This window comes from Mucilaginibacter sp. 22184, from assembly GCF_052045695.1.
Classification (GTDB): domain Bacteria; phylum Bacteroidota; class Bacteroidia; order Sphingobacteriales; family Sphingobacteriaceae; genus Mucilaginibacter.
In genome coordinates, this window is the sequence record NZ_JBQEPI010000017.1 from 1 (window position 1) to 57,671 (window position 57,671).

Sequence of the window (57,671 nt, forward strand, 5' to 3'; positions counted from 1 at the left end):
GCCCGCCAGAGCCGATGGTACTGCGGTAAAACGTGGGAGAGTAGGTCGGTGCCAAATCTTATCATCCAGCAAGGATGTAAAACTTAAAGCCTCAGCATATCGCTGAGGCTTTTTTTGTGTTTATAGCTTTTGCTTAAAAAGATCTAGCCGAATTTTAAGCTAATTCCTGGTCGTTGAACGGCTCATTTCTTTTACTTAGTTTTAAGTCATATATCATTTGATATCATGACACCTGAACAATCACAACTCTGGCAAAAGATCCAAAACTTTCAATTGGATAACCCACAATCAGCATTTAAATTTTCCGATCGCCTTGCACGTGAAAATGGCTGGAATCTGCAATACACATTACGGGTTATAGAAGAGTACAAGAAGTTTATTTTTTTATGCTGTATATCCCAAAATGGAGTTACCCCCTCTGATGCGGTGGACCAGGCCTGGCATCTGCATTTAACCTTTACTCATTCCTACTGGATCGATCTGTGCAGGGATACGCTGCAAACACAGGTCCATCATAACCCAACCAAAGGCGGTGACACAGAAAATACAAAATACGATGGCTATTATACAGATACGAAGCAATTATACAAACAAACATTTGATGGCAATCCCCCTGCCGATATCTGGCCTGCGAATCAGCAGCGTTTTTCCGATATCAATTTTCAACGGGTAAATATCAGTAGATATTGGTTACTAAAAAAGCCGGAAGTGGGTGTACGTACTATTGTGCCTTTACTACTTATATTATGCCTTGGCATTTTTATTCGGGCGTCCTATGGTGCTATGCCGTTGATGTGCATGATCGTGTTGATGATCATTTATGCAATATGGGGTCGGAAGGACAACAAGAAGGGAGATAACAACGGCAATGCAGATAGCGGAGGCTCGGGCTGTACTGCAGACTGGAGTCACAGTAATCATCATAATGGTAGCGACCATCACGGTTGCCATAGCGGCGATAGTGGCTGCAGCAGCGGATGCTCCGGTTGTTCCTTTTCCGGCTGTAGTGGTTGCGGAAGTTCAGACTGAGTTTAATTATTGAATATATTGGCGACGGAGAAATTATTGCGTCGAAACAATTCGGTAAAGGATCCAGTTGTCGGTTTCGTAAACCCGTTGATAGTTTACACCGCTGTTCACTACCTTAATAAGCGGGATGTACCGGTTATTCAACTGGGTATAACCCGTAAATGGATTTTTGGCTGTGGCTATCAGGATATAATCGTTATAGCGGTACGGCGTTTCTATAGCACTTAAAAACAGGTCCTGGTAGGGCAGGGTTAGTTTCTGAATATCATGTGTAAATGCCGCGATGGGGTACGATACAGCATCGTCCATCAATACCCGCGAAGTTTTAGGTAAGCTGTTGATCACATCAGCCAGTTCCATGGTTTCTTCCTGATCTGTATTTGGTTTGCGTGTGGTCAGTGTGGTTATAAAGCGCTTTTCGTCGGTTATTAATGATTGGCTTAGGAAAATATATCCGGTATACAACTGGATCAGTATCACAACAGATAATATCACTTTAAATACCATTTGCCGCTTTACCGTTTGCGCTTTAAATACCAGGCACAGTAATGACAGGATCAGGAAAATGAGATAATACTCATAGTTTAAAAATACCTTATCGTATTTAATGTGCAAAAACTCTATGAATGCAAATGGTGTTAAAATAGTTAAGGCCTGGTAGGTACTCTCCCTGAAAAGATAAATCGCTACCAATATCAACGGACAAAAATAGATCACCCTTAACGATACCATTATGGATAGCTCCGGCAATTGATAATTGGCGCTGGTTGTGGCAATATCAAAGTTAAGCTTATCAACCAGTACGTTCCAGGTGGCATAAGGGCTTTCGATAAAATAGTTGAGGTCGTTAGCATGCGTAAGGTTAAGCAGCTTATAACTGATTACCGAGGCCAGCGGTAAAATAAACAGGATAACGTATATGGCAAATGTTTTATTGATAAGCTTACGACGCAATGACGGACTATTAAAGCTCAAGAACAAACGGAAAATAGATTCCTTTTCGCCCAGGTTTAAGCTTTGCACGGTGATAGCCAGCACTAATGGTACAAAGAATAGCGTAAGCCAGATAAACTTATAATCACAAAAAATAAGTATCACCAAACAGATACTGGCCAGCGAAACGTGAAACGTAGTGTTGGAACGGTAAAATTTAAGCAGGTTAAAAAAGAACAGGAAGAAGAAGGTAAGCACCATATAGATGGATTTTCCGGAACAGGCCGTATATAATAAACCCGGGTGCAGAAAAAACAACAATAAAAGTACGTACAGGTAAAAATCATCTTCAATACGTTTGGTTAACGTGCTGGCAATAATGTAAAATAAAACGGCTGTGCCAATGGCCGATGCTATTACAGGTGCCAGGTAGGGATTGATCCAGCTAAAAATAAAAGTGTTGTAAAAGGGCAGCAAGGGCGATGTTAAACCCATTACTTTAATACGGTTACCCAGGCCCTCGAAAACTATTTTGGTTTTTTCGATGTAAAAAATGCTTTCCTGATTATAGTAACCCAGGTGATTTAAATAAATGCCGATCACCAGGTAGTAAGCGCCAAGTATCAGGGTTAAAATAAAGAGGTATTGATTTTTTGAAAACTTCATTACAATAATCTTATTTAATAACGTTGGTTGGGTTATTAACTTTACTTAATCCGTGATTGGTTTTTTCCCAGTAAAAAGGGTTCACTATTAACTGATACAAGCCCATATATGCCGCTGCCGAGTGCATTAACCAGTAAACCGGGTTGGCAATGGCAAATAATATCAGCTCAAAATACCGGCGTTTAAATACCGCCATCATATTGATATAAATCATCAGGATGTTACCCACCATCAGGTTAAATATCGCCATAAATAATACCCAGTCGGGAAACAGCGAACGGATGGTGGAAAAATCAAATATCAGGTAACTTATAAATATGAATAACAAAAGCGGGTAAGCCAAAAATGTGGCCGATGTACCGCCTATGAAAAAGTTAAAACCCCAGAAACCCCGCCATCCAATTTTTTTAACCAGAGCTGCCGGATTGCGCATATGTACCAGGTAAGTTTGCATATACCCCTTGATCCACCGCGAACGCTGGCGTATCCAGTTAATAGGTTCGTTGTTAGCTTCCTCGTAGGTGGTGGAGTTGATGATGGATATTTTATAACCTTTGGCATAGGCACGTACGCCCAGGTCGGCATCTTCGGTTACGTTGAACGGATCCCAGGCGCCTAATTCTATCAGCGCATCCATTTTAAAGTGGTTACTGGTACCCCCCAGCGGAATAGGGATATCCAGCGTATCCAGTCCCGGCAGCATATAATCAAACCAGTAGGAGTATTCCAGCGTAAACATCCGTGTCAAAAAGTTCTCGTTACGGTTAAAGTAGTTTAGCGCGCTTTGTATACAGATGTAATTTTGCGGCAGTTTGGCAAAAAGGGCTACCACCTTTTTTAGCTGATCGGTATCGGGGATATCCTCGGCATCATAAATAGTGAGGTATTTGCCTTTTGAAAAGTGTAAGCCATAATTACAAGCCTTTGGCTTGGTTTTAGGCATGTGGAAAGGCACCACGATCACTTCAAAAACACCCGGGAAATCCAGGTTTTGAACCGCCTGCAGCGTTTTGTCGTCATCCTCTTCAATCAGCAATTTAATATCCAGCTGTTCGCGCGGGTAATCCAGGCTCTGCAGGTTCCAGATGAGTTTTTTGATCAGCTTATCTTCCTTATAAACCGGCAGCAAAATGGTATAAACCGGCAGGCTGTCTTCCACAATATTCCGTACATCGGTTTTGGTTACCGCCTGGTGCAGTTCAAAACGCGAGCCTATCAAAGCCAGGAACAGTTTAAAAATAATAGCGATCAGGAAAAACAAACTCACAATCACATTGATAATGATGGACGTATTTTTAAAATTCAACACCAGCCCTATGGCTATGATGCTGATAAGAATAAAAATAGTAACCAATTGCGGACTGGTAAAGGTGGTTGATGCCGAGCTGTCTGGATCTCGCCTTAAAAGCTCAAACACGGAGGCCTTAACATATTTTTCGCCAAGCAATTTATGGGTTAACCAGGTAATATCCAGGTCTCTGGCTACAATAATGTGCGGCTCCAGATCATAAGTGAACCTGATAAATTCAATAAACAGTTGGTTGCTCGGATCGCTCATCAGCGTTACTACCTTATTATTCTCGATGCGAAGCGGTAAGGCAATATGATCGTTAGCGAATTTCAGATCGATCTTTTTGAGTATTTCGGTATCAAAAGCTTCTTCCCTTACCGGCGCGAAGGTAAAGCCCGCGTTGGTTAATGAACGTTCGTAGTTTTTACGGGAGATATAACCAAAGTTCAAAGCGATCTTGGTATATGACATGCCCGACCGTTCCGAAAAAAGCTTGATTTTTTCCTGATCGGCTGGCGTAATGAACCCGTCGTTTACCAAAAGTTCAGGAATAGAAATACTCATTGTTTTTTGTTTTAGTATCAAGTAGTTAGTATCAAGTATCAAGTACAGATTTAAAATGTGACGGAAAAATCGTGATACCTGATCTATAGAGTATCAGGTAGTTAGTATAAGGTACCCCAAAGAGTCGTGGTACTTGATACTAACTACTTGATACTAAAGGAGCGTTAATCGTTAAATAACTCCTGTGATTTTTGAACTTTTGAACGCACATACAAGAACGATAGCAATATCAGGATCAATAAGCCCAACAGTATGTACAGGTTGTAATTGTCCCAGAAACGGGTTAAACCGCTTTTGGTATCGATATACTCCAGGTTTTCGCTCGATTTGTTGATGTTGAACAAATATTTGTTGGAGTTAATATCAGATATACAAACGTTGCTGGATAATGTTGAAAGCTGTTCGGTAATGGATTTGGATACTGCTAAAAATGCTTCAGACATGTGCTTCCCGGTTGCTGTAAGTACCAGGGTGGCATTATTGCTGCGCCCGTAAAATATCTGGGCCAGACCATTTGACACGGTATCTGACAGGGAATAAACCGGTGTATGATTATCCGTATTGTACAGGCGGAAATCACGACTAAAGGTAATCGGCGCGTCGGGGAATTCTTTCAGCAACTGATCTTCTTTGGATAGCAGGGCGATAATATTGTATTTTTTAAGCTCATCTGGCGGCATGCTGTCAGAATAAACAAACTCAGGGAAGTTATTGGCATTGATGTTATTATTCAGTTCATAAATAATTTCACCAAGGGCAGCCGCGGTATATTTCGCGTAATCCCTGCTTATTAATACGCGGGTAGTGCCGGTGTTAAAGGCTTCCGGGTACTGGTAAAAGCTCAGGTTGCTGGTGATAAATGGATTTTTTGACTCCAGGTATGATTTATCTACATCAACCTCGGCAAAGAAATTGATGAAACTATCTTTACAATGCCCGTTGGTTGGGAAAAACCTGAATTCTGCTTCCAGCGTATTGTATTTATGGTGCTGGTAACGGTTAATGGTGATAGAGGTATTCAGTTTTCCGGATGCATCCAGTTTTTCGCTGCTGATAAGCAAACCGTTTAGGTAAATATTAAAGAAACCACGGTCGCCTGGGCTTAATCCACTGTAGTTGGCTACAAAATGGATCTCCACTTCTTTTGGTGTAAAGCTAAAGTCGCTGTTTTTAAAGGAGTAGGCACTTTTGAGTGAACCTATGCCCGATAAAAAGTCGCTCACACCGCCAATTTGTTTCAGGGATAATTTAGACCGGTTTTCGTCAATACTTTTAAAGAAGGTATTTTGCGCTTTCTCAATCAGCAGGTAATCGCCGTAAGTTGAATTCAGGATATTCATGTTGCCCAGGGCGGTAATAGCTTTTTCGAAACCATTATCGTCGCCGCCGGTAACAAATAAAATCTCTTTAGAAACGTTTTCCTGGGTCACGGTTTTAACTGGAGTAAGCGTGCCGTTTGGTGCCGCAACCATCCTGGTAATGGTATCAGTAGCTACACCAGCCGATTTGTGCAGATAAAATAAACCCTGGTCACTTTGTGGAGTTACTTTTATCAGCTCGCGCTTGGTAGCAGGCAGGCTTGCTATATTGCCCACCTGTATATAGTTACGTACGCTATCGGGTACTTTACCTTCTTCAAATACCTGGATATTGCGGGTTTGTGTCTTTTTTAACCGGGAGTAGGCCCATGCTACGGCTTTCAGGTCATGCAGACTTGGGTTTGCCGGATAAACGATAGCCTTTTTTGAATCAAAACAGTTGCTGATGTTTACGCCATCGAGCAGGCCTTTACTGTTTTTTAATAACGACAGGTATGAATAATTTTTGATCTTTAACCACATGGCCGGATTATCCAGATCCTTACACTCATCATCGCTGATGGTTAACAGGGTTTTTACCTGTATTTTCAGGAACTTATCGGTCGACAAATCCGCACGGCTCAGGTTCAGGGTAAGTTTTTGGATCGAATCCCTGGTTAACCGGGCGCTGTATGCAGGTTTGTTGTTGATAACCACGTTGATGTATGAACGCTCTTTGATCAAAGCCTGTGAGGGCTCAAAATACAGAACCAGCTTGCTGCCATTCATTTCGGTAAGCGGAGTTATCTTCACATAAAATGAATTGGCGCCGCTCATTCCGTATAGCACATCGTCCTCATGCCCAAGCGATTTAAAAGTTACTATACTTTGTGCTTGCGTTGTTGTATTCAATAAAAATACAAAGGCTAATAGGGCTAAAAATTTATTCATCTGGTTGTAAATATTAATTTATAACGTAAAACTCAACTCTAAAATAATTACCGTTATCGTCACTGCGATAACTTAGTTCGCCGCCCATTTCCTGGGTCATCAATTTGGCGATGGAAAGACCCAAACCAAGGCGGCTTTCATTTGTGCCTGATGTATCATTAAGCGTTTTTAGCTTGTTAAACATCATATCCAGTTCTTTTTGGCCAATGGCTATACCTTCATCAATAATTTCAAAAACAAAGCGTTGACGCTGCAGGCTGGTTACCACCCTGATATCATTATTGGTTTGCGAAAACTTAATGGCGTTTGACAATAAGTTCTGAAATACCTGACCGGCAAATACCCTGTCGAGCCTTACATTAAGAGGCAATTTCAGGATATTATCCGTAAGGTGGATGTTTTTCATCTGCGCGGTTTCATACAAGCCTCTGAAAACGTGTGCTACCTCTACGTTGGCATCAAATATTTCCAGCTTAAACTGCATCTCCGGCGATTCTATCTCCTTCACATCCATCAGCTTGTTGAGCAGGTACTGCATTTTTTCGGCCGACTCAGCTATATAACCTACATACTCCTTTTGATCACTGCTCAGACGATAATCTTCTTCCTTGATCATATTATTGCTCATCACTACAGAGCCAATAAGGTTTTTAAGGTCGTGCCCGGCTATATTGATAAAGCTGTTCTTTTGCCCGTCAATCTTACGCAGTTGTTCATATTGAGCGTCGATCAGGTTGTTTTTGGCATTGATGTCGGCATTTTGTTGTTTGAGCTGCTCGTTTGATTTTTCGATCAGTATTTGCGAGCGCACATCCCTCCGCATCACCTTGTAACGGGTACCCGGGATGATGCACGAAATAATAGCCGTTATAATAAAAAATTGCCCGCCACCCGTACCGATCACGATATCCAGATTGTAATCGCTGAACAGGTTAAAAAATATAGCCAGTAACAGCACAGCTGTCAATACTTCTATAAAGGAGTTAATAGGTTCCCAAAATACCTGCAGGTTAAAAAACAATACAATGGTTGCAAAAACCAGATAGTAAATATTAAGGTTCTGGATCTTTACAATATTACATAAAAGCGCCGATGTTACCGAAAGCATAAAAAAACTGATATGCAGCAGCAAACGATAATCATAATGTTTAGCGGTAAACAAACCATGCAGACCAAATATCAGGGCACTGGTTATTAACCTTACAATAAAAAACTGTATCCAAATTTCCGGAGCGTATACGTAATCAATAATACTAAAAACCGGGTAAAGCAAAATAATGGGCCAAATGATATTATTGGTTTGGAACCACGCTTTTTTGTAGGTCTCTTTTATTAATTCGTCTTTTGCAATTTGAACAAACATTATTCGTTATCTTAAATTGTAATTTAAAATCAAGTTCCGTTTTTGTTATGGTTTTTTATCAAGCTTAGGTTTAAGAGGTGAGAGTCAGAATAATTCCTATTACGCAAATCTTAAACTATTTGTTAATACTCATAGTATCAACTGCTGGCGCTGTTGCAAAAAGCAGTCCAAAAATGCCACAGGTCCGGCAGTTAGCTTTCAAACGGGCACAAAGTCTGAACAATGGCATTAGTATTTCATGGCTGGAGCAAACATGGGTTAAACAAACGTTTGCGGAAGAAGGTTTGAAAAAAAATGATCTCGAATTATTGAAGAAACTAGGCTTTAAAAGCATCAGGTTACCCGTTGCTTTTAGCTGGTTTAAAGAGCAGCATATACCCGATGAAAAAGTGTTTCACCAGATTGACCAGGTGGTGAAACAATGTCACGAGTATGGATTTAAACTGGTAATTGATTACCATTACGGAAAGTTAAATGATACCAATTATTTGGTGGAAACACCTATAATTATTAATCACTGGTTAAAAGTGATAAAACGTTATATCCATACCAACGCTGACGATGTTTTTTTTGAACTGTATAACGAACCGCCCAGAATTGACCCCAAAGTGTGGAAAGACGCGGCCTACAACATAGTAACCGCCATTCGCAAAATTGATAAAAAGCACACCCTCATCATTGGTGCATCTAACTACAACAGTATTTATGAATTGAGCCGTTTTGTTCGCCTGGCCGACGAGAACATCATTTATACCTTTCATTTTTATGAACCCTTTCTTTTTACGCACCAGGGTGCAGCATGGGTGGGCGATCAGGTAGCAACAACCGGGGTATCATTTCCTTATAGTGCGGAAAATTTTCCAGCCCTGAGCCCAAAAGCCCGTGGAACTGCCGGCGAACTCAATTATAACAAGTACAATAAAGATGGTAACGAGCAATCCATTAACGATAAGTTACAAATTGCTAAAACATGGGCCAATAAATACGATGTCCCCATACTATGCGGCGAATACGGTGTTTATAACAAATATGCCGACCTGGACAGTCGCTGCCGCTATATCAAAGCCATGCGGGCCGCCCTTAAACGACTAAACATTCCCGGTATGCTTTGGGATTATAACGGGGCATTCTCCCTGTTTACCGGCAAACCAGCTTTAAGTACGTTGCCGGTTTGTATGAAAGAGGCTATTGGGGTTGTAAGGTAAAGGACAGAGTTTTAATTTGTTTGTCATCCTGAGCGGAGTGAAGGATCTATTCGCCGATTAGACATGGCGCATACCCGCTCTTGGCCGCGGGACGGCCAGTTACTTTGTAGCCACAAAGTAACCAAAGGGCTTTCAGCAGAAATGCTTCTTGGCTGCAGGCCTTTATCCTGCAAAGCGGACAGAACCAGGGCTGCAATTATTTTGCCCTACTTCGTTCCCTCTTTCTCTCCCTTCAGCAAAAACTTGCTATGCCCCGCAACCGCACCGCCCACCTTCGTTCTGTCTGCTTTCAACCGAAGCTTATCTGCTGACGGGAAAATAAATCACTAATTCGCTAAATCATTAATTCAATAATTGTTCCCCCCCTCTATGCGCGAAGCAGAGAGGGGGGGACGAGCGCAGCGATGTCGGGGTGAGTCGTCTGCGGCATCTCCTTATGTATAACAGGAACAAAGATTAAGGCGCAAAGAAAAAGTCCTTGCTCCTGGTTCCCAAAATCTTTACTCCAAAACAATCCTTGTTCCCAAAAATCATTTAACATAATTATTCATTTATTGATTACCTTTGCCAGGTAATATACTGTTATGAAATTTTTTGAAGAAAAACGTCGGGAGGTTATGGAGCATATTGAAAAATATATGCTCGAGAAGATGTTCGAATATTTGAAACCTGTTGATCATATCTGGCAACCATCTGATTTTTTACCCGACTCTACAAGAGATTCATTTTTTAGTGAGATAAAGGAACTACAGGAAAGCGCCCAGGGTTTAAGTTACGACCTGATAGCCGTTTTAATTGGCGACACCATTACCGAGGAGGCCCTGCCTACTTATGAGTCATGGCTTACCATGGTTGAAGGTGTATCCAAAGACGAAGAAGGCGGCTGGATGAAATGGACCCGCCACTGGACAGCCGAAGAAAATCGTCATGGCGATCTGCTCAACAAATACCTTTATCTATCTGGCCGGGTTAATATGCGCATGATGGAGGTATCTACCCAGTACCTGATTGCCGATGGTTTTGATATCGGTACCGGAACCGATCCGTACCGTAACTTTATATACACCTCGTTTCAGGAACTGGCGACAAACGTATCGCACAGACGTGTAGCCTCACAGGCTAAAAAGGATGGTGATACCCTGCTGTCAAAAATGTGTGGTACCATTGCCGGCGATGAAGCCCGCCACGCCAAAGCTTATAAATACTTTATCGAAAAAATATTTGAGGTTGATCCGAGCGAAGCCATGATCGCTTTTGAGGACATGATGCGCAAAAAGATCGTGATGCCTGCTCACTTCCTGCGTGAGGTAGGTTTAAAAGTTGGTCAAACGTTTGGTCACTTTACCGATGCCGCGCAACGCCTGGGTATATATACCGCTATTGATTATGTGGATATACTGAAAGAGCTGATCGAAGACTGGCATATTGAAAGCACTATCGATCTGAATGAAGCCGGCGAAAAAGCCCGCGATTATATCATGAACCTGCCATCGCGCCTGCTGCGTGTTGCCGAACGCATGAAAAACCCCATGCTGGAATACAAATTCAGCTGGATAAACGGATAATTTTCCTTATCAGAAAATATTAAAAGAGGCACCCAATTGGGTGCCTCTTTTGTTTGAATGAGTATACTAAAATTTTGTCATCCTGAGAGTAGCGAAGGATCTGTTATAGAACCATGCATATCGGTTAATAGATGCTTCACTGCGTTCAGCATGACAAACTTTTTGAGGTTGTGGTTTTAAATCTACTTGCGCTCGTTTGCAACGAGTGCTTATTATGGACTGGCGATTGCATCGCCATAGCGTTTAAAACGCTAACCCGCATTAAGCACTCGTTGCAAACGAGCGCAAGGGGCGATTTTTTATATTCGATAATCATTTTTGTCATCCTGAACGGAGTGAAGGATCTATTTAATATTTGAAAAGTTCAACAGTAGATACTTCGTGCCTCAGTATGACAAGCTTTCTTATTAATTTTTCTCTCCCTGTACCTTAAACCCCGGCTTACTATACCCTTCCGGTACATAACCATCCGGAATCTGGATATGGTTACCATCGCGCAGCGCGAAGTAATTTGGCGACATGATCTCGACCCCGGCTTCATTAAACTTATCCTGTATATTCTGGTGCAGCCGGGAATAGATCACCGCCATTTGATTGGATAGTTCGGTATAAGCGTTGAGCTGATAAGCCACGTTAAAATCATTCAGTCCGGTTTGCAATACAAAGGGTTGATGATCGGTAAGGAGAATCCCTTCTGTAGCTTCGGCCGCGCCGATAAGCAGGTTGTGCACCGTTTGCCAGGGCACATCGTAACCAATGGTTATGGTAGTGTTGAGTATCAGTCCCATGGTTTTTGCTACAGTGCTGTAATTGGTGGTATGCCCGCTTAGTATGGTAGCGTTGGGTATGGTGATATCCTCATTTTTAATGGTACGCAAACGGGTTACCAGCAGGTTTTTCTCCACCACATCGCCGGTTACATCGCCCACTTTAATACGGTCGCCAATTTTATAGGGGCGCATATAGGTGAGCACAATGCCCGATACCATATTGGATATGGCCGATGATGAACCCAGCGAAAACAGGATGCCCAGAAATACGGTAACCCCCTGAAATACTTTCGAGTCCGATCCCGGCAGATAGGGAAATATCACCACAAACATAAACGCGAACAACAGTACCCGGATAATATTATAAGTGGGCATGGCCCATTCAGGGTAAAAACCGTTGATGGTAATGGCGCCCTGCGCAATTTCGTTGGCTATGAATTTCACCAGCTTAACGATGTACCGGGTAACCACATAAATCACCACGATGGTAAGCAGGTTGGGGATGTAATGCACAATGGATAGTACAATACTTTTAAAAGGATCAACAATATAGCTGAGCAGCTGCACCGCGATAGGTTTTGACGCCGGAAAAATAAAAAACAACACCGGCAGCGCCAGGTAAACCAGCAAAATGATGAGTATAAAACGCCCGATGCGCAGCAGGCCGGTAACCAGTGGCAATAAACGTTTGGCGTAGGCAACGGGGGCGCCTTGTGCCGCCAGTTTATCCATCCGGTTTTCCCAGGCTTTTAAAGTTTTGAGTTTTACCCAGCGCGAACCTTTGTTAAGTGCCCATATTAAAACAATAAGCAGCAGTACCACCGCTACCGCTTCCAGGATATTGATAACCACCTGTTTGGTGCTGCTGTTAGTAAAATAATTACCCAGTTTCTTTTTCAAAATGGCCAGGTAACTGGCTGCCAGCTGCGGGCGGTTAAGCTCAGAATAGGTAGCATCCTTATTGTTAATAGCCAGGATAATTTGCGAATTATAGGCGATCACCGAAACCGAGGTGTCGTTTTTTAACGTGAGCGAATCGGCATTAAAATCGATGCGGTTAACCAGTGCCTCTATACGTTTGGTAACCACTTCGGCCCGCTCCGCAGGTTCAAACAAGCCCTGGCCAGTATAAAATGTAAATAGCGTATCGCGGTTGATGATAACGGGGTAACCTTTGGCATCAGGCACCTTTTGGGCCCGGGCAGTAAAGGCTGCAAATAAAAATACGATGAACAGGTAATAACTTTTAGGCATAACAGGCAGATTTTCTGTTAAATCTAAAAATTATATTTCAATTCTTTTTAGCCTTCCTGTACCAGGTCGGTGCCATTCTCGCCCGATAAATCATTGAACAGATCATTCAGTATCGATTCAATAGTTAATGAATTTACATCATCTACATAATGTTCAGACCGGGTTATCCATAGCTCGGTGCCATTTATGGTGAGGTTGAACAGGAAACCTTCGTATACTTTAGGTCCGTTTATTTCGATGGAGCCGTTTTTTTGTTCGACAGTAAAATCAATATCGCTTTGCCTGCGTTCATGAAAAAGCGGGTTAAGTTTTTGCAGCAACAGGTCGTGCAGCTCCTGTATTTTGATGGGTTTATGTAGGGTGATGATCTTCATGGCAATAGATTTATATTTAAAGTACAAGTCGGCATCGCTTATTGTTTGTTGTAATATTAAAGCGATATTTAAAGCGCGGGAGACGATTTACCCTGGCGTTGCTTCGCTCGCCATCCCTCTCTTCGCCTGCGGCGGAAAGAAGGAATTTGAAAAATGATAAAAAACGCGTCATTGCGAGCGCAGCGTGGCAATCCCCGATGGGCAGAGCCGCTCTGTAAGCAGGGGATTGCCACGTCGTTCCTCCTCGCAATGACGGGTGGGGAAACTTCGCCGCAGGCGGGGTGAGTCGTTTCGGCGTTAATAAAAACGAATAAAAATACACACCATGAATTACAAATTACTGGGCCGTTCGGGCCTTAAAGTTTCAGAATTATGTTTGGGCACCATGGGGTTTGGCACCGAAGCCGGCTGGGGTGCTGATAAAGACACCAGCTTTGCCATTATGGATGCCTACGCCAATGCCGGCGGCAACTTTTTGGATACAGCCAATATTTACAAACTGGGCACCAGCGAAAAGATCATTGGTGATTATATGAGCCATCACGACCGCGATTACTTTGTGCTGGCTACCAAGTATACGCTTAAAGATAATACCACCAACCCCAATGCATCGGGCAATAGCCGTAAAAACATGATGCGCAGCGTAGAGGAAAGCCTGAAGCGACTGAAAACCGATTTTATTGATGTGCTTTACCTGCACATCTGGGACGATATTACACCTATAGACGAGGTATTACGCGGCATGGACGACTTGATTAAACAAGGCAAAATAAACTACGCTGCCATCAGCGATACACCGGCCTGGGTGGTAGCCAAAGGCAATACCCTGGCCGAACTGATGGGCTGGAGTCAGTTTATCGCTTTACAGGTAGAGTACAGCCTGCTGGCCCGCACCGCCGAGCGCGAACTGATACCGATGGCCAAACATTTTGGCATGACGGTTACGCCATGGGCACCTTTAGCCGGTGGCGCGTTGACAGGCAAATACCTGCGGGGCGACAAGGGCCGCATCAAGCCCGAAAGCAAACGTTTGAATAGTCGTGCCGAAGCCATAACCAAAGTGGTGGTAGAAATTGCTCAGGAGCTGGGCGTATCAGAAAGCCATGTGGCGCTCAACTGGACCCGTCAGCAAGGTTTTTCCTGCATCCCGATAGTAGGTGCCACCAAGGTTGATCAACTACTGGATAACCTGAAAACGGTAGAGGTTGCCCTAAACGATGACCAATTAAAAAGACTGAACGATGCCAGCGCCATAGAACTCGGTTTCCCCGGCGACTTTTTTAAGGAGGAAGGCGTAAGGGCAAATACTTTCGGCGGATTTTATGATAAGGTAGAGAAGAGGTAAAGAGCAGGCTGTAGACGACGCACCCCATTTGCGCTACGCTGGACGGCCCTCTCTTCGCCTGCGGCGGAAAGAGGGTGAGGAAAACATCCAATTGTCATGCTGAGGAACGAAGCATCTATTGTTGAACTTTTCATAGGCAGAATAGATCCTTCGCTCCGCTCAGGATGACAATTGATTTAGGTGCTTTAATATTCACCCAAAAATTTGGTGTATTTATATAAATCTAAACAGCCCGGCTTCGTCCCAAGATACCCGGGCTGTTTGGTTTAAGACAAAGCAGTCCAAAAACAGCTGTTGGGTATGTGGTTATTTGACCATTAATTTTGAAAACTTTTTAAAGTTTTCAAAACGGGTAAAAACAGAGCTAAAATTTGTTAAAATCGATATTTTCCGATCGTTTTTGAAACGTTTTTAGCCTGTTTTCGACACGTAATTTGTTAAAATTTAAGGTTTAAAAAGTTTTTTGGCGATGAATATTAATCAAAGCGTTTCAAATATTCCTGGCTGATGAGTTCGCCATAAGGGATACCACTTTTTTTATCAAGACTGAACCAGGGGTCGCCGTTTTCCTGGAGCACCTGGATATTTTGTGCAGGCATAAAACTTTGCGCCAGCAGGAATTTTTTGTGGTGGCGGGCATCTTCTGCCACGTTCAGCACAATAAAACAATGTCCTGGCGAACCACCCCTGATAAAAACATCACCCGCTTTAAGTTCATTGGGATCGCTTACTTTTTTGAGTTCTTTTTGTAGCGACAAAGTACCCGCATAGCTGAAAATCAGGTTCATATAACGCAGGAAGTTGGGGTAGCTGTAGTCCTTTTTGGCTTTCAACGCCCAATGCTCGTTGCTGTAGCGGTAACCATCGGCATAGTGCACAAAATCGCATTTGAAACCGCTGGTGAAGTTAAAGGTGATGGCCTTATAGTTCTTTTGCTGATAAAGATATTCGCTGCGCAGGCGCATTACGGCATCAGCACATTGCTGCAGGTCCTGTGTACCTACGCTCATATCTACAATGGCTGCGGTATACAGGTTGGTGCGGGCAATATCGCCTTTATAAGTACGCGCGGGTGTACCTGTCGGTTTAAGTGCAAGCGCCTGTAGCCAGGCTCCAAAACTACCCGGCGATGCAATTACTTGTTGAAAACCTGCAGGGGCTTTAAAACGGCTTGAAACATGATCTGGTTTGGCTATACCTATAAAAAATAAACTCAGCAGCAGGATGAAAGCTTTCATATGGTTTTGGCTTTTTTCAATTGTAAATAAGGGTTATAGGGTACAGGTAGATCATCCACTAAATGAAACGCCGAAAAATGCAGGTGTGTGGGTGACCGTTTTTTGTAGGCATTATAACCTGTACGACCCACCTCGGCAATCTTTTGACCCTGTTTTACCTCGTCGCCGGGTTTTACAAAAATGACCTGGTTATGAGCGTAATAGGTAAAAATGTTTTGTGCCGGATGATATACCCAGATGAATTTACCACCACGGAGGTTGCTTGATGGTGCCCATTCGTTAATGCAGGCTATTACAATGCCATCGCCCACCGCCAATACATCAACCGGTTGATGGGTGCGATCATCGAGGCAGTCCTGGTTACGATCGTTTATAAAAATATCATGGGCAGGGTGTGCCGCGTGTTTATTGCCATCCAGGTAGTGATAGCCCTTGTCGGAGTATCCGTTGCCGTTGGTTCCGCCTATGGCATTGCTTTTATAGCCTTTGAGTGGGAACGTCCAGCCAGATGATGATGATTTATCAGCGACTTTTTTAAGTTGCTCTATTAATGGTTTGAATTGGGCGGCTGCATCCTGTCTTTTTATAGAGCCGTTTAAAATAGCCGTATTTAAAGTGTTGATATTATTGCAGATGGTTTTGACATCCTGTGCTTTTGATGCGACAGAGATACATAAAACACTAAACAGCAGGATGAGATTCTTCATAATTTATAACCCATTAATTTTACGGAAATTGTAAACGCCCTGAGAATTATTCGCTCAACAATTACTTTTACAAACGTATTTCCAATACCGGCAAACAATATCGTGTTTTAATTTATTATAATAGTTTAAACAGAAACCTTAACATGTATTCATTATCCTTAGAAGCTACCATCGTCATTTTTATTATAGGGGGCATCCTTTTACTCATCCTGTTGCTTGGTCTGATATTTTCTGTTGTGATCCTTGCGAGGCAGAGGAGAAGTCGTGGCCTGGAGATCACCGCGTGGATATTTAACTCCCTGTGGTTTATTTTGGATATGATCCTGGTAGGAGCGGGGGTTTTCAGAAAGGCAGATTATCCGAATTTTTTTATTTTTCCAATATTATTAACCTATTTTTTATTGTGCCAATACCGGGCAAATATCAGTTTGGGGCAAAGTCTCAAAGTATGGTATATGGCTAAAACCAGTATTATTCTCATCGCGTTTTATCAGCTTAATTCTCAGATCACCAATTTAATATACGGGCGATTTTATGAAACGCTGCAAAAAATGCATTTGCTGATGCTGATACCTATAGTTAACCTGGTAATTGCATTGCTGATAAGTTCTATTGCCGCGTTTAAGTACCTGAAAAGAACAGGGCAACCATTGATCAATACCGAGGTACTGAAAAATACAGCCATTTTCCTCATCTGCGTATATATAAGTGCTGATATAGCAGGAAGGATAATAGGCTTTATTGATATCTGGGGATTAGGGGATATCAGGGATATGTATATCACTAAAATATATTTTAATGCCAGGAGTATTTTGATGACCATAGGATACACTTTAATATGTACCCTGTTAGGCACTTTAATAGCGGGTTATAGTTACCTCAGTGCTGCAAAAAAAGATAAAGCGGAGTTACCTGTCTGATCTTAGCCTTCTATTTTAATATCGTATTTGCCCAACAGGCCCGGCAGTCCGTGTAAAGAGAATTGCGCCTTTTTGATCATATTATCATCCGGGTCGATCATAAAATTATAAGAGCTGCGCAGATCGGCCCCTTTTAATATGGTACGACTAAAAAATGCCCTGTTCTGGTTGCAATTAATCAATTTGGCATCGGTAAGGTCGCATTCGGTCAAATCGGTTTCCACCATGGAGCATTCGTTGAATTTTGCTTTTTTGTTTTTCTTTTGGTAAAAAACGGCATTATCCAGGATGCAATGCTCAAAATGAGCCTCGAATAAAAAATCGCGGGCTTTGCTAAAATTTACACCGCTTAACTTGCAATGTTTAAAGGTAATATTTTGAAAACCGGTGTTGCTTACATCAACTAACGACAGGTTGCAATCCTGAAATGTACAATCGATAAAAACCATACTGTATAGATTGGCATAGGAAAGATCACAGTTGATAAACCTGCAATTTTCATATGTACGGTCGCGACCGGTAAGCTGGTCGGCAGGTATTTTGGTAAAAATTTTATCTTCCTGATGGTTGGCTTGCATAGGGCAAATTTAAGTTTCTTATGCCACGTTTAATCATTTTGCATTCGTTTTAAAAATGGGAATTCTTTTCATGAAACCAGATATTAATTATTATATATAATAATTATATTTGATATATATGCTTGATTTTTAACCACTAAAAAAACATTCTTATGAAAAAATTACAACTAAAAGCTTTAGAGCTTGGTGCAACGGGTGCGCTTTCAAGAAACCAAATGGGAAAAATTATGGGTGCCGGACCTGGAATTGGCCATTTGCCGGTATGCGATGGATGTTGCCCAACCCGTCCTTGCGTGTTTCCTGCGGGCATGCTGTGCCCTGCGGTAGTATGCCCGCAAACTGCATAATAGTATTACCAAAAGTTTTAAAAGCCCGGTAACACCGGGCTTACTATTAATAAGGCAGTAAGTGAATTAAAGTAAAGTTATTTAAGCAGATGCTGAACTGTAGACCAATGAGGGTCCTGTTCTATCTTATACGCGAAACCGCGGGTTATACCTTTCTTATTAACCTGTGATTGAAGATAGTTAGCTGCTTTTTTAGGATCGTCAAGATAAATATAGATGTCCAAAAAGCTGTCGTTATATAAATGACCTATATAATGTGCTGTAGCAAGTTTTTTTATTTCGGCAAGAAGCTGATCCTCGAATTTATTGGCTATATCTGATTCTGCCTTGATGGGCAAGCCATTTTTACTGACGTTTTTTAGCTCCAACGCTATATTGATAGTTAGACACCAGGGGTATTGAGCTTTTTTATCATAATTTTTGTATGCCATGTTTACCGATCCCACAACAGGTTTACCGTTTTGAAGTTTTGCTTCAACAACAGAGAATTTTTCGGGTGGAAATTGGGCGTTTTTATTTTGTGCTTTGCTATTGGTACCGATCAGTAGTACAAATAAGATTGTCAGAATGAGATAAGGTACGGATTTCATGTTTCTAAGATAGGATTAGGATAGCAGGATAAAAATAGGTTTTTGAAATTTTAAGCTCAGTCCTACATATTCCTCCGGTACTGTCCTCCAACCTCATACAAAGCGTGGCTGATCTGTCCGAGTGAGCAATATTTGCAGGCCTCCATCAGGCTTTCAAAAATATTGTCGCCGGCAATGGCAGCATGCTGCAAGGCTTTAAGCAGTTCCGGAATGCGGTCCTGGTTACGCTGCTGAAAGGAGTGCAGGGCTTCTATCTGATATTGCTTTTCATCCTCAGTCGCACGGATCACTTCGGCAGGTACTATAGTAGGCGATCCTTTTTTGTTCAGAAAAGTATTAACCCCAATGATGGGATATTCGCCGTTGTGTTTCAGGGTTTCATAATACAATGATTCTTCCTGGATCTTGCCGCGCTGGTACATGGTTTCCATAGCGCCTAACACGCCACCACGTTCATTAATGGCCTTAAATTCGGTCAACACAGCTTGTTCCACCAGATCGGTAAGTTCCTCTATGATGAAAGCGCCTTGAATAGGATTTTCATTTTTAGCCAGGCCGAGTTCCCGGTTGATGATGAGTTGTATAGCCATGGCCCGCCTAACTGATTCTTCGGTAGGGGTAGTAACGGCCTCGTCATAAGCGTTGGTATGCAGCGAGTTGCAGTTATCATAAATGGCATAAAGTGCCTGTAACGTAGTGCGGATATCATTAAAATCGATCTCCTGGGCATGCAATGACCGTCCGCTGGTTTGGATGTGGTATTTAAGCTTTTGCGAACGATCGTTCCCCTTGTATTTATTTTTAATGGCCTTTGCCCAGATGCGCCTGGCCACACGACCGATCACCGAATATTCCGGATCGATACCATTACTGAAAAAGAACGACAGGTTGGGCGCGAAATCATCAATATGCATACCCCGGCTCAGGTAATATTCTACGTAAGTGAATCCATTAGACAGGGTGAAGGCCAATTGCGTAATAGGATTGGCCCCGGCTTCGGCAATATGATAGCCCGATATAGACACCGAGTAAAAGTTGCGCACTTTTTCCCTGATAAAATACTGCTGCATATCGCCCATCATGCGCAGGGCAAATTCTGTTGAGAAAATACAGGTATTCTGCGCCTGGTCCTCCTTTAATATATCGGCCTGTACCGTACCACGAACGGTAGAAATAGCGTAGGCTTTTATTTTTTCATAAACATCGGCAGGCAGCACCTGGTCGCCGGTAAGGCCCAGCAGCAGGAGGCCGAGGCCATTATTGCCGGGAGGTAAAAGAGCCTCACCTCTGGAGAGGGTTGGGGTGAGGGTTTTATATCCCGGTCTTTCCAACCCCTTATCATCATACAGCTCTTTAAATTTGGCTTCTACCAGATGTTCTAAACCATGTTCTTTGATATATTTTTCGCATTGCTGGTCAATGGCGGCGTTCATAAAAAAGCCGAGCAGCATGGGGGCCGGTCCGTTGATGGTCATGGATACTGAGGTAGATGCCGCGCAAAGATCAAAGCCTGAGTACAGTTTTTTGGCATCATCCAATGTGGCAATGCTTACGCCAGAGTTGCCTATTTTGCCATAAATATCTGGCCGGGTATGCGGGTCTTCGCCATACAGGGTAACGGAATCAAAAGCGGTAGATAAGCGGTGTGCTGGCTGACCAAGCGATACATAATGAAAGCGCTTATTGGTACGTTCGGGGCCGCCCTCGCCTGCAAACATGCGGGTAGGGTCCTCGCCCTCGCGTTTCAGCGGGAATACACCTGCCGCGTATGGGAATTCGCCGGGTACATTTTCGGTTAGCAGCCACCGTAATACATCGCCCCAAGCCTCATAACGGGGCAAAGCGATCTTGGGGATTTGCAATTGCGACAATGATGTATAGTATAAAGGTTGCTTAATCTCCTTATCGCGCACTTTATAGATGAAGTTTTCGGCCTTGTATTTTTTAACCGTTTCGGGCCATTCTTTAAGCAGTCGTTTACATTCGGGATGAAGCTGAGCTTCCAAATGAGCAAACACCTCGCCTAAACCCTCTCCAAAGGAGGAAACTTTGCCCTGTTGGTTTTTGTCCTTACTCCTTGTTCCTTGCTCCAATGTCTGACCGAGCTCGATCACCCCCTTTACCTGGAATAACTGTTGGGCAACCTTGCATTGTTCATTTACCCAATCGTCATAAGCTTTGCTGCTTTCGGCAATTTCGGCCAGATATCGGTTACGATCGGGCGGGATGATGTAAATTTTTTCTGACTCTTCCGCACCCGGCACTGGCAACCCGCTCCCCGCACCTGAAAGCAGGTCAACCCCGGTTTTAGCCTTGATCGTTTTCATCACCGCGGCAAACAGGGTATTCATCCCCGGATCATTAAACTGCGAAGCCATGGTGCCATATACAGGCAGGTCATCATCCTTGGCATTAAATAGTTGGTGGTTTCGTTTATACTGCTTTCGTACATCGCGGATGGCATCCAGGGCGCCGCGTTTATCATATTTGTTAAGGGCCACCAGGTCGGCAAAATCCAGCATGTCTATCTTTTCCAATTGGGTGGCTGCACCAAATTCCGGGGTCATCACATAGAGGGACACATCGCAGTAATCGGTGATCATGGTGTCCGACTGGCCAATGCCCGAGGTTTCTACAATGATCAGATCAAAACCTGCCGCTTTGCAAATGTCAATGCTCTCCTGCACATGTTTGGATAAGGCCAGGTTAGCCTGGCGTGTAGCGAGTGAACGCATGTATACCCGTGGATTATTGATCGCATTCATGCGGATACGATCGCCCAGGAGTGCCCCACCGGTTTTTCGTTTGGAGGGATCCACCGAAATAATAGCCAGCGTTTTATCCGTAGCCATCAAAAAACGACGCACAATTTCATCTACTAACGACGATTTACCCGAACCACCGGTGCCGGTGATGCCAAGAACAGGTGACGGGTTGCGGGTTGCCTGTTGCCCATAACTCGCAACACGATCCTCGTAATCGGCGGCGTGTTTTCCGTTCTCCGCCATACTGATCAGCCTGGCAATAGCGCCGGGATCTTTTTCGGGCAGCTGGTCCATTTCGCCGTTGAGGTGGGTAACCGTTGGGAAATCGCATTGCTGCAGCATATCATTGATCATGCCCTGTAAACCCATGGTACGGCCATCATCAGGCGAGTAGATACGACTGATGCCATAAGCCTGCAGTTCTTCGATCTCCTGCGGCAGGAACACCCCGCCGCCACCGCCAAATATTTTGATATGACCCGCGCCGCGTTCGGCCAGCAGATCATGCATATATTTAAAATATTCCAGGTGACCGCCCTGGTAACTGGTAAGCGCTATGCCCTGTACATCCTCCTGTATGGCACAGTTCACCACCTCGTCAACCGATCGGTTATGGCCCAGATGTATCACCTCGGCACCGCTGCTTTGCAGTATACGGCGCATGATGTTGATAGTGGCATCATGCCCGTCAAACAACGAAGCCGCTGTTACAAAACGGATCTTGTACCGGGATTGATATGGAGCTGTGTTTTCCATGAAAATAGATAATTGGTCAACACAAATTTAGCAATTGTTTTGAAGTGAATGCTATGCATGCATAATAAATTCAGGCTTTGGCCCAAGCAGGTTGCTCAGTATTTAAAGCATAATCGTTATCTTGCATGAACGTTACATTTTACCTATATGTATTTTACCAGTTTGCCAGATCATACCAAACCGGATTTTGATGAGCAGTTGCATTTCAGCAAGTTCAAAAAACATAATATCGTTTTTAACGCGCTGAGCAGTTATTGCCATTGTGATAATCATGTGGGTTGTCTGTCTTTCAAAACAGTACTCAGTAGCGAGGAATGGTATGGTATCAGTAACCGAAAGGTAGCCATAAGGCCCGGGCAATTCCTGATACTGAACGACGATCAAAATTATTCCTGCCATATTGATACTCATGAAAGCGTAAGGTGCCTGTCGGTCTTTTTTAAGAAGGAATTTGCGTCGTCGGTATTTTATGATGCGCTGCATGGAACCGAAATATCATTGGATGATCCTTTTAACCATGATAAAAATACACTTGAGTTTTTCCAGAACCTAAGTCATATCGACCTTGAATTACAGGTGCAATTGTTTGGCTTGATAAGCGAATTAGAATCCGAAGGTTACAATAATACACTGATGGACGAACGCCTGGTATTTTTGCTGCGACATCTCATCCAAACCCATAAAGCCGAGGCAAAACATGCCGGTAAGGTAAATGCCCTTAAAGCAAGTACGCAAAAAGAAGTGTACAAGCGCTTATGCATTGCCAAGGACGTGCTGCATTCTTCGTACATGGATAATCCAGATCTGGATATGTTAAGCAGTGCTGCCTGCCTGTCGGTATCGCAACTGGTAATGCAATTTAAAGCAGTTTTTCAGATAACACCCCATCAATACCTCATCCGGCTAAAGCTTGAGCGTGCCGCCGAACTATTACGGTTGACCAATAAACCCGTACACGAAATAACCTGGTTATGCGGATTTGAAAATGTGAGCGCCTTTTGCCGTGCGTTTAAATCGGCACATGGTGTACAGCCGCTGAGCTTAAGAAAATGCGCTTAGAAATTGAGCATTTCTGCACACATCCCCTCCCAATGAAATTATAATATTAAACCGGTATTGGTCATTTTATAAAAACAAACAAATTCAGGGACAGTGAAGAAAGCCATCCTATTCGTCATTTTTGTGCTATTTATTGGTCATGCCTATGGGCAGGGTCAGGTAATTCCCTTGTATGGGAAAGATATCCCCAACTCCAGAAAAGCGCCTGCAAGCTTCATGGAACAAAGGGATAGCTCAGGCCTGATCAGCAATGTGACGGACCCCAACCTCACTGGTTATTTTCCGGAGAAAAACAGGGCAACTGGTGTAGCGGTGATCATTTGTCCGGGCGGCGGCTACTCTGTTTTGGCAATTGATGAATGTGTGAAGGTTGCGAGGGAGTTTAACAAAATAGGTGTCGCCGCCTTTGTATTAAAATACCGTTTGCCCAATGATACCATTATGGTTGATAAAAGCATAGGCCCCCTGCAGGATGCGCAAAAGGCCATGATGATTGTACGTCAACGAGCGGTCGAATGGGGTATCGACCCGCATAAAATAGGTTTTATGGGTATTTCGGCCGGTGGGCACCTGGCTTCTACGGCTGGGACGCATTTCGATAAGCCGGTAATTGAAAATAAGGGCAAAATAAACCTGCGCCCCGATTTTATGCTGCTGATATACCCGGTTATTGTATTTGACCTGAGTATAGCCAGCGGCACCCGCGAAACCCTGATAGGTAAAAATGCGCCTGCCGCTACATTGAACTTTTTTAGTAATGATAAGCATGTTACCGGCAACACACCGCCAACCTTCCTGGTACATGCGGCAGATGATGATGTGGTACCCGTAAAAAATAGTCTGCTGTTTTATAATGCCCTGCTGAATGCCAAAGTGCCCAGCGAAATGCACATTTTTCAGGCCGGTGGTCACGGGTTTGGGTTAGATAACCCCAAAAGCAAAAATAAATGGTTCGACTGGTGCCGTAACTGGTTGGATGAAAATGGGTTTTAAAGGGATTATAAGTTGTGTGTTTTTAGTATTCCTTTGCTATCATCTAAACGTTTCTTCCAATTGACATCAAATTTATCGCCTTTCATAACTTTTAAATGATCTGGGGGGATTGAGACAAGAGCCTTAAACGGACCGGTTCCCCGTTCCATGTAATAAATTTCACTTTCATCTTTAAATTGCCTACTGAAAAGTAAATCAACAACAGTAATATTAGGTGTTGAATAATAAATACTACAGTCTACCCACTTAGGAGTTTTACCATTCTGATAAAATAGATTTATAACCTCTTCAAATGAAATTTGTTTACCCTGAAGTTTGTTCCAAACTTTTAAATACATATTCTCGACATCACTCAAATGATCACTGTCGGTCCGTTCGCTTGGTTCTAAAGTAAAAGCATAATTATCGGATAGCTCATTGAAGCAATTCTGCGAGGTCCAATCCTTTAGATGCGTTAGTAAAAGTTTAAAATGTGCTATAAATGTTTGTTTGTCCATTGCCCTGTTAGTGTTGATATTATTCCGCTTACTGATAACCGACTTTCAATCCCCATAAGCAATTAATCCACTTTGATTTTCTCCGGCGATACCAAGTAATGAGAGCAGCTGTTTTACATCAGTGTCGGTTTGTAATTGTTTTTGCTGAATAGTTTCACACATTTGTTTGATTAAAGCGGTATTCCATCTGAAATCCGAATAATAATCAAAGCGATCTGCTATGATTTTTTTGTTTTTTAATCTGTTAAATGTTTGATCATCCAGCTCCCCAATAAATTGAAGGTCTTTTTGTTCTGGATAATTGGGCTTCGCCTGATGATCATCTATTAAATAAAAGTCTAACATCTTTGTCTTTTAGGCTTATTGATTGGCAATCTAATATAAAGTTTACGCTGCACAAAATAAAGTAAAACCCTGTTGACATAGGGCTGTCAGTAGCTGGTTTTAACTTTGGTTATTAATAAATCAATAACCAACAAAATGGCTGCAAAACATACATTAACAACACTCGCCAACGCCCGCTTTTTAGCGGATGATGTGGCAGCGTCTAAATGTTATGCGGAGCTGTTGGGTATTGATGCTTACTTCACATCCCAGCCAGCCGGGGGCTATATAGAATTTTGCATCAGTGATGATGGTGAGGAGGATACATCTGTTTATAATCTGTACCAGGCAGCATAATAACAGGTATTTATTACCTGATAATATGCGTAAAGCAACTTTTTTCAGTCAAAGATCAATAAACTACGCTGCTAAAGCGGTGTTGCCGTTTGCTTTTTTAGCTTTGGTTATTATTAACCTTAAAACACATCAAATGACTGCAACACAAACATTAAGGGGGCTTGCTACCACCTGTTTTTTTGCCGACGACCTGACCGCCGCGAAAAAATGGTATGCCGAACTCCTGGGCATCGACGCCTATTTTGCTTTCCCGCCCACGGGTAATCCTGCTTACATCGAGTTCCGCATCGGCGATTACGAGCATGAGCTGGGTTTTATCGACCGTAAATACGCACCCAAAGCGGCAGCTGCAACTGGTGCCGGGGGAGCCATCGCGTTTTGGCACGTTGATGATATCGAGGCTGTATTTAAAAAACTGATAGCTATGGGTGCTAAGGAATATGAACCCATCACCAAACGGGGAGACATTGGCTTTATAACAGCCTCGGTTATTGACCCATTTGGCAATGTGTTGGGTATCATGTACAACCCGCATTACCTGGAAATACTGGGTGCTGCTGAAACGGCATAATCCCAATGGCAAAGGAATTAAACACAATTTTGCCCGAAAGCAGGCAGCAATGGCGGGAGTGGCTGGATAAAAATTGCCAGAGTAACGAAACCATCTGGGTGATATGCTCCAAAAAGAACGCGGGCGGTAAGGGCATCAATCATGATGAGGCGGTTGAAGAAGCGCTTTGTTACGGCTGGATCGATAGCCTGGCCCGGTCATTTAACGAAGAAAGCTACCTGCAATCGTTCACCAAGCGGAAACCCAAAAGCGTATGGAGCAAGATCAATAAAGAGAAAGCAGAAAGGTTTATTAAAGAAGGACTGATGGCCAAAGCCGGGTTGGATAGTATCGAGACTGCCAAAAGCAACGGCTACTGGTCGATCCTGGATGAGGTGGAAGAATTAATCATTCCGCCCGATCTGGAAAAGGAGTTTGATAAGAAGCCTGTAGCTAAAGTATACTTTTTAGGATTGAGCCGATCCGATAAAAAACGGATCCTGCAATGGCTGGTACTGGCCAAGCGCCCGGAAACAAGGCAGCTACGGCTTCTGCAGGTTGTGGAATCTGCAGCTCAAAATCAAAAGCCCAAACAGCTAAGCTGAGCAAACAAAAAGGGTCGCAGGCAATGCACCTGTGACCCTTTTATATTTATAGTAAAATATTAATCGCAAACGGCAACGGGAATAGACTCCAGTTCCACTATTTCTTCTTCCGCTGCTTTTTCAATTACTTTATGTTTCGCGTTTTCTTTAATAAAGCTTAAACCAAAGGACAGTAACAATAGGGGAATCGTCATCCAGATCACCTGGTGGATGCCATAATGGGCAATAACAAAGCCTCCTAATAATGTGCCCAAGGTAATACCGGCATTGAAAAAAGATGGCAGCAGGCTATTGATAAAATCAAGAGCGGTACCGTGTATACCATCGATAACCAGCAAGTTGGCCACCAAAAACCCCCCGGTATGTACCAAACCCCATACCGATAAAATGATCACCATCGGGATAAATAAGCCGCCAAACTGGTAGGCAAGCGCATGCATCACCACCAATGCCAATAAAAATAAGCGACTGGTTACCATGATGTTTTTGCTCAGCGCTATACCGGTAAGCCAGTTGCCAATAATACCTGTACCACCAAACACCAGCAGCATTACACTGATCTGCACGCCATTCATGTGCGAAACTTTATCCAGGTATTCGGCCAGGTAACCATAGGTAGCAAACATACCGGCCAGTATAATGGTAGCGGTTAGCAGCTTTACCCATATGTGTAACCGGCCCAATAACTGTACCTGGCTTTTCGGACTTGCCTCAGCCTCGTTAACCGGCATAGATGGCACAAACAGGGCCAGGGCACCAAAAGCCAACAGATTGATCACTGCTGATAGAACGAATGAGGCCCGCCAGCTAAACAAATCGGCTATATAAGTAGTTAATGGTACGCCCAATACGGTAGCTACACTCAAACCAGCCATCACTATAGCGATGGCTTTTGGCGCGTCTTTTGGTCCGGCTTGTTTAGAAGCGGCGGTCATAGATACCGCCCAGAATACCGGGTGTAAAAACGCAGGTAAAATACGCGCTATCATCAGAACCATAAAGTTTGGAGCTATTGCCGAAAGTAGGTTGGATATTACAAAGATCCCTAAAACCAGGCACATGATGGTTTTGCGGTTCATTTTTGCGGTAAGCATATTGGTGAAGGGGCCTGCCAGGGCAACAGTTAAGGCAAAAGCGCTTAACAACCAGCCCGCTGTATCAATAGAGATATGAAACTCCTTCACCAGCATCGGCAGTATTCCGATAACCCCAAATTCGGTAGTGATAATGCCGAATGCCCCAAGGGCCATGATATAGATAGATTTTTTCATAGATTTTAGTATTTAAATATTCAAATATTTCGATATATTAGGTCAAAATTAAACCCCGTTTTTTTGCAGGGGGATCTAATCTTTCAGTTTGTTTAAACAGGCTATATAGTCGTCAAGTACTTCCAGGTTCAGGACATATTTGAGGTTGCGGCCCTCTTTTTGGGGCAGTAATAACTCGGCATCAACCAACTGTTTGAGGTGATGAGATACGGAAGGTTGTGTAAGGTCCAACAAGTCATTTACCTCGGCGCAATACAGGCAGTCCTTCTTTTTTTTAAATTCTTGTAAAATAGCTATCCGGTTGATGTCGCTCAATGCACGGGATATTTTCTCTATTTTTTTATTGTCCATTATTTCCGGTCGATCATATTAATCTATGATCATTGTACGATGCAAAGATAAATTAAATATTAATATATAGAAATGTTTCTATGTATTAATTATGTCATTTAAGTAATACTAAACAAATTACGGTTAACCATATTTGGTGGGTATTTTGGTTTAATAAATTGATTTTCAGTTATATAAATAAATGTTAACCCTAAAAAGTGTAAACCATGTAAACCCACTTTTGTAAACAAAATGCTAAGAAACCATTTTTAATTCCCTCCCCACGGGAGGGGGCGCATAGGGGCTAGTGCAATGGGAGGGAGGGGTTTCTACGCGCGATGATTATCCCGTTCCATAAACCCCTTCCTCCCCTTCCCGAGAGAAGGAATCGCACAAGGCTCTGGCTCTTTTGATGGCTGTCATGCTACCCGGTCGAAGCATGGTGGGTAAGCCCCTATGTTCTCCCCTTCGACGGCGCTCAGGGTGACATCCTCGTTTTAGCTAACTTATTTAACCAATGGCAGCAGGTCGCGCAGTTTGCTATTGGTGAGGTAGGCGCCTACCCAAACCAGTATGCCAAATATGATGGAGAAATAAAGCGGGAAGCCAACACGCATCATGGTAGCGGTAGCGCCACCCAGATAAGCGGTAAGTAAAACTGATCCTAATACTTTGGTTTTAGGGATAATGTACAGCACTGTGCAGATCAATAAAATAATGCCCAGGGGCTGTACGGCGGTTTCGGGCCAGCCTAATTGTTTTGTACCACTTAACGAATGGCTTTCACGTACGATTTTACCGATAGCGTCAAATAGCAGGAATAATATACAAAGTACACTGATAACGGTACCGGTAATAAATGATGCTTTACTGTTTTTAGTTGCAGGTTGTGATTGTGTAGTTTCCATGACTGATTGTTTTTTTTAGTAAAGGTAGGGGGGATTTAAACCCGGCGTGATGCCTGTAAATGACATTTACAGGGGTAAATTGCGACAAACCATTACCTCTACCTATACTATCATTCGGGAACAAAGGCTACCAGGTCAATCTCAATCAAAAAGTCGGGATTGGCAAAGCCGACCACTATCAATACGGTTATTACCGGCGGATTTGCCAGGTTATTCAGAAACTTTTGCGATGCCTGGAAAGCCCCCACCGGGTTTTGCCCCTGCGCGATGTGTATAGATAATTTGACCACATTTTCAAAGCTGGCCCCACTCGCGTCAAGGGCGATGAGGATGTTTTGCATTACCTGCTCGGTTTGGGCCTGAAGATTGCCTTTGCCTATAATTTCACGGGCAGCGTTCACCGCGTTTTGTCCGCCTATATAAATTGTTTTCCCGTTTCCCTGCGTAGTGATCACTTGCGAAAAAGCAGGGTTTTTCATCAGGCCATCGGGGTTAAGATATTGCACTGTTCCATTCATAATTTTATTGGTTAAGGTTTGTGATATAAATAAATTACTTCTGTTTTAAATTTTCATGACCTTTTGTATGGTTGGCAATTGATCAAAGGTTTCATTTACTGTTTGAAATATATCAATTTTGCCGCTGGTTATCAGATCGAAATCAAGCGTGAACGGATCTACCTTGAAATCCTTCTTTTTAATAAGCTCCAGCCATGCCGCCGGAATAGCAAAGTCGTCACGTAGGATATAATCCATCAGGAAATTGTTAAATATAATTTCGCCATCGGTATAGTACGCGAGGCCCATGTGAAATTGCTGCTGATATGGATTGTATCTTTTTAAGGTGGTGGCTACAATATCTTTACAGTTGCTTACATAGCTTATCAAAAGTGTTCTTAGCTCCGGCGTATAAATATCAGTCTGCTGAAATTCCTTGATAGATGGATAGATGGTTTTGCCCAGGTCATCCTCTGTTATTTCTTCCTTAAAAAACGGTATGCAGCGTAAATTCCAGGTTTGGTAAAGCATTTTTTGGATAAGATTATTAAGGCAGCCAGTTATCATTAATTTTTTCGCCGGCAATATTATCCAGTTTACCGTTTACAAAATCTACATCAAGGTAAGGCGCCCAAAACAGGGGATATGCAAATCGCAAGCTTATACTTTTGCCGGATTCCACCCTGATGAGGGCAAGCGATTTAATACAGTTATTATGTTTCTCAATGGTTTCTATAACGATAAACTCATCAAAAAATTCGGGTAACTGTGGTAGCAGCCATTCCCTGTAAAATCGGAAAAAAACGTGTTGCAGCAATTCCAGGTTTATATCAATACGTTCAATAAATTTGGTGTAGGTATCTGCAAATTCACTAAGTATAGTCTCGTCAAGTTTAATTCCACTGGGTTTATAAAACTGCCCTGGGTTTAAGCGGCGTTCTTCATCTGTTAAAAATACCTGGTGGTTACCTAAAAGGACATTGACTTTACCAGGCCCGAAAAAGGGGTGATGAAATGATATGTCAGATGTATCGCCACCTGCATCAGATTTTACTGTCCCCCAGAAGGGGTGCGAAACTTGGGCCATATTTTATAGGTAGATGCTGAATTTAAAGTTGAGCATTTATTTAGCAACAAGCAAATTCATCATATCCTGCCCTCCTGTCATTTCAGAACCTCACAACAGAACTCCTGCGCCTTAAAAAAATCTGTATCTTTGCCGCAAATGCAGGTAACAGAGTCAACAACAGGAGTATGGGAAAAGGGCTATAACAATTATGGCCCGTGGCTGCGCGATAAATATAAAGGGCAGCGGGTGTTTAAGGTAATTGTCGACGGTGGTTTTACCTGCCCCAATCGTGATGGCTCCAAGGGCTATGGCGGTTGTACTTATTGTAATGTAGATTCCTTTACGCCATCGGTAAGCCGTAACGCGCCCACTGTTCGCCAGCAGGTAATAGAAGGTATGGAACGTGCCCGTAAAGGCAATAAGGCCGATAAATTCATTATTTACTTTCAACCCAATACCAATACTTACGCCCCGGCACATTATTTAAAAATGATGTATGATGAGGCCTTGAGCTATGGTACCGAAGATATTGTAGGATTGAGTGTAGGCACCCGCCCGGATTGTATCGACATGGAAAAGGTAGCTTTGCTCGAAAGCTATACCGACCGTTTTGATGTGGATCTGGAGATGGGTATGGAGTCTATTTATAATGATACCCTGTCGCAGATCAATCGTGGCTGCAGCCATGAAGAACTGGTAAAAGCTTTGAAGCTGGTTGAGAACAGCAAACTGGATATTTGCGTGCACACCATATTTGGTTTCCCATGGGAGACGCATGATATGATGCTGAAATACGCCGATGAGATCAACCGTTTTCCGCAAATTAAATTCGTAAAATTCCATCACCTGCACATTGTGGAGGGCTCGGTAATGGGGGTAAAATACAAGCGCGAACCCTTTAAGGTTTTCAGCATTGATGAGTACGCCGATTTCTTGTGCGAGCTGTTACCTCGTGTACGTCCCGATATTGTTATACAACGCCTTTTTGGCCTGAGCGACCGCGAATTGCTGATAGCACCCAACTGGGGCCTCAAAAAATCAGAGATCCAATACTACATTGACCAGCGGATCCTGAGCCGTGGTGTTGTGCAGGGCTCGGCTGTCTGAATCAGAATTTACAGAATTTTAGGATTTTCTGAATAGAATTATATGCCTTGATCCTGTTAATTCTTAAATCCTGTTAATTCTGATTCGGACAATTGGTATCAGATTTGTAAACCTTTAGTTATAAAATAATGGTTTATTAGTTAAATTTATACCTGATTTGTCACAACGAGCGCAATCTAATTACATTCCTGCTTTAACCGGTGTACGGGCAATGGCCGCTTACCTGGTTTTCATATCTCATTTTGCCTATGTTTTTGATGAAAGTTTTCCTCACATTGTGCAACGCTTTTTGGGCGAGTTCCACATTGGTGTAAGCATTTTCTTTGTGCTTTCGGGCTTTCTCATCACGTTCAGGTATTACCAGAAGTTTGATGGTTTAAGTAAGCCCTGGTTTATGCAATACCTCAAAAACAGGGTGGCCCGCATATATCCTATGTATTTTTTACTTACCGTTGCCGCCTTTGTTTACTACTTTATTACTAAGGACGAAGCCATTACCAAAGGATACGAGCACCCTATCGCGCTCATGCTGATGAACATTACGTTTGTGCGCGGGTTCTTTTATCAATTTTGGGATACGGGCATTGCCCAGGGCTGGTCGTTAACGGTGGAGGAGTGTTTTTACTTTTCGGCACCGGTTATATTTTTGATCGCCAAGCGTTTTGGTAAATTCTATATCCAGCCGGTGGTACTCACTTTAACGGGGATTCTGCTGTACTTTATATTCAGTCATATTAACTGGCATGGCTTCTTTGGTAACTTTACCTTTGTGATGCTGTTCACTTTTCTGGGGCGTTGTTTTGAATTTTTTGTGGGGATACAACTGGCCCGCTATGTGCTCAACAAGGGTTTTACCCGTACCAATAAAGTAAACTATACTTATACCGGTTTTCTGCTCATATTTGTGTGCGTATTTATAATGGCACTGCAGCCTATCCCAAAAGGCTGGGCTGCGGGTGTAGAGAGCCCGGTTGGTGTTGTGGTCAACAATTATCTTTTATGTATAGCGGTGGCCCTGTTCTTTTATGGCATACTTACCGAAACCACCTTGTTTAAAAAATTCCTGGCATTGCCATTTATTGAATTGCTGGGAAAAAGCTCCTATATATTTTACCTTATACACCTGGGCTGGATATATAACCTGATGCACGCCTGGTTTGATCATTTAAACGACCAGGTTTTTGAACTGTATGACAAGTGGGGGGTAGCATGGCACTCACCTTTTCAATATGACAGTTTGAACTTGCTGTATGCTTTCATCGTACTAAATATACTGTCTGTAACCTTGTTTAAACTTATTGAGGAGCCATTGAACCACTATATCCGCCGGTCGAATTTTTTGGTCAAGTATAAACCAAGTCATACCAAATCAATTGTTTAAAGAGCCACCTGAACTAAAGATGAAAAAACTGATACTATCCTGCTTATGTACATTGATTTTTATAGGAGCAAATCCCTATAGATCATTTGCGAGCTGGCCCATAGGTAAATACCGGGATATCGTGATCCCTTCTATGTTCCTGTACCATCAAACTGACAGGTTCGATCGAGATGGCCATCGGGTTAAAGGCGAACCGGGCACAGGTTTCACTTCTTATTCGGGTAACTTGTACGTAGGTTATGGTATTTCGCGCCGGCTGGATATTATTGCCAGTGTGCCTTATGTATATACGAAAAACAAACTGGCAGATGGCACTCAGATAACCAATCAGGGTTTGGGCGATTTGTACATGGGATTGAGTTATAACCTGGTTAATTTTAATTATATACGTTATTTATCGGTACAGGTATCTGGTATTGCTCCGCTCTATAACCGTAACCTGGAACTAGGTTTGGGCAGCTACGGCGCCGAACTAAAACTGATGTATTGCGGTAATCTGCCCAAATCTATCGCCAGCAAAGGTTATTTTAATACCGAACTGGCTTACCGCAGATATTTTGATGTGCAGGGGCCCGATCAACTAAGCTTTGGTGCCACGGTGGGTTATCCCATCAGTCATCATGATCAGTTGAGCCTGGAGCTGTTGTTTTTCCGGTCGTTCAGTTCCAATAAAGCTTTCAACCCTAATATCAACAATGCCCGCGATTACGCGTTTTTTAAGCCATCACTTAATTATGGGCATCAATTTACCCGCAGGTTCTCCACATTTATAGGAGGCTATTATACACCGTTTGGTAAAAATACAGGTGTTGGTTATGGAGGTTCTGTTTTGGCAATTATAAAAATATAAATATCAGCTATGCGTAACATCAATACATATTTACAATGGACCTTGTTTATGCTGCTGACCGTGATTATCCCGGGAGCTGATGTCCATGCCTTGTGTCTGCAACAAAAAAACGATGAAGGCGAAGTGATACTGGATGCTAAGCCGGCTAACAAAAACGGTTTGTTTAAATCGGGTGAGGAGATCAGCTACAAACTAAGCGTAAAAAACACTTACCATGAAAAGCAGGAAGGAAAATTCTCCTACATCGTTACTTCTGATGATGGTAAAAAGATTTTCGAAAATACATCCGATTTTTCTGTAGGAGCGGGGAGCTCTAAGAGTATGAGTGTAAAAGTTGATCCTAAAGCCGCGGGGTTTTATCATATCAACTTTATGTTTAACCTGTCGGCTTATGATGATACCGTACGCAAGGTTTTTGGCGTGAACCCGGAAGCTATTACCTCACAGCTGCATAAACCTGATGATTTTGATGAGTTCTGGCAGGAAAGTCGCCGGCAATTATCAAAAGTATCGCCGCAGTACAAGGTAATATTCCGGCCGGATCTGTCAACCAAATACAAAAAAGTATACTCGGTAGAGATGAAATCGTACGATAATCTCCTTATCCGCGGCTGGATGGTAGTACCTACCGATGGCAGCAAATTCCCGGTGCATTACCGTGTGCCAGGTTACGTAGTGGAGCTGAAACCCAATATGGACAACGACGACTACATCGCGTTTGATATCAACGTTAGGGGCAATGGCAATAGTAAAGATGTGGTGCATATCAACACCGATAATTATAGCACCACCAACATACAGGATAAAGACAAATACATTTATCGCGGAGTTTATATGGACTGCCTCCGTGGGCTCGACTTTTTGTACTCTCATGCCAATTTGGGTATCGATACCTCCAAAATATTTGTAGAAGGTGGCAGCCAGGGCGGGGCACTGGCTGTAGTTACCGCTGGATTGGATAAAAGGGTTAAGGTGCTCACCATGCAGGTGCCTTTGTATGCCGACATCCGCGATAATTATAGTATCTCGGCGTCGTACAAAGAACAGGTAGTACCGTTTAAAATGTTCAGGCAATACAAAAACCAGCACCCTGAATTTACCTGGGAGCAGTTTTACGCCACGTTTGATTATTATGATCCGCAAAATTTCGCGCCTATGGTTAAATGCCCGGTATTGATGGGGATAGGTTTGCTGGATCAGTTTTGCCCGCCACGCTGTAGTATGGCCTTGTTTAATCATTTGGGCAGCACCAATAAAGAATTTGTGTGTGTACCAAATTCCACACATGAGGTAGATTTTAACTATTTCATGTTTCAAAACCTTTGGGTTCGTGAAAAATTCCGCATACCCTGATTACGGCACGGTATTAGACTACCGTATAACGTGTAAGGATTTGAGGGAGTTATTTATAGCAATAAAAATAACATGGCATTTGCGAGGAACGAGGCAATCTCCTGAAGATGGGAATGATGCGACTATATGAAGAAGGAGTTGCTTCATGCCCGCAAATCAAAATCAAGCACTTTTAATTTATGATCTTTAAAAATACTTTATATAAATGTTTACTCCTGGCTGGTGTGCTGCTCATCGTAGTGCAAAGCGAAAGCTATGCAACCGGCGGATTCCCGGTTAGGCCAGGGAGGCTCACTTTATCCCCGTCGGTCAACTACTTTTTTGCCAATAAGCAGTGGGATTCAAACAGTAATAAAGGCCCTTTTGCCGACAACGGAAAATTCTCATCCTTAAGTACATCGCTATATGCAGAGTATGGCCTCAGCAGGCGTTTTACCCTGTCGGCGCTGATTCCTTACGCAGCTAATACTTATAAGGATAACAATGCCACTTATAAAAACTCGGGCTTTGGCGATGCCGAAGTAGGCATACGGTATTACCTGGCCAACATCAATTACAAATACTATTTCAGTTTACAGGCTACGGCTATTATACCCATGTATACCAATCTTAACCTGGGTTATAACCAAAAAGGCGGCGAATTAAGGCTGGCCTTTGCCGGCAGCGGGCATCTGTTTGGTAAAAACAGCTACTTTATACTGGAAAATGGTGTGCGCGAATACTTTGGTTACGAGTCGGTTTTTCAGGATAGGTATAACGCCACTTATGGTTTAACATTGGATAAAAAGTTCAGGGAGCAGATATCAGTAAGTTTTGGCGGGTTTTATGCCAGCAGTAACAACAAAGCTTTTTCGCCAAATCCCAACACCAGTAAAAACTTTGCTTTTAATCAGGTATCGTTAAGTTACGGTCATTCGTTCAGTAAAAAGGTAGCCCTGTTTGTAAGCGGCGGAACTTTTATAACCGGCAGAAACACAGCCGCAGGCAGCAGCGTTTCGGCATCGTTAAATTATCATATTGATACCAAGTAAATAGCCAGATGATAAAAACGATAAGTACATTTAGATATACGTTTATCCTGACCATCAGTTTTTGTATGTTCTGTATAGCAGCAACAAGTAGCGCTGAGCCTATATTTAATACCGATGAAGAGGTGGTGACCACACTTGTAGCGCATAGCGATGATGGTATTTTTAATTCAAACGCCAGTTATACTTTCGAGGTAAAAAACACCTATCATACCGATCAGGCAGGGCGTGTGGCCTATGTGGTGACTACGCCGGCAGGTAAACCCCTGTTAAAAGATTCTATCAGCGTTAAGATCTCTAAAAACAGCAGCAATAGTTACAACTTTACTATACCGGCCATGAAACCGGGTTTTTATAAGATCAATTTCATGATCAATGTATCTGATTACGACGATACTATCCGGCGTGTTTTTGGTATCCGACCAAAGGAGATCAGGTCAAACCACCCGCGCCCGGCTGATTTTGATAGTTTCTGGCAAACGGCTAAATCACAACTGGCCGCTGTTAAACCCAACTATAAAGTAACCGAAAAACCTGAACTAGAAAAAGATAACCGCCGTGTTTTCCTGTTCGAGATGAAATCATTGGATGATATCACAGTACGGGGCTGGCTCACCATTCCTAAAGGCAGCAGCAAGAACCGAAAATTTCCGGTGTTTGTAGGTTTGCCCGGTTACCAGGTTGATTTGAAACCCATGCTGGGTGAGGATGAAGATTTGGCTATTATTACTATCAACGTACGCGGACAGGGTAATAGCCGCGATGTGATACATCCTAAACGACCTGATTATATTACTCTCAATATCGAGGACAAGAATAAATATGTGCTGCGTGGCGCTATTATGGATTGTGTACGTACCATTGATTTTATCTGTTCGAGGCCAGATCTGGACTCTACCCGTATCGAAATATCGGGTGGTAGCATGGGTGGTTTCCTGGCAGTGGCACTGGCCAGCTTAGATAACCGCATTAAGCTGGTATCTGCCCAAAATCCTATTTTGGGTGATATCCGTGATCTGGCAGGCGTTGCGGAATGGCCTATCAATGATATTAAAGAATATGTAGATAACAGGCCCGCCCTGAGCTATAACAAAGTGATGGATAACCTGGACTATTTTGATATCAAGAATTTTGCCCCCAACATCAGATCATCTATCATGGTAGGTGTAGGTTTGCTGGATCATTTGGCGCCACCGGCAAACTCATTTGTATTTTATAATAACATTCCTTCCAAGTACGCCACCATCCGTATCTATAAAGATCTGGGGCACGAGGTTCCTAAATCGTTCCTGGATGAAGACGGGCATAAGATGCGGGATGTTTTTGGATTGTTTTAAATAGGCTGCCGCGAGCTTTCAGCCGTGGTACACATGGTTTCAGCTTATTAAGTCTTTCTCCACGCGTCATTGCGAGCGTAGCGTGGCAATCCCCGATGAGCAGAGTTGCTTTGAAAGTTGTCTCTGTACAGTTTGGGATTGCCACGCTACGCTCACAATGACGCGTTTATTATTCTTTTGTTTCTAAGTCCTCTGCATCTTCCCGAATATCCCCTCAATCGCCTTTTCCCTGAATTCAAATATCTCCTTTACTTTATTAGCCACAAAAAGACTGTTGCTCAGCCTGCCGATAATACCATAAGGGATAGCATAATGTAAAATATCGTTCATCAATACGCCACCTTCAATCTCTTTAAAATGATGTTGATGATGCCACATGGCGTAAGGGCCAAAGCGTTGTTCGTCGGTAAAGTATTGTTTGTCGGCTACATGGGTTATTTCGGTCATCCAGTTCATGGTGATACCGAGTAGTGGCGCGATTTTATAGGTAATGATCATGCCTGGATATATTTTGGTATCTGCAGCATAATCAGATGTTACCACAAAGCCCATATCCGGAGGTGTTATCCTGGCCAGGTTCAATGGCGACGAGAAAAAATCCCAGGCCATATCCAAAGTAATGGGTATGGCCTGTTCTGTTTTTAATACGTATGATTTCATCAATAAGCTGACAAACCGTAAGCGTTAATTGTTTTGATGGATGATAATTTACCGGTGCGTAGTGCCAATGGGCAGATCCCTACGCGACCATTCGCTCCAGGAACCTACATACAATTTTGGTCCGATGATACCCGCGTAGGCCATCCCAAGCAGAGTGTGACAGGCCGTAACACCAGAGCCGCAATGGACAATCACCTGGCTATGATCAACCTGTTCAATGGCATCGTTGTAAAGCTGTCGTAAGGTATCTGCCGCAAGATATTTGCCATCGGCATCCAGGTTGTAAATATAGGGTAGGTTAAGTGCACCCGGGATGTGCCCGGCTATCAGGTCTATCGGTTCGGTTTGGCCCAGGTAACGCGGTGTTTCACGAACATCTATTACAACGCGGTCTTCGTTACGCGCCGCACTGCCGGTTTCTTCCAAATCAACTGTACCTTCAAAGCCGCCATTTACAGGATAAGCTGAAACAGGTGTTGGTGTATATTCTTCGGTGCTTAATTCAGTGCCTGCTTTTATGGCGGCATTCAGACCACCGTTCAGTACCTGTACATGGGTATGACCAATGGCATTCAGCATCCACCAGAAACGAGCACCGCCAAATGCACCAGCCTTATCGTCATAAACAACCACATGGCTCTGCGGGCTGATGCCCAGCTTGCCCAAAAGCGCTGCAAAATCACGAATATTGGGTAAGGGATGTCTTCCGCCATGGGATGCATCGGTAACTTTAGAGGCAAGATCTTTATCAAGGTCAACAAAAGCCGCGTTTTTTAGATGGCCGGCAAGGTAGCGTTGGTGTGCATCCTGCCCGGCACGGGCGTCGATAAGAATGGTATTCGCTCCGGACAAAGCCGGGTCGTTGATTTCTATTAGTGGCGACATAGGTATGTTCGATTTGTATAAAAATCAAATATAAATACGCCGCGGCTACTTTGCGCTTTTTACTGCACTATTTTATTAGCACAGTAAGAGCTGGCAAAGGCTTCGGGTTTGGCCTTAAATACAAAGCCCATGCTTAAAATATAACCCATAGCCTCATGCAAAGCCTGGTTTGATTTAAACATTGGGTTGGTGTTGATATCGGCATGTACTTCCAGGTCAACATCATACAGATCGAGCAGATCGCAAAGCTTGTAAGCAATATCGATCGACTTTTGTACTTCGCTCAGCATCCTTTCCTTAATGCTCATTTTTTGCGAGGTACGCTCCTGATGAATGAACATGAAACCGCCACGCTGCTCCCGTAAAAAAACAATAACGGTTGCAAAATCGGTTACAGATCCTTTCACCTGCGAGTCGGTGCCGATACATACTTTGAGTTTGTTGCCGAGGCTGGCTTCCCTTTCAATCGCTCTTTCAACCTCTTCTAAAATGGACGATTGGATAACTTCGCCACTGAATTTTCTCCAGGTCATAAAATTTGTGTTAGGTAAATTTTTGCCGACCTTTTTTATGGGTCTATAAAAATAAGCGATAAGCTTTCATATTAACGTAAACAACACGTCATTTATTTGTTAACATTTAACTGATTATTAACACGTTGGAAATTTGGAGGGGATTTGTCTGAACCAGGATTTTCAGGATTATGGGATTACTATGAAGACAATTATTGAATTACTGATTTATTGAATGACTGAATTACTGTTTTTTTTAGAATCATGAGAATCCCCTAATCCACGTAATCATGGTTCAGACAATACTCCGAAAAATCACTAATTTACTAAATCAGTAATTCAATGATTAACTGCCCAGCGCTTCTTTAATACGGTTTTCGGCTTCCAGTACCAGGTCTTCCATTGGAGCGTTGCCGGGTTCAATGGGGGCAAGCACTTCCCAGGTCATGCGGGTAAAAGTATTGAGGGGATAATAACCGTAGCGGATCATTTTCCAGGAATCTTTAATAGCAATGGGCACCAGCAAAGCTTCGGGGCATTTTTTTAATATGGTAGCAATACCGCCTACCTGGAATGTTTTTACCTCACCATTTTTGGAACGGGTGCCTTCTGGAAATATCACGGCCGACCATTTATTCTCTTTCATCCGCAGCGCCAGTTTTACAATTTCGGCGATAGACTGACGGGAATCCTTACGGTCGATATTGGCGCCTCCGCCATGTTTCAGGTTGTAGGAGATAGAGGGGATGCCTTTGGTTAATTCAATTTTAGAGATAAATTTTGCATGATACTTACGCAGATGCCATATCAGCGGTGGTATATCAAACAGGCTTTGATGATTAGCTAAAAATATAATAGGGCGGCCCATTGGCAGGTTTTGCTTATTGATAAAAGTAACGGTGTTACCCAGCAGGTAGGCGGTACTTAGCAAACATAAATTTAAAGCATCAACCGACCGTTTATGGGCAGTGTACCCAAACAAACGGAAACTCACCCATTGTATGGGATGAAAAATAAGCAATGCCAGAAAAAATGCTACAATAGCAAGAGGGGACAGGATATAGCCTAAAAATTTCTTCATCGACCAGCAAATTTAATTCTTTTTGAGTAAAAGAGCTGTTTTATAAGCGATTTTCTGTCAAAAGCAATTGTACTTTTAATACAGCTGCTACAGTCATAGAGTCGGTGATCTGTCCGTCGCAAACCATTTGATACATTTGGGCAAAAGGTATTTTTTGAATGATGAGTTGTTCGGTATCTTCAGGCTCGGCCTCAAACTGGCTAAGTTCCCGGGCCAGGTAAATAATACTCAGTTCATCACTTACAGAATTGCTGAGGTGCATGCGCTGAATTTCGGTCCACCGCGCGGCTTTAAGACCAGTTTCTTCCAATAACTCACGTTTGGCCGATTCCAGCGGATCGGTATCTTCGGGGCCGCCACCTTCGGGCATTTCCCAGCTATATTGATTCAGCGGGAAGCGAAACTGCCCTACCAGGTAAGTATTCAGTTCATCATCAAGCGGCAGTACGCCAATGGCTATATTTTTGAAGTGAACTTTGCCATAAATGCCCGGATTACCCGACGGATTGATGACCTGGTATTCGGTAACGTTTATCCAGGGGTTATCATAAACGTTTTTCTCTGAGGTTATTTTCCAGGGGTTTTCTTCGGGATGATGCATGGCGTTAAAGTAGCAATAAGAACTAAAAAAGCAAAGGGCCAATTGGTGAGTCTAACCCACAGATATCAATGTTTAAAAAACGACAAGTAGATCTGTTTCACGATATGGTATCCCGCGAAAGAGAAAAACAGGATAGCGATACCCGTATTGATGAAACGCGTACTCAGCGCAAATTTTTCCTGCATGAATTTGGCAAACCGGGCATACAGAAACAAACACAAAAACGCTCCTGCAGCAGAGCCGATGCTGAAAATAATGAGGGCAACCCGGCCATCCAATATCCATTCATGGGTGATGAGGTAAGTTCCGGTCACCATCCAGAAAGGTACCTGCATGGGGTTTAAAAAGCCAAGCAGTATACCGTATTTGATACTGGCATGTTCGGAATAATTGGTCTCGGGTGGTTTATTGCGGTTTATCCAGGTAATGGTTCCCAAAACACCAAACAGGATCACCATGATCCAGTCGATAATTACAGCTAATTTCAGCTCTCCCGATAACCAGCGGGCGGCGTGCATGATAAAGTAGGTAAAGAAAAACTCAACACATGAAAAAGCGGTAATAAAGCGAATGGCCTCTTTCATCCCCCGGTTAATGGTGATCTGTATCAGCGTAAGATTGATGTTTCCGGGCGGGATGTAACCAATAAAATTGGCGATGATCCCGATAAAAAAGGTTAGGAATATCATTGGTGCAAAGATAAGCGGTAAATGATGGATGTGCAAATATGCGGATGTGCAGATTACAGATATGCAGATTTTACCCGTACCCTGATAAGCACATTTAATCTCTCATTTGCACATCAAATAAATCATCTGCACATTTGCACATCCGCATATCCGCACATTTACAACATGTCAACTGATAAAATAGTTTCCTTACTGCCGTCCGCTACCGAAATCATTTGTGCCCTGGGGCTTGAAAATAACCTGGTGGGGCGCTCGCACGAATGCGATTATCCCGCGTCTGTAAAACAGCTGCCGGTATGTACTGAGGCTAATTTTCCGGATAATTTAAGCAGTAAGGAGATCGATGTAAAGGTAAAAGAGATCCTCACCGAAGCTTTGTCTGTATACACAGTAAAACGCGAGCAGATCAAAGAGCTGGCTCCAGATGTGGTGATCACGCAGGATCAGTGCGAGGTTTGCGCCGTTTCCCTGGCCGATGTGGAATTGGCGCTGGATGATTACCTGGAAAAAAAGGCCCGCATTATTTCATTGCAACCCAATAGCCTGGATGATATTTTGAATGATATTATCACCATAGCCAAAGCGCTGAACGTTCCCAAAGCAGGCGAAGAGTTGGTGGAAAATCTGACTGAACGGATAGATATCATCAAACATAAGCTAAAGTTCAGTGAAGCCCGGCCAACGGTAGCTTGTATCGAATGGCTCGACCCAATGATGATATCCGGGAACTGGGTACCCGGCCTGGTGAAAATTGCCGGCGGAACCCCCATACTGGTAGCAGAGGATGGCAAACATTCACCTTATGTGCAGTGGGACGATATCCGCCTACAGGATCCCGAATTTTTGGTGGTGATGCCCTGTGGTTTCTCTATTGAAAGGACACTTAAAGAAATAGATATTTTAATGAGCCTGCCCGGCTTTACCGAACTTAAGGCCATCAAAAATAATCAGCTTTTTATAGTTGATGGTAACCAATACTTTAACCGTCCCGGTCCGCGTATAGTTGATTCTATCGAGATATTGGCCGAGATACTCCGCCCTAAACAGTTTGCCTTTGGTTATGAAGGCGAAGGCTGGATAAGGTTTGGGGTATAGGTAGAAATACCTCAACCGATATAAACTCCTGCTACCACCACGTCATTGCCACGCTACGCTCCAATGACGCGTTTTATCTTCTTAAATTTTTTTAAAAAGTTAGCTAAAGTTGAAATGTTAAATTATATTTACCATTCAGTTCCATACCAACCTTTACTAACTTATGCGCAAAATCTTTACAACAATGCTGGTCGTGGCATTTTTCATGAGCACGGCCTTTACCCTTCATCATGATATCAAGTTTAATGTAGCCGATCTGCGCATTACCTGGCAGGTGGTTGATAACAATTACCAGAATAAGAATCAGGCCCTTACTGCTTTGATCATCACCAACAGCGGGCATGAAGTTTTACCTGCAGGTGGCTGGAAATTCTACTTTAACTCTGGTCGGGGTTTTGCCGAGCATGCCGTAAGTAACAACGCTAAAATAAACCAGGTAAATGGTGATCTGTACAGCATCACCCCGACAGATGGTTTTAAGGAACTGAAGCCTGGTGCGTCAACCCGGATTGAATATGTTAATGACGACCCGGTAGTGAACGCTACCGATGCCCCCGAAGGTATTTACCTGGTTTGGGATGCGCAGCCCGAAAAAGGATATTCCATCACCTCGTTTACTGTAGAGCCTTATAAACCTACTTACCAGGGTTTGATTACCCCCGAAATTGTTTTCGACAGGAATAAAAATATTGCCGACATCCCGGCCGACCAGCTGCCCAAAGTTTTTCCTACACCAGCAAGTTACCAGGAAACAGGCGGCGCATTTACGCTGGATGATAAGGTAAGTATTATTGCCGATAAAGATTTTGCAAAAGAAGCTGCTCAGTTGAAGTCCGACCTGAATCAATTATTGACTGGGCCGATCGTTGGAACCTCTAAAACTACCACTATTAGTTTGACCAAGGTTGACGGTCTTGCTCCCGAAGCTTATGAGTTAAAAGTAAGCCCGCAAGGCATTACCATTAACGCTTCAAGTGGTGCGGGCGCTTTTTATGGTGTTCAGTCGTTAAGGTCGCTGATACCGGCTGCCGCTTTTGCCAAAAAACAAAAATCGGTACAGATTCCCGGTGTTGATGTAAAAGATGCTCCCCGCTTTGGTTATCGTGCCGTGATGCTGGATGTGGCCCGCAATTTCCAGCCCAAAAAACAGGTGCTGAAACTGCTGGAAGCCATGAGCCTGTACAAATTGAATGCCCTGCACCTGCATTTAACCGATGATGAAGGCTGGCGTTTAGAACTCCCTTCATTACCCGAACTAACTACCGTTGGCAGTAAACGTGGTCATACTTTGGATAGCAAGCATTTTTTACCAGCCTCGCATGGTTCCGGGCCCGATGTAAATAATACCGTTGGCACGGGTTTTTACAGCCGGGCAGATTATTTGGAGATCTTGAGATTCGCTACCGATCGCCATATCGCGGTGATCCCCGAAATTGAAACGCCCGGCCATGCCCGCGCACCTATCAAAGCCATGGATGCCCGGTATGATCGCTTGTTGGCCGAAGGCAAAAAAGCCGAGGCCGAAAAATACCTGCTGCGCGATCTGAACGATAAATCCGAATATCGCTCGGTACAGTACTGGAACGATAACGTGATCGATGTGTCATTGCCATCCACCTATAATTTTGTAGAAACAGTGGTGAGCGATATTGCCGCGCTGTACAAAGAGGCCGGGGCACCATTACAAACCATCCATTTCGGTGGTGATGAAGTGCCCGCGCATGTATGGGAAAAATCGCCTGCTTACCTGGCGCTAAAAGCAAGCCGCCCGGAAATCCAAAGTACCAACGATCTGTGGTATTATTTTTACGGCCGGGTGAATGATATATTAAAAGCCAAAGGTTTGCGCCTTTCGGGCTGGGAAGAAATGGCCCTGCGTAAAACCACATTGGATGGTCATCCTACTTATGTACCCAATCCCGATTTTACCAAAGAACACCTGCAAGCCGACGTATGGAACAACGTACTGGGCGGTGGGCAGGAAGATCTGGCCTATCGCTTAGCCAATGCCGGTTACAAGGTAGTGCTCACCTGCGTTACCAACCTGTACTTTGATATGGCTAACTATAAATCATTTGATGAGCCGGGCTATTACTGGGGGGCGTTTTTAGGTATCGATAAATTCTATTCCTTTGTCCCTTTTGATTATTTCAAAAATGCCGATGTGGATAGAAATGGCAATCCTATTCCGCAATCGTTATTCATAGGCAAACAGCGCTTAACAGATTATGGTAAAGAGAATATTGTAGGCCTACAAGGCGCGCTTTGGGCCGAAACCGTGAAGAGTACTGAGCGTATGGACTATATGATATTCCCTCGTTTGTTGGCCTTGGCCGAACGTGCCTGGGCTCCAGATCCGCAATGGGCAACCGAAAAAGATCCAGTGAAAGCGAAACAGGAATATGAAGCCGCATGGTCGGGCTTTCTGAATGTATTGGGTAAACGTGAATTGCCGCGCTTAAGCTACTATGAAGGGGGCTATTATTATCGTATCCCTAAACCGGGCATCAGTCTGCAAGACGGCAAATACCTGAGCAATGTGGATTATCCCGGCCTAACCATCCGTTACACCACCAATGGTAAAGACCCTGATGATAAAAGCAAAGTATATACCGGTCCGGTGAACTACAGCGGCGGCGTGATCAAGTTCCGCGCGTTTGATGTAAAAGGTCGAGGCGGTAATGTAGCCGAAGGCGGGAACAATAGTTTGAATCCGTAGTTCTTTGGTCCATGGACGATGGTCGATAGTCCATGGATTGCTTAAATAATTGAATTGTGGGAGACGCATATTTGCGTCTTTTTTATTCTCTTACAAATAACAATGAACCATGGTCTATGGACTATTTACCATGGACTACCCAACTAAAACACCACCCCCATGCCCACGGTATAGTTGCGTAACGGCGATGCATTATAGTAGCGGTTACCTACCGCGTTCAGATCATTACCCAGGCTGTATTTCTGGTTCAGAATATTATCGGCACCAGCGTAAATTTCCAGGTGGGTGGTGTGACCGATGGTGGGCTGCCAGCTTACTTTAGCCTGTAACAGGTTATAGCTACCTGCATAAACCGTATTGCCATCATTCAGCGGAATTTTGGACGTATAATTATGCTGGGCAAATACCGACAGGTTGTACGGTACCCGCAATTGCAAACTGCTCACAAAAACATTTTGGGGCACACCGGTCAAATTATTGCCCGAATAACTGGCATTGGTTACTGCATCTACATAATTTCTGAACGTAAACTTACTCAAGGTATAAGATTCATTAAACTGCAACCCTCTTACAAAGTGAGTACTGTTTGGGCGGATCAACCAATCAGTAAATGACAATTCAACACCCGGCTGATTGGTCCCCCCCGCATTAATATAATGCTCGGTTTCATCGGCATTTACACGGCGCACAATGGCATTGCTGATGCGGTAGTAAAACGCCGATACATCCAGGAACATCGTCTCGTCCTGGTTGCGCAGGCGGAAACCCGTTTCATAGTTCCAGCCGGTTTGAGCTTGCAGGGCCGTGTTCACGATATTGTCGGTAGGGCGCACTTCGGCAGTGGTAGGGGTTGAGTAGCCCCGGCTTACAGATGCCCGCCAGATAAAATTACCGGTCACCTGGTAGCTCAGGGCCAATCTTGGCATCAGCTGTGGTTTAAAATCGCGGTTGGTAAAACTGGTTTGCGCCAGCGGATAGATGTTCTTGAAATCATAGCCGTACCAGTTGAGGCTTAAGGCTGCTTCCAGGTGCAGGCGTTTATAGATATCGGCCGAGTAACGGGCAAATATAAAATGCTGGTTGGTGTGAATGTAGTCGCTGGTTTGGGTGGTATCTTTTACGCCCCCTTTATTACCATAATTGCTGATCACGGAATTGGTTTGTTGCCACTCCATCCCCAGGTTCACTTTCCAGTTGATGTTTTGGTGTGGTACACCAGCCAGTTCAAAATAGGTACGGAAACCAAAAGTGTTTTCGCCGCGTTGCTCATAATTGGTGATAAACGGGTTGGCAAAATCAACGTGACTGCCAAAAACCGACAGTACGTTTCGGATACGATCGCTGAAATGGTATTCATTCACTAAACCGCCCAGGTACATTTTGGTAGTAATACCGATGCGTTGCTGTATAGCCCCGGGTATGGTAGATTTTGGTGTAACCGTAGGTTGCCTGGCTAGCCGTGGATCGGAATTGAATTGGGCAAGATTTAATCCGCCCGGGGTTTCATAGGCCAGGTTGGAGTACAACCCCAGGAAGCGCAATTCGTTTTTGCCGCTGTAGTTCCATTTATCGGCCGCTTGTATGTAGTTGCGACTCATATTGCTATTTTGCCTATAGCCCTGGTAAGCCTGATAGCTTTGGTTAATGCTCAGCAGGTTTTTACCAAACTGCTGCTGTATGCTGGCCTTTTCATGAAAAAGTCCGTAAGAGCCGGTATTGATACCGATGGATCTGTAGCTGGTATCGGCGTAACGGTTTACCGGGCTCAGCAACATTACCCCACCCGAGTTGGCGCCAAATAAGCTGCCATCAGGGCCTTTTAGTATTTCGATATTGGGTACGCTGGCAATATCCACCGCGTTCAGATAGGTATTGCCACCGGCATCGGTCAATGGTATCTCGTCAAAATAAATTTTTACATCCCTCACCCCAAATGGCGACCGCAGCAAACTACCCCTGATCGATAAACGGTAACTGCCCGGCGAGCGTTCCTCGGCCCGAACACCCGGCACAGTATTCAAAGCGCTCACAAATGAATTATCGGGCTGTAGTTTCAACTGCGCTGCACCCAATACACTCACCGAGGCCGGTACACTGATCACCGGCTGTTCGCTCAGGTAACCTTTAACGGTAACGGTTTGCAGATGAGTGGTATCTGTTCTGGCTGTGGTTTTTGAAGTTTGGGCGATAGCGTTTGTCGCTGCAATAAATGTGAAAAATAGGGTAGTATAAGTTTTTAACATGGGGTAAACGGGTAGAACCCAAAAATATGTGTTTTAACCTTTAAAACCATGCGGGTTTAGGTAACAAATTAAAAGCAAGGGTAAGTGCGATTCCTTCCCTCGGGAAGGGGGGGAAGGGGTTTGAACCGATTGGCAAGAGATGAAGTTCCTTTAGCAGTCGCTCGGCTCCTGCCGAGTGACCATTATTACCCGGCCTCTGGCCGCTGTGGAAATCAAGTAGGAACTAACTCGCAGGCCGGAGGCCTGCAAATAGTTGTCACTCGGCAGGAGCCGAGCGCTGCGAGGGAGACACATGCATCAATCTACATGTCATTGCGAGGAACGAAGCAATCTCTAAGCTACACAGGGCCGCATTACCGGACGTATACCCGCTCTTGGCCACGGGAGGGCCAGTTGCTTTTGTCGCCACAAAAGTAACCAAAAAGGCTTCAGCGGAAATGCTTCTTTGCCGCACAAAGCCTTCGCACTGCAAAGCCGATAGAACCACGGACTGCAATTATTTTGCCCCACTTCGTTCGCACATTTTCCTACGCTTCAGCAAAAACTTGCTATGTCCCATCTCCCCACACTCCATCATCGTTCTATCTGCTTTCGCCCGAAGCTTACCCGCTGAGTGGAAGAAAATATAATTCTTCGCCGTCGCTCGGCTCCTGCCCACAGGTGTTGGGAAGAGATAATGTTATCGATCAAGCTCCCCTCTTGAGAGGGGGTGTGTAGACTTGTGCAGTGGCAGGGGTGTGTTCATGAAGCGGAAGGACACACCCCTCCACCCCTCTCAAGAGGGGAATCGCACTGTCTTCCACTCTTTTTCCGTCTTCCCAACACCTGTGGGCTCCTGCCGAGTGGTCATCATTACCCGGCCTCCGGCCGCTGCGAAAACAAGGCTATATTTAAATCGCAGGCCAGAGGCCTGAAAATAATCGTCACTCGGCTGGAGCCGAGCGACTGCGAGAGGTGATTATCCTCCCTACAAATTACACCAATACGTCCATTTCACCACCAACTGCCGGTTCTTGACCATAAAAGGTGATGGTGTATTGTTATCGCCGTAAACAATAAAAAAGTCGGATGCTGGTTTGTAGCGCCATTGCATACGGATATTGGTATTGATATTACGGATCTGCCCGTTGTATTGTATGTACGTGGTAAAGTAAAGCTTGTTGCTCACCGTAATATCGGTACGCGGACCGATGAGCCAGAAGCTGGTATTGCCATAAGGTTCGGGCATCCGCAGATCGTTAAAAGAACTGTTGACCGCAATGTTGACATAAGGCTGAAAGCGGTAACCCACCTGCATGGTAACGGTAGTTTTATGACCGTTTTGATAATAGCCCCCGTAAGCGGTTTCGGCGAGGTAGGTGAACAAGGCCTGTGGCTTGGATACAAACTGCGCGTCGATGGTGTTCCAATGATTTTCGGTACCGATGGGTAACTGTGGTTTGCCGGTGTTGGTAGGATCAAAGGGTACCAGCAGCTTAATATAATCATTAATAGCCGATAACGTAAACGTACTGCGGTTACGCAGCGTGATGAGGTAGGAGAGCGTACTCTCATTATCGGTACGCTTAAAGCTTTCGTCAAAATAATAGTTGGATACCAGTTGTACGCCATGACTCAATATCCCGCCAGATTTTGGAAAGAAATTACGCAGCAACAGCGGACTGATCTTGTTATAGCCCGTCCGCGGTACATAGCCTACCCCGGCGGTGTAGTTTTTGCCCACGAATTCATCTTGTAAATAGGCTGTCCAGTATTTGCTAAGATATTGGAGGTGACCGGCAAGCACCAGGTCATGCCCTTTCAATCCCGGTGTAAATGATTTGATGCCGAGTAGTTTACCCGTGAGCAAGTTATTCGACGATGCCAGGTTAAACTCCATCCCCACGTTACGGTTGTACTGCGTGCCTGGCGTAGCCGTGCCCGTAGCATCTTTATTGATAAACATAAAGCCGATGTTGGAGCGGGCAAACACACGCCGTTGCAGGGTAAGTACACCATAATTTTGGGCGGGCATGGCTGCCGCGTCTGCCTCGCCGGTTTGTATATCCATGAGGCCTACGCGCCAGTCCTTATCCAGTTTACCTGTAAGCCGGGTGCCAAAGCGGATAGGGGCATTCAACCCGATACGGCGCGAAAAAAATGGCCGGATATCAGAGTAGCCAAAGTTGGCAAACAGGTCGCCGTTCTCCAGAAAAAACTGGCGCTTTTCGGGGAAAAACAGTTCGTACCGGTTCAGGTTAACCACCTGCTGGTCCACGTCTACCTGCGAAAAATCGGGGTTTACGGTAAGGTCGAGATTGAGGGACGAGGTCAGACCGATCTTGGCATCGCCTCCTACCTCTTTTTTCCAGGCGGTACCCGTTTTGGCCTGGTAATCTTTAGATACACCACTCAGCAAATAAGGGATGAGGGAAATATTGGTACCAGCCTCGGGTGGCGGTTCGTCCCAGACCAGTGACCCGGTATAGGCCAGTGAAGCTGTCGGGAACTGCCGAGGTACAGGTGCCCAGGCTGATTTTTCGGTAGTTATAAGATCGTTACGACTAAAATTAATACCCCATACATCCGTGCCTTTTTTATACCGGATGCTTTTAAAGGGGATGGCCGCTTCAAACACCCAGCGATCAGGATAATTTTTTACTACCGATACCCATTTGTTGTCCCAGCTCAAATCCACCTTGCCGCCTTCGTACATGGTACCGTCCCATTGGCCCCCGGCGGCATTGGCGCCAAAGCTAAAGCCATCGGTACGGGCATCAAAAGGGTCAAGGAAGAATATAAAATTGTCGTTTTTCAGAAAGGCGAAATCCCGCTTCATGGATTCCACCATGTATTGCCCGGGACCGCTGGTATAGCAGGTAGCGATAATGTAGATGTTGTTATTATCATAGGTCATCCGCACCTGGGTTTGCAGGGTGGCCTTGCTGGTATCCATGGGCAGCACCATAAAAAAACGACTGGTGGAGTCGGTTTTATACCAGGCATCATCCATCATACCGTCAATAACAATAGGGCCGGTAGCTCTGCGGATATGGTACTGATAAGCGGCATTCTTTTTTTGTGCCGATGCCGTAAAAGCAAAGAGACACAATGCCATCAGCATGAACAATTTCCCTGGTAATAAAGTATGGATGGTATTCAAAATGATTGCCTTTAATAGGTTAATTAATCGATTTAGTGATGCAGATATCAAACACAGGCAACATTTTAATCATATTGGATTTCGGTAAACAGGTTTATTATTAGTGTAAGAGTAACACTTGTTTTGAAAGCGTGAATATAAGTAAATTTTTTATTTAGAGAAGGGCTTTCATACGGATTATTAATCCTGATATGTTGAATTTAGAAACGTTGATTAATTATTTTCCGGAATAAGCCGGTTCGATGTTTAGAACTATTTTTACAATAAACCGGTATTTATTATTTCCCAGATCGCCAATGCCATGTTCAATACCCCATTGATCATCTTCAAATACACCAATGGCATCTATAATTAAATCTCTCTTTCGTTTTTGTGTTGGCGTCTTTTTAAAATACCTGGAGTATTTGGGGTCAAGAAAAACGTTGGGGGGTAAATACAGATTAGCGATTATATTTTTACATGTCTTTTCTTCCGGCTGCATATCTCCTCTGCTGGTGTAAACAAACCGGGTATATACCAACTCATTTTTATTATCAGGAAGCTCACATGCCGGGGTAAACGGGAATTCAATAACCGGAGGTGGAAAACGGACGTGTTGCTTTTTTTGCCCAAAAGCCAGTTGGCTTATAACCAAACAAAAGATAAGGCTTAATGATCGTATCATACTCAATGCTTCACCTCTTTACCAAACAATTTTTCCCCGGCTTCCACAGTAAGAGCCAGGCGGTTGCCATCAGGTGGTTTGGGGCAGGAATAGCCGGAGCTAAAGGCACAGTAGGGGTTATAAGCCTTGTTGAAATCGATCACTACGCTGCCATCTTTAAAATCACCTGTACGCAGGTCGATGTAACGCCCGCCGCCGTAGGTGGTTGTGCCATTGGTATCGTCAATAAAAGGCAGGAAAAGGTAATCGGTGTATCCCGGAATTTTGGATAATCTTGTGCTCTTGAACACCGTTAGTTCCAGGGGCTTGCCCTTGAGGGTGAATTTTAACACGGCATAAGGTACATATTCGCTACCGGTGCCGCTGAATACCGGCATGATAAAAGCCTGCGCGTTGACCAGCACCGAGGCTTGGGCGGTAACGTGGTAAGTACTATCGGCATCATAAAAACGTAGAAACTGTAGATCATCTTTTTTCAGGGGCGAGCGCGGGTCTTTCAGGAAATCATCCATATAGCCTTTGCGGTAATCGGCTATCTGTGTTTTAAAATCTTGTCCAAAAGCGTTAATGCCGCTTATCATCAGCAGGATGAAGAAGTGCTTTTTCATAAGGGGTAAAGTTTGAGCCAATATAGGTAAAAAAGCAAAGCAAGAGTATCGACTTACCCCGACATCGCTGCGCTTGTCACCCCTCTCTCCGCTTCGCGCATAGAGGGGGCTTTTATTTTCTGTCATCCTGAGGAACGAAGGATCTATTGTACAAGCGAAAAGTTCAATAACAGATGCTTCACTTTCGTTCAGCATGACAAAATAGTTTTTTTACCCCCTCTCCTTTGGGGAGGGCTGGGGTGAGGCTCCCCCCCTCAAAATAATTTTATTTCCCCTCTGCCTAAAACGATTTACAGAAATTTATATTTGCTTTATTGAATCTTCAACCAATTATACTTATGGATAGTAAACCGCTAAGAAGCAGGGGCTGGTTTGGCAAAACAGGCAAGGATGGTTTTATTTACCGGGCCTGGATGAAAAACCAGGGCATCCCGGCGCATCAGTTGCAGGGTAAACCGGTTATAGGCATTTGCAATACCTGGTCGGAGCTTACACCCTGCAATGCCCATTTTCGTGAACTGGCTGAATCTGTAAAAAATGGTATTTATGAAGCCGGTGGTTACCCGGTGGAGTTCCCGGTGATGTCACTTGGCGAAACACTTATCAAACCTACAGCCATGCTGTACCGCAATCTGGTAAGCATGGATGTGGAAGAATCCATCCGCGCCAATCCGCTTGATGGCGTGGTGTTGCTTTGCGGTTGCGATAAAACCACGCCCGCGCTTGTCATGGGCGCCTGTAGTGTAGATATCCCCACCATCGTCGTATCGGGCGGAGCTATGCTTACGGGTAAATATCGCGGGCATGACATCGGCACGTCCGACATCTGGCGTTTTTCTGAAGATCATCGTGCCGGTCATATGAGTGATGAAGAGCTGTACACTGCCGAGGCCTGTATGGCCCGCAGCCGGGGGCATTGCGCGGTAATGGGTACGGCATCAACTATGGCTTGTATGGTGGAGTCGCTGGGGCTATCATTGGCCGAAAACGCTGCGATACCAGCGGCTGATTCCCGTCGTAAAGTGCTGGCCCATTTGTCGGGCAACCGCATTGTGGAAATGGTTCGGGAAGATCTGAAATTATCAGATGTACTTACCCGCAAGGCCTTTGAAAATGCCATCAGCGTAAACGCGGCCATCGGTGGTTCCACCAATTTTATTATCCATCTGCTCGCCATCGCCGCTCGCATCGGGGTTGATCTGAGCATGGACGATTTTAATACTACAGCCAAACGTATTCCGCTGTTGGCCAACCTGCAGCCGTCTGGCAAATATTTTATGGAGGATTTTTATTATGCCGGCGGCCTGCCCGCCCTCATGAAAGAGCTGCATGAGGTTTTACATGGCGATACCATAACCGTTACCGGTAAACCCATCAAAGAAAACTACGAGCATGCCGAGTGTTTTAACCGCGAAATGATTGCCAGCTGGAAAAAACCATTTAACGACGTAGCGGGTATCGTGGTGCTGAAAGGCAATTTATGCGAGAACGGGGCAGTCATGAAGCCATCGGCAGCCAGTACCGAGCTCATGATTCATACCGGCAGGGCCATTGTGTTTGAGGATATCGAGGACTATAAAAATAAGATCAACGACCCCAACCTGGAGGTGGACGAAACCAATGTGCTGGTGCTCAAAAATGTTGGTCCCAAAGGTTACCCCGGTATGCCCGAGGTAGGCAATATGGCCATCCCCAAAAAGCTATTGGATAAAGGCGTGCGCGATATGGTGCGCATATCTGATGGCCGCATGAGCGGTACAGGTTTTGGTACGGTAGTACTGCATGTATCGCCCGAAGCCGCAGTAGGTGGCACGCTGGCTATTGTACAGGACGGCGACATCATCAGCCTGGATGTGTATGCCGGTACCTTACACCTGGATGTGAGCGACCAGGAAATAGCCGCCCGTAAAGAGCGGCTGGTGCTGCACACCAACATAGCCAAAAGGGGTTATGTTCACCTCTACCAAACCCATGTGGAGCAAGCCCACCTTGGTGCCGATTTCGACTTTTTAAAAGGCGGCTCGGGCAGCGAGGTAGTGCGGGACTCACATTAATTAATTATTGAATTATTGAATTATTGATTTAGTGAATTAGTGATTGAGGAAGGGAAATAAATATAAACGAAAAAGAAAATCCCCTCTTTCCGCCGCAGGCGAAGAGAGGGTCGTCGAACGAAGTGATGACCGGGTGGGTCGGCTCATCACCATACAATCAAAAATATGACAGCAAATAATTTTACCGGGCAGGTAGCCATTGTAACGGGAGCAGGGCAGGGTATAGGCTTTGAAATTGCCAAACAAATATCCCTCCAAGGCGCGGCGGTATTGATCAATGACGTGGATCCTCAGTTGGCAGCCAACGCGGCAGAGACCATCAACAGGCTTGGCGGTAACTGTATCGACCTGGCCGGTGATGCTGCCGATATTGATTTTATACAGCAAATGGTTGATACCGCGGTACAGCAGTTTGGCAAACTTACCATAGCCATAGCCAACGCGGGCATTACCCTGTTTGGCAGTTTTCTGGATTATCCGGAACCGTCGTTGCAAAGTGTCATGAACCTGAATTTGCAGGGCAGTTTTTTTCTGGCGCAACGTACGGCCCGGCAAATCATCAAACAAAAAAGCGGTGGAAGCATCCTGTTCATGTCATCAGTAACGGGGCATCAGGCGCATCAGGATCTGGCCGCATACGGCATGACCAAAGCCGGGCTCGAAATGCTGGCCAAAAGTCTGGTGGTGGAGCTTTCGCCCTATCATATCACCGTAAATACCGTGGCCCCGGGCGCCACCTTAACCGAGCGCACCATGGAAGATACCGGTTACCAGGATACCTGGTCGCGCATTACGCCCATGGGCAGGCCAGGTACCGTGCAGGATGTGGCCAATGCCGTACTGTTCCTGGTATCGCCGCAGGCCACACAAATCACCGGGCAAAATATTATAGTAGATGGCGGCTGGTCGGCCGTGAGCACGTCACCCTATTAATTAGTGAATTATTGATTTAGTGAATTAGTGAGGGATTAATTTTTGAATGCTTGAATTATTAATTCTTATTTTTTAAATGAGGTGCCAATTTTTTAATTCAATAATTCGCTCACTGGTACAATTCACTAAATCAATAATTCACTAATTAATTAAAATACTGCTCTTAGTTTGGTCCATTCGGGATGGCGTTTCAGGTAGGCTTGTATATAGGCGCACAAGGGCACCATCTTCAGGTTATGCTGCTCCATGTACACAAATGCTTTTTCCACCAGCGCCGCGGCAATGCCCTGGCCTTCCATTTCTTCGGGTACTTCAGTGTGGATCAGGTATATTACGTCTTTTATTTGCTTGTAATCAATATAGGATTTGGTACCATCAACAGTGAGTTCAAAGTGATGAATAGCTTCGTTATTGATCAATGGAATATCTTCGTACTTCATGTTTGTTGAGTATTATTTAAATATGTCGTATTGTTTGGTAACATAAACACCCTTGTTTCATCTAAGGTAATGTTTGTGAACAAAGGTTAATGATGTAATAATAAACAACTTTACTGGATAATATTTCATGCGTTATTCAATAAAAAAGTCAAAAAAACGTTTGCTACGTTAGGTCTGAGCAAAAACTAAAAGGCTTTAGCAAGTTGTTCATTTCTTTAAATTTTTAATTAGTTTTGATTTGTATTTCTATATTTATAACAATACCTTAAAGCAATTCGGACCTTCCCAGAAAATGAAAGCTATTGTAAGACAAAATAAGCACATATTATTGCAGCTTGCACTTTTGTTTTTTGTGGCAAACGGCTGGGCACAAACTGTTCATCCGCGTACTAAAACCAATATTAAAAAGAAGCCGGTACCTGCACTGGCTAAGCCAGCGGTACAGGGAAGCCAACAATTAAAAGAGTTTTTACAGCTTTTGGCACAGGCCAATGCTACGTTCACTTTCCCCAAAGGCTTTAAAGAAATACCAGCCACCAACAATGAAGATTTTTCTTTTGATTATGCTATGGAAATGCCGGGGAAAGGGTTTGAAGTTTGGTTCCAGGTAAAATCACAAAAAGAAAACTGGGTGAGCTATGAACGGTCGCAAAATGATAAGCGTGGCCCTTTGGCCAATCCGGATTCTTTATATGTAGATATGGGTAAGGCACATGCTATAGCCTTTACTGGCGATAATAACTATTTTATACGCTACATGCCGCAAAATGTGCTCGATCGTTACAATGCCGATGCCGGCAAATCATACCTGCTTAACCTGCTCGATCTGCCCGCCACCAAGCATTATAAATATGCCTTAATGATCACGCTGCTGCGCAGCCACACCGGTATTATTTTAATGGTATGCTTCGCTAACGAAAAAGACCCCGAGTTTTTTAAAAATATCGATAAGGCCAGCAACAGCCTCAAGTTTAAAATGTAAAGGTGAAGTTTAATTTCCAACACTCCAGAATCGACTTTGACATAAGAATGGTCAACAAAAATTAATATCATTTTGTCATCCTGAGGAACGAAGGATCTTCTTCACTATGCTTGTTGTATACCAGATGCTTCAATACGTTCAGCATGACAAATCCTTCTACTTGTGCATATGATAAACGAGTGCAAGTAGAAGGACAAATAACCAATATCAAAAAATATCGATCAAATAATTAGTCACACTAAACCCAGAAACGGAAAAGGTTTGATGTTTTGAAACTTACTAAACGTCGATAGTAGCGCAGTAGCTGGTACTCTGCCCCGGGCAATAGTGTGCGGTTA

At 44.0% G+C, this 57,671-nt stretch carries 53 protein-coding genes (1 of these 53 running past the window's edge); 22 read left to right on the forward strand and 31 right to left on the reverse strand.

All coding sequences use genetic code 11. The features are described from left to right. Positions 1-225 precede the first annotated feature (225 nt). A complete protein-coding gene (locus ACTJKG_RS26875) occupies positions 226-1,029 on the forward strand; it encodes a glycine-rich domain-containing protein (RefSeq protein WP_440740947.1) in 804 nt (267 codons plus the stop codon). A gap of 33 nt (positions 1,030-1,062) precedes the next feature. Here ACTJKG_RS26875 and ACTJKG_RS26880 read toward each other — a convergent pair whose 3' ends face one another. The 4 genes from ACTJKG_RS26880 to ACTJKG_RS26895 form a co-directional block, all read right to left on the reverse strand. Next, a complete protein-coding gene (locus ACTJKG_RS26880) occupies positions 1,063-2,628 on the reverse strand; it encodes a hypothetical protein (protein WP_172338444.1) in 1,566 nt (521 codons plus the stop codon). Between the two features lie 10 nt (positions 2,629-2,638). Further along, positions 2,639-4,483: a glycosyltransferase family 2 protein gene (locus ACTJKG_RS26885; RefSeq protein WP_440740948.1), complete on the reverse strand. Its 1,845-nt coding sequence runs from the start codon at positions 4,481-4,483 to the stop codon at positions 2,639-2,641. 164 nt (positions 4,484-4,647) lie between these two features. Beyond that, a complete protein-coding gene (locus tag ACTJKG_RS26890; RefSeq protein ID WP_440740949.1) occupies positions 4,648-6,732 on the reverse strand; it encodes a cellulose biosynthesis cyclic di-GMP-binding regulatory protein BcsB in 2,085 nt (694 codons plus the stop codon). Positions 6,733-6,745: 13 nt separating this feature from the next. Beyond that, positions 6,746-8,095: a sensor histidine kinase gene (locus ACTJKG_RS26895; RefSeq protein WP_440740950.1), complete on the reverse strand. Its 1,350-nt coding sequence runs from the start codon at positions 8,093-8,095 to the stop codon at positions 6,746-6,748. A 119-nt stretch (positions 8,096-8,214) separates the two neighbouring features. On the opposite strand from ACTJKG_RS26895, the gene ACTJKG_RS26900 reads away from it, so the two are divergent. Together ACTJKG_RS26900 and ACTJKG_RS26905 are read left to right on the forward strand one after the other, a co-directional pair. Further along, entirely contained in the window at positions 8,215-9,300 is a 1,086-nt protein-coding gene (locus ACTJKG_RS26900; RefSeq protein ID WP_440740951.1) for a glycoside hydrolase family 5 protein, read from the forward strand. Positions 9,301-9,884: 584 nt separating this feature from the next. Beyond that, positions 9,885-10,865, forward strand: a complete 981-nt coding sequence (locus tag ACTJKG_RS26905) for an acyl-ACP desaturase (protein WP_172338439.1) — start codon at positions 9,885-9,887, stop codon at positions 10,863-10,865. Positions 10,866-11,272: 407 nt separating this feature from the next. Here ACTJKG_RS26905 and ACTJKG_RS26910 read toward each other — a convergent pair whose 3' ends face one another. Further along, a complete protein-coding gene (locus ACTJKG_RS26910) occupies positions 11,273-12,889 on the reverse strand; it encodes a mechanosensitive ion channel family protein (protein ID WP_172338351.1) in 1,617 nt (538 codons plus the stop codon). Between the two features lie 47 nt (positions 12,890-12,936). Beyond that, the gene (locus ACTJKG_RS26915) at positions 12,937-13,263 is read right to left on the reverse strand and encodes a hypothetical protein (protein WP_172338352.1); all 327 of its coding nucleotides are present in this window, start codon (positions 13,261-13,263) and stop codon (positions 12,937-12,939) included. Positions 13,264-13,588: 325 nt separating this feature from the next. Here ACTJKG_RS26915 and ACTJKG_RS26920 point away from each other — a divergent pair, with 325 nt between their 5' ends. Beyond that, the gene (locus tag ACTJKG_RS26920) at positions 13,589-14,608 is read left to right on the forward strand and encodes an aldo/keto reductase (protein WP_172338353.1); all 1,020 of its coding nucleotides are present in this window, start codon (positions 13,589-13,591) and stop codon (positions 14,606-14,608) included. Between the two features lie 476 nt (positions 14,609-15,084). Here ACTJKG_RS26920 and ACTJKG_RS26925 read toward each other — a convergent pair whose 3' ends face one another. Together ACTJKG_RS26925 and ACTJKG_RS26930 are read right to left on the reverse strand one after the other, a co-directional pair. Next, positions 15,085-15,846: a DUF4846 domain-containing protein gene (locus ACTJKG_RS26925; RefSeq protein WP_440740952.1), complete on the reverse strand. Its 762-nt coding sequence runs from the start codon at positions 15,844-15,846 to the stop codon at positions 15,085-15,087. Next, a complete protein-coding gene (locus ACTJKG_RS26930; protein WP_440740953.1) occupies positions 15,843-16,553 on the reverse strand; it encodes a M23 family metallopeptidase in 711 nt (236 codons plus the stop codon). Before ACTJKG_RS26930 ends, ACTJKG_RS26925 begins: the two co-directional genes overlap by 4 nt. Before the next feature lie 143 nt (positions 16,554-16,696). Between ACTJKG_RS26930 and ACTJKG_RS26935 the strand changes: the two genes are divergently transcribed. Then, positions 16,697-17,473: a hypothetical protein gene (locus ACTJKG_RS26935; protein WP_172338356.1), complete on the forward strand. Its 777-nt coding sequence runs from the start codon at positions 16,697-16,699 to the stop codon at positions 17,471-17,473. Positions 17,474-17,475: 2 nt separating this feature from the next. Here ACTJKG_RS26935 and ACTJKG_RS26940 read toward each other — a convergent pair whose 3' ends face one another. Next, positions 17,476-18,051, reverse strand: coding sequence for a pentapeptide repeat-containing protein (locus ACTJKG_RS26940; RefSeq protein WP_440740954.1), 576 nt, complete (start codon positions 18,049-18,051; stop codon positions 17,476-17,478). Positions 18,052-18,203: 152 nt separating this feature from the next. Between ACTJKG_RS26940 and ACTJKG_RS26945 the strand changes: the two genes are divergently transcribed. After that, the gene (locus tag ACTJKG_RS26945; protein ID WP_172338358.1) at positions 18,204-18,398 is read left to right on the forward strand and encodes a hypothetical protein; all 195 of its coding nucleotides are present in this window, start codon (positions 18,204-18,206) and stop codon (positions 18,396-18,398) included. A 77-nt stretch (positions 18,399-18,475) separates the two neighbouring features. Here ACTJKG_RS26945 and ACTJKG_RS26950 read toward each other — a convergent pair whose 3' ends face one another. Together ACTJKG_RS26950 and ACTJKG_RS26955 are read right to left on the reverse strand one after the other, a co-directional pair. Then, positions 18,476-18,988: a DUF695 domain-containing protein gene (locus ACTJKG_RS26950; RefSeq protein WP_172338359.1), complete on the reverse strand. Its 513-nt coding sequence runs from the start codon at positions 18,986-18,988 to the stop codon at positions 18,476-18,478. A 62-nt stretch (positions 18,989-19,050) separates the two neighbouring features. Beyond that, entirely contained in the window at positions 19,051-22,509 is a 3,459-nt protein-coding gene (locus ACTJKG_RS26955) for a methylmalonyl-CoA mutase family protein (RefSeq protein WP_172338360.1), read from the reverse strand. Between the two features lie 147 nt (positions 22,510-22,656). Between ACTJKG_RS26955 and ACTJKG_RS26960 the strand changes: the two genes are divergently transcribed. Both ACTJKG_RS26960 and ACTJKG_RS26965 read left to right on the forward strand, forming a co-directional pair. Further along, a complete protein-coding gene (locus ACTJKG_RS26960) occupies positions 22,657-23,568 on the forward strand; it encodes a helix-turn-helix transcriptional regulator (protein ID WP_172338361.1) in 912 nt (303 codons plus the stop codon). Positions 23,569-23,661: 93 nt separating this feature from the next. Then, complete coding sequence (locus tag ACTJKG_RS26965; RefSeq protein ID WP_440740955.1) at positions 23,662-24,561, forward strand: alpha/beta hydrolase; 900 nt, start codon at positions 23,662-23,664, stop codon at positions 24,559-24,561. 5 nt (positions 24,562-24,566) lie between these two features. Here the strand turns inward: ACTJKG_RS26965 and ACTJKG_RS26970 are convergent, their stop codons facing one another. Together ACTJKG_RS26970 and ACTJKG_RS26975 are read right to left on the reverse strand one after the other, a co-directional pair. After that, positions 24,567-25,058 carry a hypothetical protein gene (locus ACTJKG_RS26970; RefSeq protein WP_172338362.1) on the reverse strand — a complete coding sequence of 164 codons (492 nt, stop codon included), beginning with the start codon at positions 25,056-25,058 and terminating at the stop codon, positions 24,567-24,569. A gap of 45 nt (positions 25,059-25,103) precedes the next feature. Continuing rightward, on the reverse strand, positions 25,104-25,403 hold the full coding sequence (locus ACTJKG_RS26975) for a hypothetical protein (protein ID WP_370999057.1): 300 nt from the start codon (positions 25,401-25,403) through the stop codon (positions 25,104-25,106). A gap of 135 nt (positions 25,404-25,538) precedes the next feature. Between ACTJKG_RS26975 and ACTJKG_RS26980 the strand changes: the two genes are divergently transcribed. From ACTJKG_RS26980 to ACTJKG_RS26990, 3 genes are all read left to right on the forward strand, one after another. Next, complete coding sequence (locus ACTJKG_RS26980) at positions 25,539-25,739, forward strand: hypothetical protein (protein WP_440740956.1); 201 nt, start codon at positions 25,539-25,541, stop codon at positions 25,737-25,739. Positions 25,740-25,872: 133 nt separating this feature from the next. Further along, positions 25,873-26,310 carry a VOC family protein gene (locus ACTJKG_RS26985; RefSeq protein WP_172338365.1) on the forward strand — a complete coding sequence of 146 codons (438 nt, stop codon included), beginning with the start codon at positions 25,873-25,875 and terminating at the stop codon, positions 26,308-26,310. A 5-nt stretch (positions 26,311-26,315) separates the two neighbouring features. Beyond that, entirely contained in the window at positions 26,316-26,894 is a 579-nt protein-coding gene (locus ACTJKG_RS26990; protein ID WP_440740957.1) for a YdeI/OmpD-associated family protein, read from the forward strand. A gap of 59 nt (positions 26,895-26,953) precedes the next feature. On the opposite strand, the gene ACTJKG_RS26995 is transcribed toward ACTJKG_RS26990, so the two are convergent. The 6 genes from ACTJKG_RS26995 to ACTJKG_RS27020 form a co-directional block, all read right to left on the reverse strand. After that, entirely contained in the window at positions 26,954-28,165 is a 1,212-nt protein-coding gene (locus ACTJKG_RS26995; RefSeq protein ID WP_440740958.1) for an MFS transporter, read from the reverse strand. 75 nt (positions 28,166-28,240) lie between these two features. After that, entirely contained in the window at positions 28,241-28,516 is a 276-nt protein-coding gene (locus tag ACTJKG_RS27000) for an ArsR/SmtB family transcription factor (RefSeq protein WP_172338368.1), read from the reverse strand. Positions 28,517-29,001: 485 nt separating this feature from the next. After that, positions 29,002-29,403: a DoxX family protein gene (locus tag ACTJKG_RS27005; protein WP_172338369.1), complete on the reverse strand. Its 402-nt coding sequence runs from the start codon at positions 29,401-29,403 to the stop codon at positions 29,002-29,004. A 110-nt stretch (positions 29,404-29,513) separates the two neighbouring features. Further along, the gene (locus ACTJKG_RS27010; protein WP_440740959.1) at positions 29,514-29,921 is read right to left on the reverse strand and encodes a RidA family protein; all 408 of its coding nucleotides are present in this window, start codon (positions 29,919-29,921) and stop codon (positions 29,514-29,516) included. A gap of 45 nt (positions 29,922-29,966) precedes the next feature. Continuing rightward, complete coding sequence (locus ACTJKG_RS27015; RefSeq protein WP_172338371.1) at positions 29,967-30,431, reverse strand: hypothetical protein; 465 nt, start codon at positions 30,429-30,431, stop codon at positions 29,967-29,969. Between the two features lie 16 nt (positions 30,432-30,447). Then, positions 30,448-30,987, reverse strand: a complete 540-nt coding sequence (locus ACTJKG_RS27020; RefSeq protein WP_440740960.1) for a hypothetical protein — start codon at positions 30,985-30,987, stop codon at positions 30,448-30,450. Positions 30,988-31,125: 138 nt separating this feature from the next. Here ACTJKG_RS27020 and ACTJKG_RS27025 point away from each other — a divergent pair, with 138 nt between their 5' ends. From ACTJKG_RS27025 to ACTJKG_RS27050, 6 genes are all read left to right on the forward strand, one after another. Then, positions 31,126-32,076, forward strand: coding sequence for a TIGR01212 family radical SAM protein (locus ACTJKG_RS27025; protein WP_440740961.1), 951 nt, complete (start codon positions 31,126-31,128; stop codon positions 32,074-32,076). 157 nt (positions 32,077-32,233) lie between these two features. Next, a complete protein-coding gene (locus tag ACTJKG_RS27030) occupies positions 32,234-33,457 on the forward strand; it encodes an acyltransferase family protein (RefSeq protein ID WP_440740962.1) in 1,224 nt (407 codons plus the stop codon). A 19-nt stretch (positions 33,458-33,476) separates the two neighbouring features. Next, a complete protein-coding gene (locus tag ACTJKG_RS27035; RefSeq protein ID WP_440740963.1) occupies positions 33,477-34,307 on the forward strand; it encodes a hypothetical protein in 831 nt (276 codons plus the stop codon). A 9-nt stretch (positions 34,308-34,316) separates the two neighbouring features. Further along, the gene (locus tag ACTJKG_RS27040; protein ID WP_172338376.1) at positions 34,317-35,660 is read left to right on the forward strand and encodes an acetylxylan esterase; all 1,344 of its coding nucleotides are present in this window, start codon (positions 34,317-34,319) and stop codon (positions 35,658-35,660) included. Between the two features lie 179 nt (positions 35,661-35,839). Next, complete coding sequence (locus tag ACTJKG_RS27045) at positions 35,840-36,691, forward strand: hypothetical protein (RefSeq protein WP_172338377.1); 852 nt, start codon at positions 35,840-35,842, stop codon at positions 36,689-36,691. An 8-nt stretch (positions 36,692-36,699) separates the two neighbouring features. After that, positions 36,700-38,025: an acetylxylan esterase gene (locus ACTJKG_RS27050; RefSeq protein ID WP_440740964.1), complete on the forward strand. Its 1,326-nt coding sequence runs from the start codon at positions 36,700-36,702 to the stop codon at positions 38,023-38,025. A gap of 183 nt (positions 38,026-38,208) precedes the next feature. Here the strand turns inward: ACTJKG_RS27050 and ACTJKG_RS27055 are convergent, their stop codons facing one another. The 6 genes from ACTJKG_RS27055 to ACTJKG_RS27080 all read right to left on the reverse strand — a co-directional run bounded on the left by ACTJKG_RS27055 (position 38,209) and on the right by ACTJKG_RS27080 (position 42,453). Further along, complete coding sequence (locus ACTJKG_RS27055; RefSeq protein WP_440740965.1) at positions 38,209-38,685, reverse strand: SRPBCC family protein; 477 nt, start codon at positions 38,683-38,685, stop codon at positions 38,209-38,211. 48 nt (positions 38,686-38,733) lie between these two features. Continuing rightward, positions 38,734-39,570 carry a sulfurtransferase gene (locus ACTJKG_RS27060; protein WP_440740966.1) on the reverse strand — a complete coding sequence of 279 codons (837 nt, stop codon included), beginning with the start codon at positions 39,568-39,570 and terminating at the stop codon, positions 38,734-38,736. 59 nt (positions 39,571-39,629) lie between these two features. Then, positions 39,630-40,103, reverse strand: a complete 474-nt coding sequence (locus tag ACTJKG_RS27065) for a ribonuclease H-like YkuK family protein (RefSeq protein ID WP_440740967.1) — start codon at positions 40,101-40,103, stop codon at positions 39,630-39,632. Between the two features lie 325 nt (positions 40,104-40,428). Then, positions 40,429-41,163: a lysophospholipid acyltransferase family protein gene (locus ACTJKG_RS27070; RefSeq protein WP_440740968.1), complete on the reverse strand. Its 735-nt coding sequence runs from the start codon at positions 41,161-41,163 to the stop codon at positions 40,429-40,431. A 40-nt stretch (positions 41,164-41,203) separates the two neighbouring features. Beyond that, positions 41,204-41,764: an NUDIX domain-containing protein gene (locus ACTJKG_RS27075; RefSeq protein ID WP_172338382.1), complete on the reverse strand. Its 561-nt coding sequence runs from the start codon at positions 41,762-41,764 to the stop codon at positions 41,204-41,206. A 65-nt stretch (positions 41,765-41,829) separates the two neighbouring features. After that, positions 41,830-42,453, reverse strand: coding sequence for a LysE family transporter (locus ACTJKG_RS27080; RefSeq protein ID WP_172338383.1), 624 nt, complete (start codon positions 42,451-42,453; stop codon positions 41,830-41,832). A gap of 165 nt (positions 42,454-42,618) precedes the next feature. Between ACTJKG_RS27080 and ACTJKG_RS27085 the strand changes: the two genes are divergently transcribed. Beyond that, a complete protein-coding gene (locus ACTJKG_RS27085; RefSeq protein ID WP_172338384.1) occupies positions 42,619-43,548 on the forward strand; it encodes a cobalamin-binding protein in 930 nt (309 codons plus the stop codon). Between the two features lie 163 nt (positions 43,549-43,711). Then, on the forward strand, positions 43,712-46,267 hold the full coding sequence (locus tag ACTJKG_RS27090; protein ID WP_440740969.1) for a family 20 glycosylhydrolase: 2,556 nt from the start codon (positions 43,712-43,714) through the stop codon (positions 46,265-46,267). Between the two features lie 143 nt (positions 46,268-46,410). Here ACTJKG_RS27090 and ACTJKG_RS27095 read toward each other — a convergent pair whose 3' ends face one another. The 4 genes from ACTJKG_RS27095 to ACTJKG_RS27110 all read right to left on the reverse strand — a co-directional run bounded on the left by ACTJKG_RS27095 (position 46,411) and on the right by ACTJKG_RS27110 (position 52,924). After that, a complete protein-coding gene (locus ACTJKG_RS27095) occupies positions 46,411-48,510 on the reverse strand; it encodes a TonB-dependent receptor (RefSeq protein WP_172338386.1) in 2,100 nt (699 codons plus the stop codon). A 967-nt stretch (positions 48,511-49,477) separates the two neighbouring features. After that, a complete protein-coding gene (locus ACTJKG_RS27100) occupies positions 49,478-51,607 on the reverse strand; it encodes a DUF5916 domain-containing protein (protein ID WP_440740970.1) in 2,130 nt (709 codons plus the stop codon). A gap of 262 nt (positions 51,608-51,869) precedes the next feature. Further along, entirely contained in the window at positions 51,870-52,316 is a 447-nt protein-coding gene (locus ACTJKG_RS27105) for a hypothetical protein (RefSeq protein WP_440740971.1), read from the reverse strand. 2 nt (positions 52,317-52,318) lie between these two features. Beyond that, positions 52,319-52,924, reverse strand: coding sequence for a DUF1684 domain-containing protein (locus ACTJKG_RS27110; RefSeq protein WP_440740972.1), 606 nt, complete (start codon positions 52,922-52,924; stop codon positions 52,319-52,321). A gap of 338 nt (positions 52,925-53,262) precedes the next feature. On the opposite strand from ACTJKG_RS27110, the gene ACTJKG_RS27115 reads away from it, so the two are divergent. Beyond that, positions 53,263-54,978 (forward strand): IlvD/Edd family dehydratase, encoded by a 1,716-nt coding sequence (locus ACTJKG_RS27115; RefSeq protein WP_440740973.1) that lies wholly within the window; start codon positions 53,263-53,265, stop codon positions 54,976-54,978. A 165-nt stretch (positions 54,979-55,143) separates the two neighbouring features. Beyond that, positions 55,144-55,911, forward strand: coding sequence for an SDR family NAD(P)-dependent oxidoreductase (locus ACTJKG_RS27120; protein ID WP_440740974.1), 768 nt, complete (start codon positions 55,144-55,146; stop codon positions 55,909-55,911). 149 nt (positions 55,912-56,060) lie between these two features. Here the strand turns inward: ACTJKG_RS27120 and ACTJKG_RS27125 are convergent, their stop codons facing one another. Continuing rightward, positions 56,061-56,351, reverse strand: coding sequence for a GNAT family N-acetyltransferase (locus ACTJKG_RS27125; protein ID WP_440740975.1), 291 nt, complete (start codon positions 56,349-56,351; stop codon positions 56,061-56,063). A 292-nt stretch (positions 56,352-56,643) separates the two neighbouring features. Here ACTJKG_RS27125 and ACTJKG_RS27130 point away from each other — a divergent pair, with 292 nt between their 5' ends. Then, positions 56,644-57,333 (forward strand): hypothetical protein, encoded by a 690-nt coding sequence (locus ACTJKG_RS27130; protein WP_440740976.1) that lies wholly within the window; start codon positions 56,644-56,646, stop codon positions 57,331-57,333. A 279-nt stretch (positions 57,334-57,612) separates the two neighbouring features. On the opposite strand, the gene ACTJKG_RS27135 is transcribed toward ACTJKG_RS27130, so the two are convergent. Beyond that, on the reverse strand, positions 57,613-57,671 hold the 3' portion of the coding sequence (locus ACTJKG_RS27135; RefSeq protein ID WP_440740977.1) for a hypothetical protein. 169 nt of this gene lie beyond the right edge of the window; only the last 59 of its 228 coding nucleotides appear in the window; the start codon falls outside the window, past its right edge — the gene reads right to left on this strand; its stop codon occupies positions 57,613-57,615.

Bases quoted from the DNA above. Each gene is read 5' to 3' on its own strand.
- ACTJKG_RS26875 (WP_440740947.1), top strand. From the start codon at position 226: ATGACACCTGAACAATCACAACTCTGGCAAAAGATCCAAAACTTTCAA.
- ACTJKG_RS26880 (WP_172338444.1), bottom strand. From the start codon at position 2,628: ATGAAGTTTTCAAAAAATCAATACCTCTTTATTTTAACCCTGATACTT.
- ACTJKG_RS26885 (WP_440740948.1), bottom strand. From the start codon at position 4,483: ATGAGTATTTCTATTCCTGAACTTTTGGTAAACGACGGGTTCATTACG.
- ACTJKG_RS26890 (WP_440740949.1), bottom strand. From the start codon at position 6,732: ATGAATAAATTTTTAGCCCTATTAGCCTTTGTATTTTTATTGAATACA.
- ACTJKG_RS26895 (WP_440740950.1), bottom strand. From the start codon at position 8,095: ATGTTTGTTCAAATTGCAAAAGACGAATTAATAAAAGAGACCTACAAA.
- ACTJKG_RS26905 (WP_172338439.1), top strand. From the start codon at position 9,885: ATGAAATTTTTTGAAGAAAAACGTCGGGAGGTTATGGAGCATATTGAA.
- ACTJKG_RS26910 (WP_172338351.1), bottom strand. From the start codon at position 12,889: ATGCCTAAAAGTTATTACCTGTTCATCGTATTTTTATTTGCAGCCTTT.
- ACTJKG_RS26915 (WP_172338352.1), bottom strand. From the start codon at position 13,263: ATGAAGATCATCACCCTACATAAACCCATCAAAATACAGGAGCTGCAC.
- ACTJKG_RS26920 (WP_172338353.1), top strand. From the start codon at position 13,589: ATGAATTACAAATTACTGGGCCGTTCGGGCCTTAAAGTTTCAGAATTA.
- ACTJKG_RS26925 (WP_440740952.1), bottom strand. From the start codon at position 15,846: ATGAAAGCTTTCATCCTGCTGCTGAGTTTATTTTTTATAGGTATAGCC.
- ACTJKG_RS26930 (WP_440740953.1), bottom strand. From the start codon at position 16,553: ATGAAGAATCTCATCCTGCTGTTTAGTGTTTTATGTATCTCTGTCGCA.
- ACTJKG_RS26935 (WP_172338356.1), top strand. From the start codon at position 16,697: ATGTATTCATTATCCTTAGAAGCTACCATCGTCATTTTTATTATAGGG.
- ACTJKG_RS26940 (WP_440740954.1), bottom strand. From the start codon at position 18,051: ATGCAAGCCAACCATCAGGAAGATAAAATTTTTACCAAAATACCTGCC.
- ACTJKG_RS26945 (WP_172338358.1), top strand. From the start codon at position 18,204: ATGAAAAAATTACAACTAAAAGCTTTAGAGCTTGGTGCAACGGGTGCG.
- ACTJKG_RS26950 (WP_172338359.1), bottom strand. From the start codon at position 18,988: ATGAAATCCGTACCTTATCTCATTCTGACAATCTTATTTGTACTACTG.
- ACTJKG_RS26955 (WP_172338360.1), bottom strand. From the start codon at position 22,509: ATGGAAAACACAGCTCCATATCAATCCCGGTACAAGATCCGTTTTGTA.
- ACTJKG_RS26960 (WP_172338361.1), top strand. From the start codon at position 22,657: ATGTATTTTACCAGTTTGCCAGATCATACCAAACCGGATTTTGATGAG.
- ACTJKG_RS26970 (WP_172338362.1), bottom strand. From the start codon at position 25,058: ATGGACAAACAAACATTTATAGCACATTTTAAACTTTTACTAACGCAT.
- ACTJKG_RS26975 (WP_370999057.1), bottom strand. From the start codon at position 25,403: ATGTTAGACTTTTATTTAATAGATGATCATCAGGCGAAGCCCAATTAT.
- ACTJKG_RS26980 (WP_440740956.1), top strand. From the start codon at position 25,539: ATGGCTGCAAAACATACATTAACAACACTCGCCAACGCCCGCTTTTTA.
- ACTJKG_RS26985 (WP_172338365.1), top strand. From the start codon at position 25,873: ATGACTGCAACACAAACATTAAGGGGGCTTGCTACCACCTGTTTTTTT.
- ACTJKG_RS26990 (WP_440740957.1), top strand. From the start codon at position 26,316: ATGGCAAAGGAATTAAACACAATTTTGCCCGAAAGCAGGCAGCAATGG.
- ACTJKG_RS26995 (WP_440740958.1), bottom strand. From the start codon at position 28,165: ATGAAAAAATCTATCTATATCATGGCCCTTGGGGCATTCGGCATTATC.
- ACTJKG_RS27000 (WP_172338368.1), bottom strand. From the start codon at position 28,516: ATGGACAATAAAAAAATAGAGAAAATATCCCGTGCATTGAGCGACATC.
- ACTJKG_RS27005 (WP_172338369.1), bottom strand. From the start codon at position 29,403: ATGGAAACTACACAATCACAACCTGCAACTAAAAACAGTAAAGCATCA.
- ACTJKG_RS27010 (WP_440740959.1), bottom strand. From the start codon at position 29,921: ATGAATGGAACAGTGCAATATCTTAACCCCGATGGCCTGATGAAAAAC.
- ACTJKG_RS27015 (WP_172338371.1), bottom strand. From the start codon at position 30,431: ATGCTTTACCAAACCTGGAATTTACGCTGCATACCGTTTTTTAAGGAA.
- ACTJKG_RS27020 (WP_440740960.1), bottom strand. From the start codon at position 30,987: ATGGCCCAAGTTTCGCACCCCTTCTGGGGGACAGTAAAATCTGATGCA.
- ACTJKG_RS27025 (WP_440740961.1), top strand. From the start codon at position 31,126: ATGCAGGTAACAGAGTCAACAACAGGAGTATGGGAAAAGGGCTATAAC.
- ACTJKG_RS27035 (WP_440740963.1), top strand. From the start codon at position 33,477: ATGAAAAAACTGATACTATCCTGCTTATGTACATTGATTTTTATAGGA.
- ACTJKG_RS27040 (WP_172338376.1), top strand. From the start codon at position 34,317: ATGCGTAACATCAATACATATTTACAATGGACCTTGTTTATGCTGCTG.
- ACTJKG_RS27045 (WP_172338377.1), top strand. From the start codon at position 35,840: ATGATCTTTAAAAATACTTTATATAAATGTTTACTCCTGGCTGGTGTG.
- ACTJKG_RS27050 (WP_440740964.1), top strand. From the start codon at position 36,700: ATGATAAAAACGATAAGTACATTTAGATATACGTTTATCCTGACCATC.
- ACTJKG_RS27055 (WP_440740965.1), bottom strand. From the start codon at position 38,685: ATGAAATCATACGTATTAAAAACAGAACAGGCCATACCCATTACTTTG.
- ACTJKG_RS27060 (WP_440740966.1), bottom strand. From the start codon at position 39,570: ATGTCGCCACTAATAGAAATCAACGACCCGGCTTTGTCCGGAGCGAAT.
- ACTJKG_RS27065 (WP_440740967.1), bottom strand. From the start codon at position 40,103: ATGACCTGGAGAAAATTCAGTGGCGAAGTTATCCAATCGTCCATTTTA.
- ACTJKG_RS27070 (WP_440740968.1), bottom strand. From the start codon at position 41,163: ATGAAGAAATTTTTAGGCTATATCCTGTCCCCTCTTGCTATTGTAGCA.
- ACTJKG_RS27075 (WP_172338382.1), bottom strand. From the start codon at position 41,764: ATGCATCATCCCGAAGAAAACCCCTGGAAAATAACCTCAGAGAAAAAC.
- ACTJKG_RS27080 (WP_172338383.1), bottom strand. From the start codon at position 42,453: ATGATATTCCTAACCTTTTTTATCGGGATCATCGCCAATTTTATTGGT.
- ACTJKG_RS27085 (WP_172338384.1), top strand. From the start codon at position 42,619: ATGTCAACTGATAAAATAGTTTCCTTACTGCCGTCCGCTACCGAAATC.
- ACTJKG_RS27090 (WP_440740969.1), top strand. From the start codon at position 43,712: ATGCGCAAAATCTTTACAACAATGCTGGTCGTGGCATTTTTCATGAGC.
- ACTJKG_RS27095 (WP_172338386.1), bottom strand. From the start codon at position 48,510: ATGTTAAAAACTTATACTACCCTATTTTTCACATTTATTGCAGCGACA.
- ACTJKG_RS27100 (WP_440740970.1), bottom strand. From the start codon at position 51,607: ATGGCATTGTGTCTCTTTGCTTTTACGGCATCGGCACAAAAAAAGAAT.
- ACTJKG_RS27105 (WP_440740971.1), bottom strand. From the start codon at position 52,316: ATGATACGATCATTAAGCCTTATCTTTTGTTTGGTTATAAGCCAACTG.
- ACTJKG_RS27110 (WP_440740972.1), bottom strand. From the start codon at position 52,924: ATGAAAAAGCACTTCTTCATCCTGCTGATGATAAGCGGCATTAACGCT.
- ACTJKG_RS27115 (WP_440740973.1), top strand. From the start codon at position 53,263: ATGGATAGTAAACCGCTAAGAAGCAGGGGCTGGTTTGGCAAAACAGGC.
- ACTJKG_RS27120 (WP_440740974.1), top strand. From the start codon at position 55,144: ATGACAGCAAATAATTTTACCGGGCAGGTAGCCATTGTAACGGGAGCA.
- ACTJKG_RS27125 (WP_440740975.1), bottom strand. From the start codon at position 56,351: ATGAAGTACGAAGATATTCCATTGATCAATAACGAAGCTATTCATCAC.
- ACTJKG_RS27130 (WP_440740976.1), top strand. From the start codon at position 56,644: ATGAAAGCTATTGTAAGACAAAATAAGCACATATTATTGCAGCTTGCA.